50 protein-coding genes and 1 riboswitch (2 of these 51 running past the window's edge) are annotated in these 57671 nt (G+C 63.7%); of the genes, 28 read left to right on the top strand and 22 right to left on the bottom strand.

Annotated features, from left to right (window positions below; all coding sequences use genetic code 11):
• Positions 1-668 carry the 5' portion of an LLM class flavin-dependent oxidoreductase gene (locus tag BLT65_RS13655; protein ID WP_091778605.1) on the bottom strand. It extends 325 nt beyond the left edge of the window, so the window shows 668 of its 993 coding nt (coding positions 1-668); it begins with the start codon at positions 666-668; its stop codon lies off the left edge, out of view.
• 955 nt (positions 669-1623) lie between these two features.
• On the opposite strand from BLT65_RS13655, the gene BLT65_RS13645 reads away from it, so the two are divergent.
• Positions 1624-2166 carry a lipoprotein gene (locus BLT65_RS13645; protein ID WP_042308388.1) on the top strand — a complete coding sequence of 181 codons (543 nt, stop codon included), beginning with the start codon at positions 1624-1626 and terminating at the stop codon, positions 2164-2166.
• Between the two features lie 123 nt (positions 2167-2289).
• Positions 2290-3333 (top strand): patatin-like phospholipase family protein, encoded by a 1044-nt coding sequence (locus BLT65_RS13640; RefSeq protein ID WP_007738414.1) that lies wholly within the window; start codon positions 2290-2292, stop codon positions 3331-3333.
• Positions 3334-3352: 19 nt separating this feature from the next.
• Here BLT65_RS13640 and BLT65_RS13635 read toward each other — a convergent pair whose 3' ends face one another.
• Positions 3353-3961, bottom strand: a complete 609-nt coding sequence (locus BLT65_RS13635) for a class I SAM-dependent methyltransferase (RefSeq protein ID WP_091778402.1) — start codon at positions 3959-3961, stop codon at positions 3353-3355.
• A 411-nt stretch (positions 3962-4372) separates the two neighbouring features.
• Here BLT65_RS13635 and BLT65_RS13630 point away from each other — a divergent pair, with 411 nt between their 5' ends.
• From BLT65_RS13630 to astE, 10 genes are all read left to right on the top strand, one after another.
• Positions 4373-5062, top strand: coding sequence for an ABC transporter permease (locus BLT65_RS13630; protein WP_042308524.1), 690 nt, complete (start codon positions 4373-4375; stop codon positions 5060-5062).
• A 25-nt stretch (positions 5063-5087) separates the two neighbouring features.
• Positions 5088-5798, top strand: coding sequence for an ABC transporter permease (locus tag BLT65_RS13625; protein ID WP_042308394.1), 711 nt, complete (start codon positions 5088-5090; stop codon positions 5796-5798).
• 61 nt (positions 5799-5859) lie between these two features.
• A complete protein-coding gene (locus BLT65_RS13620; RefSeq protein WP_042308396.1) occupies positions 5860-6651 on the top strand; it encodes an ABC transporter ATP-binding protein in 792 nt (263 codons plus the stop codon).
• A 24-nt stretch (positions 6652-6675) separates the two neighbouring features.
• Complete coding sequence (locus BLT65_RS13615; RefSeq protein ID WP_091778400.1) at positions 6676-7731, top strand: GlxA family transcriptional regulator; 1056 nt, start codon at positions 6676-6678, stop codon at positions 7729-7731.
• A 1037-nt stretch (positions 7732-8768) separates the two neighbouring features.
• Positions 8769-9998, top strand: a complete 1230-nt coding sequence (locus BLT65_RS13610; protein WP_042308401.1) for an aspartate aminotransferase family protein — start codon at positions 8769-8771, stop codon at positions 9996-9998.
• 28 nt (positions 9999-10026) lie between these two features.
• Positions 10027-11079, top strand: coding sequence for an arginine/ornithine succinyltransferase subunit alpha (gene aruF / locus BLT65_RS13605; RefSeq protein WP_091778398.1), 1053 nt, complete (start codon positions 10027-10029; stop codon positions 11077-11079).
• Entirely contained in the window at positions 11076-12101 is a 1026-nt protein-coding gene (astA, locus tag BLT65_RS13600) for an arginine N-succinyltransferase (protein ID WP_091778396.1), read from the top strand. Before aruF ends, astA begins: the two co-directional genes overlap by 4 nt.
• 8 nt (positions 12102-12109) lie before the next feature.
• A complete protein-coding gene (gene astD / locus BLT65_RS13595; protein ID WP_042308407.1) occupies positions 12110-13573 on the top strand; it encodes a succinylglutamate-semialdehyde dehydrogenase in 1464 nt (487 codons plus the stop codon).
• A 9-nt stretch (positions 13574-13582) separates the two neighbouring features.
• On the top strand, positions 13583-14932 hold the full coding sequence (gene astB, locus BLT65_RS13590) for an N-succinylarginine dihydrolase (RefSeq protein ID WP_091778394.1): 1350 nt from the start codon (positions 13583-13585) through the stop codon (positions 14930-14932).
• Positions 14916-15968 carry a succinylglutamate desuccinylase gene (gene astE / locus BLT65_RS13585; protein WP_091778392.1) on the top strand — a complete coding sequence of 351 codons (1053 nt, stop codon included), beginning with the start codon at positions 14916-14918 and terminating at the stop codon, positions 15966-15968. The genes astB and astE overlap by 17 nt, the downstream gene beginning before the upstream one ends.
• Positions 15969-15986: 18 nt before the next feature.
• On the opposite strand, the gene BLT65_RS13580 is transcribed toward astE, so the two are convergent.
• The 6 genes from BLT65_RS13580 to BLT65_RS13555 all read right to left on the bottom strand — a co-directional run bounded on the left by BLT65_RS13580 (position 15987) and on the right by BLT65_RS13555 (position 24592).
• Positions 15987-17444 (bottom strand): MdtP family multidrug efflux transporter outer membrane subunit, encoded by a 1458-nt coding sequence (locus BLT65_RS13580; RefSeq protein ID WP_091778391.1) that lies wholly within the window; start codon positions 17442-17444, stop codon positions 15987-15989.
• Position 17445: 1 nt separating this feature from the next.
• Positions 17446-19545 carry an FUSC family protein gene (locus BLT65_RS13575; RefSeq protein WP_091778389.1) on the bottom strand — a complete coding sequence of 700 codons (2100 nt, stop codon included), beginning with the start codon at positions 19543-19545 and terminating at the stop codon, positions 17446-17448.
• 7 nt (positions 19546-19552) lie between these two features.
• The gene (mdtN, locus tag BLT65_RS13570; RefSeq protein ID WP_091778387.1) at positions 19553-20617 is read right to left on the bottom strand and encodes a multidrug transporter subunit MdtN; all 1065 of its coding nucleotides are present in this window, start codon (positions 20615-20617) and stop codon (positions 19553-19555) included.
• Between the two features lie 30 nt (positions 20618-20647).
• Positions 20648-20905 (bottom strand): YtcA family lipoprotein, encoded by a 258-nt coding sequence (locus BLT65_RS13565; RefSeq protein ID WP_091778385.1) that lies wholly within the window; start codon positions 20903-20905, stop codon positions 20648-20650.
• 111 nt (positions 20906-21016) lie between these two features.
• Positions 21017-22708, bottom strand: a complete 1692-nt coding sequence (locus BLT65_RS13560) for an arylsulfatase (RefSeq protein WP_091778383.1) — start codon at positions 22706-22708, stop codon at positions 21017-21019.
• A 126-nt stretch (positions 22709-22834) separates the two neighbouring features.
• Positions 22835-24592 (bottom strand): anaerobic sulfatase maturase, encoded by a 1758-nt coding sequence (locus tag BLT65_RS13555; protein ID WP_244186501.1) that lies wholly within the window; start codon positions 24590-24592, stop codon positions 22835-22837.
• Between the two features lie 48 nt (positions 24593-24640).
• On the opposite strand from BLT65_RS13555, the gene BLT65_RS13550 reads away from it, so the two are divergent.
• Together BLT65_RS13550 and BLT65_RS13545 are read left to right on the top strand one after the other, a co-directional pair.
• Entirely contained in the window at positions 24641-25441 is an 801-nt protein-coding gene (locus BLT65_RS13550; protein WP_091778379.1) for an ABC transporter substrate-binding protein, read from the top strand.
• A 315-nt stretch (positions 25442-25756) separates the two neighbouring features.
• Complete coding sequence (locus BLT65_RS13545) at positions 25757-27109, top strand: EAL and HDOD domain-containing protein (RefSeq protein ID WP_091778377.1); 1353 nt, start codon at positions 25757-25759, stop codon at positions 27107-27109.
• Between the two features lie 67 nt (positions 27110-27176).
• Here the strand turns inward: BLT65_RS13545 and BLT65_RS13540 are convergent, their stop codons facing one another.
• Together BLT65_RS13540 and BLT65_RS13535 are read right to left on the bottom strand one after the other, a co-directional pair.
• On the bottom strand, positions 27177-28634 hold the full coding sequence (locus tag BLT65_RS13540; RefSeq protein WP_091778375.1) for an HDOD domain-containing protein: 1458 nt from the start codon (positions 28632-28634) through the stop codon (positions 27177-27179).
• A gap of 85 nt (positions 28635-28719) precedes the next feature.
• Positions 28720-30558 (bottom strand): putative bifunctional diguanylate cyclase/phosphodiesterase, encoded by a 1839-nt coding sequence (locus BLT65_RS13535; protein ID WP_091778374.1) that lies wholly within the window; start codon positions 30556-30558, stop codon positions 28720-28722.
• Between the two features lie 308 nt (positions 30559-30866).
• Between BLT65_RS13535 and BLT65_RS13530 the strand changes: the two genes are divergently transcribed.
• From BLT65_RS13530 to BLT65_RS13520, 3 genes are all read left to right on the top strand, one after another.
• Complete coding sequence (locus BLT65_RS13530) at positions 30867-32189, top strand: EAL and HDOD domain-containing protein (RefSeq protein WP_042308434.1); 1323 nt, start codon at positions 30867-30869, stop codon at positions 32187-32189.
• Positions 32190-32349: 160 nt separating this feature from the next.
• On the top strand, positions 32350-32907 hold the full coding sequence (locus tag BLT65_RS13525; protein WP_091778372.1) for a peroxiredoxin: 558 nt from the start codon (positions 32350-32352) through the stop codon (positions 32905-32907).
• Positions 32908-33016: 109 nt separating this feature from the next.
• Positions 33017-33481 carry a hypothetical protein gene (locus BLT65_RS13520; protein WP_091778370.1) on the top strand — a complete coding sequence of 155 codons (465 nt, stop codon included), beginning with the start codon at positions 33017-33019 and terminating at the stop codon, positions 33479-33481.
• Positions 33482-34476: 995 nt separating this feature from the next.
• On the opposite strand, the gene BLT65_RS13515 is transcribed toward BLT65_RS13520, so the two are convergent.
• From BLT65_RS13515 to BLT65_RS13485, 6 genes are all read right to left on the bottom strand, one after another.
• Positions 34477-37779, bottom strand: coding sequence for an efflux RND transporter permease subunit (locus tag BLT65_RS13515; RefSeq protein WP_091778368.1), 3303 nt, complete (start codon positions 37777-37779; stop codon positions 34477-34479).
• 17 nt (positions 37780-37796) lie between these two features.
• Positions 37797-40934, bottom strand: a complete 3138-nt coding sequence (locus BLT65_RS13510) for an MdtB/MuxB family multidrug efflux RND transporter permease subunit (RefSeq protein ID WP_091778366.1) — start codon at positions 40932-40934, stop codon at positions 37797-37799.
• Between the two features lie 17 nt (positions 40935-40951).
• The gene (locus BLT65_RS13505; RefSeq protein WP_091778364.1) at positions 40952-42376 is read right to left on the bottom strand and encodes an MdtA/MuxA family multidrug efflux RND transporter periplasmic adaptor subunit; all 1425 of its coding nucleotides are present in this window, start codon (positions 42374-42376) and stop codon (positions 40952-40954) included.
• A gap of 491 nt (positions 42377-42867) precedes the next feature.
• Positions 42868-43704: an IclR family transcriptional regulator gene (locus tag BLT65_RS13495; RefSeq protein ID WP_042308450.1), complete on the bottom strand. Its 837-nt coding sequence runs from the start codon at positions 43702-43704 to the stop codon at positions 42868-42870.
• Between the two features lie 577 nt (positions 43705-44281).
• A complete protein-coding gene (locus tag BLT65_RS13490) occupies positions 44282-44533 on the bottom strand; it encodes a hypothetical protein (protein ID WP_042308452.1) in 252 nt (83 codons plus the stop codon).
• 330 nt (positions 44534-44863) lie between these two features.
• Entirely contained in the window at positions 44864-45331 is a 468-nt protein-coding gene (locus BLT65_RS13485) for a PRC-barrel domain-containing protein (protein WP_042308453.1), read from the bottom strand.
• A gap of 206 nt (positions 45332-45537) precedes the next feature.
• Between BLT65_RS13485 and BLT65_RS47890 the strand changes: the two genes are divergently transcribed.
• From BLT65_RS47890 to BLT65_RS48570, 5 genes are all read left to right on the top strand, one after another.
• Positions 45538-45738, top strand: coding sequence for a hypothetical protein (locus tag BLT65_RS47890; RefSeq protein ID WP_244186496.1), 201 nt, complete (start codon positions 45538-45540; stop codon positions 45736-45738).
• Between the two features lie 68 nt (positions 45739-45806).
• Entirely contained in the window at positions 45807-46028 is a 222-nt protein-coding gene (locus BLT65_RS47885; RefSeq protein WP_244186495.1) for a hypothetical protein, read from the top strand.
• 221 nt (positions 46029-46249) lie between these two features.
• Positions 46250-46381 carry a hypothetical protein gene (locus tag BLT65_RS48405; RefSeq protein ID WP_279634450.1) on the top strand — a complete coding sequence of 44 codons (132 nt, stop codon included), beginning with the start codon at positions 46250-46252 and terminating at the stop codon, positions 46379-46381.
• A gap of 110 nt (positions 46382-46491) precedes the next feature.
• A complete protein-coding gene (locus BLT65_RS13475; RefSeq protein ID WP_091778362.1) occupies positions 46492-47376 on the top strand; it encodes a CHAD domain-containing protein in 885 nt (294 codons plus the stop codon).
• A gap of 89 nt (positions 47377-47465) precedes the next feature.
• Positions 47466-48095, top strand: coding sequence for a hypothetical protein (locus BLT65_RS48570; RefSeq protein ID WP_091778360.1), 630 nt, complete (start codon positions 47466-47468; stop codon positions 48093-48095).
• A 59-nt stretch (positions 48096-48154) separates the two neighbouring features.
• On the opposite strand, the gene BLT65_RS13465 is transcribed toward BLT65_RS48570, so the two are convergent.
• The 4 genes from BLT65_RS13465 to BLT65_RS13450 form a co-directional block, all read right to left on the bottom strand.
• Positions 48155-48412, bottom strand: a complete 258-nt coding sequence (locus BLT65_RS13465) for a hypothetical protein (protein WP_091778358.1) — start codon at positions 48410-48412, stop codon at positions 48155-48157.
• 13 nt (positions 48413-48425) lie between these two features.
• Complete coding sequence (locus BLT65_RS13460; RefSeq protein ID WP_091778356.1) at positions 48426-48677, bottom strand: hypothetical protein; 252 nt, start codon at positions 48675-48677, stop codon at positions 48426-48428.
• A gap of 279 nt (positions 48678-48956) precedes the next feature.
• Positions 48957-49337, bottom strand: coding sequence for a fluoride efflux transporter CrcB (gene crcB / locus BLT65_RS13455; RefSeq protein WP_091778603.1), 381 nt, complete (start codon positions 49335-49337; stop codon positions 48957-48959).
• A gap of 75 nt (positions 49338-49412) precedes the next feature.
• A riboswitch (Fluoride riboswitch) is annotated at positions 49413-49473 on the bottom strand.
• 123 nt (positions 49474-49596) lie between these two features.
• Positions 49597-50799 carry an ammonium transporter gene (locus BLT65_RS13450; RefSeq protein WP_091778354.1) on the bottom strand — a complete coding sequence of 401 codons (1203 nt, stop codon included), beginning with the start codon at positions 50797-50799 and terminating at the stop codon, positions 49597-49599.
• A gap of 455 nt (positions 50800-51254) precedes the next feature.
• On the opposite strand from BLT65_RS13450, the gene BLT65_RS13440 reads away from it, so the two are divergent.
• Positions 51255-52910 carry a sensor histidine kinase gene (locus tag BLT65_RS13440; protein WP_042308464.1) on the top strand — a complete coding sequence of 552 codons (1656 nt, stop codon included), beginning with the start codon at positions 51255-51257 and terminating at the stop codon, positions 52908-52910.
• Positions 52911-52933: 23 nt separating this feature from the next.
• On the opposite strand, the gene BLT65_RS13435 is transcribed toward BLT65_RS13440, so the two are convergent.
• Together BLT65_RS13435 and BLT65_RS13430 are read right to left on the bottom strand one after the other, a co-directional pair.
• Positions 52934-53257, bottom strand: coding sequence for a hypothetical protein (locus BLT65_RS13435; protein WP_042308466.1), 324 nt, complete (start codon positions 53255-53257; stop codon positions 52934-52936).
• 137 nt (positions 53258-53394) lie between these two features.
• Positions 53395-53976: a DJ-1/PfpI family protein gene (locus BLT65_RS13430; RefSeq protein ID WP_042308468.1), complete on the bottom strand. Its 582-nt coding sequence runs from the start codon at positions 53974-53976 to the stop codon at positions 53395-53397.
• Between the two features lie 78 nt (positions 53977-54054).
• On the opposite strand from BLT65_RS13430, the gene BLT65_RS13425 reads away from it, so the two are divergent.
• The 5 genes from BLT65_RS13425 to BLT65_RS13405 form a co-directional block, all read left to right on the top strand.
• Complete coding sequence (locus BLT65_RS13425) at positions 54055-54549, top strand: GNAT family N-acetyltransferase (protein ID WP_091778351.1); 495 nt, start codon at positions 54055-54057, stop codon at positions 54547-54549.
• Entirely contained in the window at positions 54546-55010 is a 465-nt protein-coding gene (locus BLT65_RS13420) for a BCAL1086 family glycoprotein (RefSeq protein WP_482811876.1), read from the top strand. Before BLT65_RS13425 ends, BLT65_RS13420 begins: the two co-directional genes overlap by 4 nt.
• Positions 55011-55116: 106 nt before the next feature.
• Positions 55117-55575: an Rrf2 family transcriptional regulator gene (locus BLT65_RS13415; protein ID WP_042308474.1), complete on the top strand. Its 459-nt coding sequence runs from the start codon at positions 55117-55119 to the stop codon at positions 55573-55575.
• Positions 55576-55690: 115 nt separating this feature from the next.
• Positions 55691-56338: an NAD(P)-dependent oxidoreductase gene (locus tag BLT65_RS13410; protein WP_091778349.1), complete on the top strand. Its 648-nt coding sequence runs from the start codon at positions 55691-55693 to the stop codon at positions 56336-56338.
• A 183-nt stretch (positions 56339-56521) separates the two neighbouring features.
• Positions 56522-57671, top strand: the beginning of a protein-coding gene (locus tag BLT65_RS13405; protein ID WP_091778347.1) for a mechanosensitive ion channel family protein. 1481 nt of this gene lie beyond the right edge of the window; only the first 1150 of its 2631 coding nucleotides appear in the window; its start codon is at positions 56522-56524; its stop codon lies off the right edge, out of view.

The raw sequence follows: 57671 nt of genomic DNA, 5'->3' as shown, positions 1-57671 counted from the left end.
AACAAGTTCACGCCGACCATCGCGTAAGGTTTGTCGAGCGTTTCCGACGGACGGAACTGCGCGCGATACACGTGCAGCGCCTGCATCATGTAATCCGGCGCGAAGTGCGACGCGAACGCGAACGGCAGACCGAGCGCGGCCGCCAGCTGCGCGCTGAACAGGCTCGAGCCGAGCAGCCACAACGGCACCTTCAGGCCTGCGCCAGGCACGGCGCGCACGCGCTGCCCCGGCACGGGATCAGCGAAATAGCGCTGCAGTTCGACGACGTCGTCAGGGAACGAATCGGCGCTGCCGTTCAGATCGCGGCGCAGCGCGCGGGCGGTGGTCTGGTCGGTGCCGGGCGCGCGGCCCAGGCCCAGATCGATACGCCCCGGAAACAGCGACGCCAGCGTGCCGAACTGCTCGGCGATCACGAGCGGCGCGTGATTCGGCAGCATCACGCCGCCCGAGCCGACGCGAATCGTCTTCGTGCCGCCCGCGACGTGCGCGATCACGACCGACGTCGCCGCGCTCGCGATACCCGTCATGTTGTGATGCTCGGCGAGCCAGAAGCGCTTGTAGTCCCATTGCTCGGCGTGCTGCGCAAGATCGAGCGAATTGCGGAACGCATCGGTCGCGCTCGCGCCAGCCGTGATGGGAGAAAGGTCGAGGACGGAAAAGGGGATCATGGAATCGATGTGCGGCCAACTATCGCCTTTTGCAAGGACGAAGCGCGGGTCCGCGTGGCGTGCGGGAAAACGCGATTGTGCCAAAGCGCTCCCGTTCCTGCTGGCGGGCTGATCATGTCCCTGCCGGCAGCAGGGTCGGTGTGTGCGTGAATCGAAGGCTGCGCGGGCGGCGATGCAGAAAACCCCTGAAAACAGGGCACGAAATGCGTTTCCGGTTGCTTCGAGAAGGTCCGATGCGTGTGCCGTCGCACGGAATGAGGCGCGCGCGAGCGCTAATGTGTCATCGTCGCCGCCAACGACGCGGATCTGCGCAATGCATACCCGCGTGACGAGGCGGCGGCCTCCACGGACCTCGACGCCGGCCGGCCCCTCACGTCACGCGTAGGTCGGCTACGCAGTACACACCCGGACGAACCGGGTCGGCCGGGTCAGCCGGGTGCAGGCAGGATGCCCGGCGCGTCGGCGCGATGACTTCACACGCATCACGCAATCATGAGGCTGGCGTGCCGACGCTAATCGTTGGCCGCCGCACGCGAGATCGCATGCGATTCGTCAGCCGATTCGGTGTAAACGCGCTCTCGCGCATTTTCGAACCTGACGCTAGATTGTCAGCACTTGCAGGATAGTCGAGGGGCCAGCGGCCGCTGTCGTTTGCGGTCGTCATAGCAGTGAAAATTGCGTCACGGCCAGAAGCACATGTGGCTTCTGGCCGAAACGCTTTTCATGTTGCTGCATGCGCCACCACGTTTCCCTTCGCAAGCCTTCTCCGTGGGTTCATCGCTGTTCGCATTTCTCGCGCACGAGAAATCTCGCGTAGCAATTCTTTAACTTTCCATACACATCTGCGCAGCCATCGTTCGCGATCCGGCTGTCGACCGGGTTATGCTCTGTGTCGTTCACATCGTTTGTGTCTAGCAAGTTATCGAAGATGGTTAATCGCACCTCGTTGCGCAACATGATGCTTTCCGTGGCCATGGCAGGCGCGCTGTCCGCGCTCGCCGGCTGCGACGACCAGCAGAGCGAGCAAGCCGTGCAAAAGCTCAAGGAATTTTTCAACGCCGTCAAACCGGATGCGCTGCTTCTGAAGGGGCTCACGCCCGGCATCACGACGGAAGCGCAGATCCGCGACCAGATGGGCAAGCCCGAAACCGAGCGCCAGTTCACCGACGGCTCGAAGCGCTTCGAATATCCGCGCGGTCCACAAGGCCTCAACACGTACATGGTCGACATCGGGCCGGACGGCACGTTGCAGGCGATCACGCAGGTGCTGACGGCCGCGAACTTCGCGAAGATCCGCGCCGGCATGACGGAAGACGAAGTGCGCCGTCTGCTCGGCAAGCCCGGCGAAGTGGCCGTTTATCCGCTCAAGCCCGAGACGGTATGGAGCTGGAAGTGGCGCGAAGGCGGCGTCACTCAAGAAGGCTTTTTCAACGTGCATTTCGACGTCAATCACGTCGTCTACACGACCTCGCGCTCGGACGTGATGCGCGGGCACTGACGGAGGGCGGATAAGCCTGGGCGAGCAGCGTGTCCGGAAGCGAGGGCTAAAAGAGGGCTGAAAACAAAAGCCGCGCGCCACGGTCCAAACAGAAAACGCCTGTAATCAAGGGAGAAAATAACAATGGCCACACGTAGGCGATACAAGCGCATCGGCCTCGTGCTCGGCGGCGGAGCCGCGCGCGGCTGGGCGCACATCGGTGCGATCCGGGCGCTGCACGACGCGGGCATCAAGCCGGACCTCGTGGCGGGCACGTCGATCGGCGCGCTGGTCGGCGCCGTCTATGCGAACGGCGATCTCGACTGGCTCGAAGAGTGGGTGACGGGGCTCACGTGGCAGTCGGTCGTGCGTCTGCTCGATCTGCGTTTTTCGGGCGGGCTGCTCGGCGGCAGGAAAGTCATCCAGGTGTTTGCGAACCGTTTCAACGGACGAGAGATCAGCCAGTTGCAGATGCCGTTCGCCGCCGTCGCGACGGAACTTGATTCGGGCCGCGAGACGTGGCTGCAGGACGGCGGCGTGGTGGACGCCGTGCGCGCGTCGATTGCGATTCCGGGCATTTTCACGCCGGTGCTGCACGAGGGCGTGTGGCTCGTCGACGGCGGGCTGTCGAACCCCGTGCCTGTGTCGGCGGCGCGCGGCATGCGGGCCGACTGCGTGATCGCCGTGGACCTGAACAATGACATTCTCAATGGCCGCGACTTCGGCGGCGCGGTGGTCGATCTGCCGCCGATGCCGACGGAAGAATCGATCGAGGCCGTCATCGAGCGAGCCGTCGAAGAATCCGAGCCGCTGCCGCTCGATCCCGATGCGCCGCCGCCCGCGATCGCGACGCCTGCGCCACCCGTTCTGCTACGGCGCAACGGCAAGCCGTTTCCGAACTGGCTGCAGCCCTCGCCCGAACAGCATTCGCGCGACGTGCGTGTGGCGCCTGCGCCGAGCGCGCGCGTGCCGTCGATGCTCAGTTCGATCGCGCAAAGCATCGACATCATGCAGGTGCGGATCACGCGCAGCCGCCTCGCGGGCGAACCGGCCGACATCCTGATCCAGCCGCGCCTCGCGGGTATGGGCATCTTCGACTTTCACCGTGCGGAGCCCGCGATCGCGGAAGGGCGCGCGGCCGTCGAGGCGATGCTGCCCGCAATCCGCGCCTGTCTCGGCATCGATTGATGCCCCGTCGGATACGCGCTCAGTCCTCGGACCGCTTCGCCGCGATGATCCGGCACACGCGTTTGCCGGAACTGGCGCTGGTCGTGTCGTCGGCGAACAGGATCACGCAGCTGGTCAGCGCGTCCGTGACGAGCGACGGCTCGAACGCCGAGTAGAGTCGTCCATCTGGCTGGCGCGCGTCCACGCCCTCCGTCACGCGCCACGACAGATACAGCATGCCGTTGGGGCGCAGGATGCGCACGAGGTTGTCGACGGCATCGGTGATCGCGTCGACGGGCAGATGCATCAGCACGGTTTCGCAGACCACGTTGTCGAACTGCTCGTCGATCTCGGCGAGCGACGGCAGCGACGCGGTGCGAAACGCAATCTGCGGATAGAGCCGCCGCGCTTCTTCGAGCAAACCCGCCGACGCATCGAACCCCGTCACGCGATACCCATGGTCCGCGAGCCACGCGGCGTCGCGCCCGTTGCCGCAGCCGATATCGGCCGTCTTGCCGGTCGGCAGCAGATGGCTTTCCCACAGTGCATACATGTCGTCGGGCGGCGGCTGGTCGAGCCATTCGCGCGAGTAGCGGGCGGCGTCGTGGGTGTAGGCGTCGAGCGTCGTGGAGTCGGGACGAAGTGTCATGCGGCGATCCTTGTCGCGGAAGCGTCGGGTGTCGGAAGGGAGAAGCCAGTCTAACGCGGGTGCGTCGAGACGGCTTCCACGGGAAGCGCCTGGCAGTATCGGATGCGGCTGTCTTTCAGGGAAAGCCCCAATCGGCGCGGGTTTGCGAGCATGCGGGCGGCTTCGCGCGTCTATCGAAAAAGCGACCGCAAACTTGCTAATTCGCAGCACCTGCTGCGTGCGCGCCATCGGCTTACAAACGGATAGCGCCCGCTATAGCGGGCGTCCAACGCCCGCCGTGCGGCGCCTTCGCCGATGTTGCGATGCACAACAAGCGCATGTCCCGGTTTGAGCAAATTATTTTTGCTTGCGAGTATCCGCGCCATGCCGCAGTTCGTTGCGGCGGTCCGGATAACCTCAAAGGAGACACGCGTGTTCTTATATGGCTTTGGCCCGGTGCTCCTCGAGGGCACGATCAAGACGATCGAGCTGTCGGTTCTATCTCTGGCGACGGCCGTCGTGCTCGGCCTGATCGGTGCGGCGGCGAAGCTGTCGTTGAGCCGGCCGATGCGCGCGATCGCGACGGGCTACACGACGCTGATCCGCTCGGTGCCCGACCTGGTTCTCATGCTGCTGCTCTTCTACAGCATCCAGATCGCCGTCAACAACCTGACCGACGCGTTGAACCTGCCGCAATTCGACATCGACCCGTTCGTCGCGGGCGTGCTGACGCTCGGCTTCATCTACGGCGCTTACTTCACCGAGACGTTTCGCGGCGCGTTTCTCGCTGTGCCACGTGGCCAGCTCGAAGCGGGCGCGGCATACGGCATGAGCGGCGCGCGCGTATTCGCGCGCATCATGTTCCCGCAGATGATGCGCTTTGCGCTGCCGGGCATCGGCAACAACTGGCAGGTGCTCGTGAAGGCGACGGCGCTGGTGTCGATCATCGGACTCGCCGATGTCGTCAAGGCCGCGCAGGACGCCGGCAAGAGCACCTTCAACATGTTCTTCTTCATCCTCGTTGCCGCGGCGATCTATCTGGCCATCACGACGGTCTCGAACCTCGTGCTGATCTGGCTGGAGAAGCGCTATTCGATCGGCGTTCGACACGCCGAACTCTAATTCGCGCCACGCGCAGGAGACGATCATGATCGACATTCTCAACCAGTTCTGGCGCGCGTTCCTTTACTGGGACGGGCAACGTATCTCGGGTCTTGCCGTCACGTTGTGGTTGCTGGTCGCATCGATCGGCATCGGTTTCGTGGCGTCGATACCGCTGGCCGTAGCGCGGGTATCGAGGAAGCGCTGGCTGTCGACGCCCGTGCGCCTCTACACCTACGTGTTTCGCGGCACGCCGCTCTATGTGCAGTTGCTGCTGATCTACACGGGCATGTACAGCCTGGAGTTCGTGCGCTCGCATGCGCTGCTCGATTCGTTCTTCCGCAGCGGCTTTCACTGCGCGATCCTCGCGTTCGCACTGAACACCTGTGCGTACACAACGGAGATCTTCGCGGGCGCGATTCGCGCGACCTCGCATGGCGAGGTCGAAGCCGCGCGCGCCTATGGCATGAGCTGGTTCACGATGTACCGGCGGATTGTGATACCGTCCGCGCTGCGCCGCGCGCTGCCGTTGTACAGTAACGAAGTGATCCTGATGCTGCACGCGACCACCGTCGCCTTCACGGCCACCGTGCCCGACGTGCTGAAGGTTGCGCGCGATGCGAACTCCGCGACGTACCGCTCGTTCGAGGCTTTCGGGCTCGCGGCGCTGATTTATCTTGCTGTTTCGTTCGCGCTGGTTGCGTTGTTCCGGCGCGCCGAGCGTCACTGGCTTGCGTACCTGGCCGTGCGGCGTTGATCGGCCGAGAGCCCGTAATACGTAAGCACCGTTTCACCCGTCTTCACTCTGGGAGAGCATCTTGCTCCACACGACTCAAACGGAAGCCTGCAAGCTCGCCGTGCAGGACATCCACAAGCGCTATGGCGATAACGAAGTGCTGAAGGGCGTCTCGCTGAATGCCAACAAGGGCGACGTGATCAGCATCATCGGTGCGAGCGGGTCGGGCAAGAGTACGTTCCTGCGCTGCATCAATTTTCTCGAGCGGCCGAACGCCGGGCAGATCGTTGTCGATGGCGAAGCGGTGCGCACGAAGGTCGATCGTCACGGCAACTTCGAGGTCGCGGATCACAAGCAGCTTCAGCGCATCCGCACGAAGCTCGCGATGGTGTTCCAGCACTTCAATTTGTGGGCGCACATGAACGTGCTGGAAAACGTGGTCGAAGCGCCGATTCACGTGCTCGGCCTGTCGCGCAAGGAAGCGGAAGACCGCGCGCGCGAGTATCTGGAGAAGGTCGGTCTTGCACCGCGTCTGGAGAAGCAGTATCCGTCGCATCTGTCGGGCGGGCAGCAGCAGCGTGTGGCGATTGCGCGCGCGCTGGCGATGAACCCGGACGTGATGCTGTTCGACGAGCCGACTTCCGCGCTCGATCCCGAACTGGTCGGCGAAGTGCTGAAGGTGATGCAGAAGCTCGCCGAAGAAGGCCGCACGATGATCGTCGTGACGCATGAAATGGGCTTTGCACGCAACGTGTCGAACCATGTGATGTTCCTGCATCAGGGCCGCACGGAGGAAGAGGGCGTGCCGTCCGAGGTGCTGGCCACGCCGAAGAGCGAGCGGCTCAAGCAGTTCCTGTCGGGCAGTCTCAAGTAAGCGGGCGTCCCGCAGCACACGTTAATGCCACGTCCGTCGTCCAGTCCGGCACGCACGACTCAGGTCGCGATTGTCGCGTTGCCACCCGTTTCGATGTCGGGCGTCGGGCCTATTGTCGATGCGTTGAACCTTGCCAATGAGATCGATGGCCGCGCGTTGTACCGCTGGCAGGTGTGCTCGTGGGACGGCCGGCCGGTGCCGCTCGCGGGCGGCGCGCAATGGCCCGCCGATGCCGCATTCGGTGATGCGATTTCGTGCGACTGGCTGATTCTCGTTAGTGAGCGCTTTCAGCAGTTTGCGGATTACCGGTTGTTTCTTGCCAGTCTGTCGCGGGTTGGGCAGCGTACGCCGCTTGTGACGGGGATTCACCACGGCGTGTGGTGGCTGGCCATGGCGGGGCAACTCTCCGGTTATCGCGTGAGTGTGAACTGGGAGACGTATCAGCAGTTCACCGAGCAATTCGAGCGGTCGATCGTTACGCAGCAGATCTTCGAGATCGATCGTGATCGCGCGACCTGCGCGGGCGGGCAGGCGACCGTCGATTTCATGCTGGCGATGATTGGGCGTGAGCATGGGCCGGAGCTGGCTGACCGTATCGCCGATACTTTAGGCGTTGGCGTGCTGCGGTCCGGGGAAGAGCGTCAGCGGATTCCGTTCGTGACGGCGCCGGGCGAGCGGCATCCTCGCCTGAATGATGCTTTGCTGTTGATGGAAGCGAATATTGAGGATCCGCTGACTTCGGATGAGATAGCTGGGCTTGTTGGCGTTTCGCGCCGGCAGCTGGAGCGGCTGTTTCGGCAATATCTTGGGTCGATGCCTTCGAAGTATTACCTCGGTTTGCGCCTTGCGAAGGCGCGGACGCAGTTGCAGCGGACTAGCAAGTCGGTTGTTCAGATTAGTCTCGCGTGTGGGTTTTCTTCTGCTGCGCATTTTTCTAATGCTTATCGGGAGAAGTTTGGCGTTACGCCGCGTGAAGAGCGTAGGAATTTCATCGAGAAGCAGCATGGCAGTGGTGCCAATGCGGCTATTAGCGAGCCGCGGCCCGCGGCGATGATTGAGCCGCCTGATCAAGAGGTTTAGGTTTCGTTTTTGTCTTGCGACGCTGGGGTGGTTTGCTCGTGTTTTTGCTGGCATCCGCGCTTTGCCTTCGTGCTTCACGCGTCGCCCCTGTGCGGGGCGGCACCTACTTTTCTTTGCCGCCGCAAAGAAAAGTAGGCAAAAGAAAGCGGCTAACACCGCCAGTTCTTGTTCCCGCCTGAGGGCCCCCAACCGGTCCCACACTTCACACGGCAACCTGTTTGTTCGCGTTCGTTGCCAACGCTCTAATCCAGCGCATCACCCACTTCACGCACCCGCGTTGCAGCACGCCGTGCCAGACAGTCCACGGCCGCCCAGGTGGCAAACTGTGTGTCGGCCGTAGCGCTACACACGCTTCACTTCGGACCGATAGCGCACGCCTCGATGTAAGAGCGCCGAGCTATACGCCTCGACAACCTACACACAGTTTGCCACCTGGGCGGCAGATACCATTCGCTGACGCTAGCCCTTGTGCGGGTGTTTGAAGCGGGTGAGGCGTTCATTCGAAGCGTTGGCAACGAGCACCAACCAGGGCACTGCCGTGTGAAGTGTGGGACCGGTTGGGGGCCCTCAGGCAGGAAGAAATGTTGGCGGTGTGAGCCGCTTTCTTTTGCCTACTTTTCTTTGCGGCGGCAAAGAAAAGTAGGTGCCGCCCCGCACAGGGGCGACGCCTGAAGTACGAAGGCAAATCGCGGATGCCAGCGCAACGGCTAGAACAAGCAAACCGGCCGCGCCGCAAAGGCAAAGCGCGGATGCCAGCGCAAAGGCTAGAACAAGCAAACCTGCCGCGCCCCGAAGGCAAAACGCGGATGCCAGCGGAACGAGCAAAACACGGACCGGCATCGCCCGCGCCGCGAAGGCTCCCCCCGGATGCCAGCAAAAAACCAGGCAAACCACCCATCGCCGCAAGGCAACAAAAAAACCAAACCGGCCCAGCGTCGCAGACATAAAAAAAGAACCCGTCGCTTCCACGCAAGACGCCCCGCCCACTGTCACCTAAACTAAGTACCGTCAAAGTGACCAAACCCCGAGGCCCCGCCATGCACGACCAAAATGTCACCCGCCAGACCTTCGACGAAGTCATGGTCCCCGTCTTCGCGCCAGCGTCTTTCGTACCGGACCGCGGCGCCGGTTCCCGCGTATGGGACACGCAAGGCAAGGACTACATCGACTTCGCGGGCGGCATCGCCGTCACGGCGCTGGGCCACGCGCATCCCGAACTGCTGAAGGTTTTGCACGATCAGGGCGCCAAGCTGTGGCACATCGGTAACGGTTACACGAACGAGCCCGTCCTGCGCCTCGCAAAACGCCTCGAAGAGCTGACTTTCGCCGACCGCGCATTCTTCGCGAACTCCGGCGCGGAAGCCAACGAAGCCGCCCTGAAACTCGCGCGCCGCGTCGCCTTCGACCGCCACGGCGCACAGAAGGACGAAATCGTCTCGTTCACCCAGTCGTTCCACGGCCGTACGTTCTTCACGGTGAGCGTCGGCGGACAGCCGAAGTACTCGGAAGGCTTCGGCCCCGTGCCCGCCGGCATCAAACACCTGCCTTACAACGATATCGAAGCGGCGCGCGCCGCGATCGGCCCGAAAACCTGCGCGGTGATCGTCGAGCCGGTGCAAGGCGAAGGCGGCGTGATTCCCGCCGATCCCGCATTCCTGAAGGCGCTGCGCGAAGCCTGCGACCAGCACAACGCATTGCTGATTTTCGACGAAGTGCAAACGGGCGTCGGCCGTACGGGCTTCTTCTATGCATATCAGGACACGGGCGTGACGCCCGACATCCTGACCACCGCGAAGGCGCTCGGCAACGGCTTCCCGATCGGCGCGATGCTGACCACGAATGAACTCGCCGCGCACTTCAAGGTCGGCGTACACGGCACCACGTACGGCGGCAACCCGCTCGCGACGGCGATCGCGCTGAAAGTGGTCGATCTCGTCAGCGACCCGAAACTGCTGGAGGGCGTGCGCGCGCGCAGCGAACAGTTCAAGGCGACGCTCGCGAAGATCAACGACCGCTTCGGCATCTTCAAGGACGTGCGCGGCAAGGGGCTGCTGATCGGCATGGAACTTACGGAAGCCTACAAGGGCCGCGCGAAAGACTTCGTCACGGCAGCCGGCAAGCACGGTGTGATCATGCTGATGGCAGGCCCCGATGTGCTGCGCTTCGCGCCGTCGCTGATCATTTCCGCTGACGACATGAACGAAGGTCTCGCGCGCTTCGAAAAGGCGATCGAGGAAGTCGTCGGCGCAACAGCGCTCGCGAAGTAACCTTCAAGCCACATTACACGAGACCACGATGCTCTTCGTCCGCCCTGGCCGCCTGGCCGATCTCGACGCGTTGCAACAGATGGCGCGCACCGCGCAGCCCGTGCTGCACTCGCTGCCGCACGACCGGCGCGCGCTGGAGGCGCGCGTCGCGTTGTCGGAAGACTCGTTTCGCGCAGAAGTCGATTTTCCGGGCGAGGAGTTCTATCTCTTCGTGCTGGAAGACAGCGAGACGGGCAAGCTGCACGGCACGTCGAGCATCGTCGCGGCAGCGGGTTATTCGGAACCGTTCTACGTGTTCCGCAACGACGCCCTCATTCACGCGTCGCGCGAACTGCACGTGAACCGCAAGATCCACGCGCTGACGATGTCGCATGAACTGACGGGCAAAAGCCGTCTCGCCGGTTTCTATATCGACCCGGCGATGCGCGGCGATGCCGCCGCGCATCTGATGTCGCGCGCGCGGATGATGTACATCGCCGCGAACCGCAAGCGCTTCACGTCCGAAGTGTTCTCGCTGCTGCTCGGCGTGACGGACGATACGGGCGTGTCGCCGTTCTGGGAAGCCGTGGGCCGCAAGTTCTTCGGCCGCAATTTCGCCGATATCGAAGTGCAGTCGGGCGGCCGCAGCAGCACGTTCATCGCTGAAGTGATGCCGAGCTATCCGATCTATGTGCCCCTGCTGCCGGAAGCTGCGCAGCGCGTACTCGGCGAGCCCGATGAAAAGGCGCTGCTCGCGTACGACATCCACATGGAAGAAGGCTTCGAGACGGACCGCTACGTCGATATCTTCGATGCGGGCCCCGTGCTGACCGCGCAAATTGAACGCAGCGCGTGCGTGAAGCGCAACGAGACGCGCACCGTGCGCGAAACATCGGCGCAACAGGGCGCGACGTATCTGATCGCGAGCAACAAGCCGGGCGAGTTCCGCTGCGTGCTCGCGGATCTGCCCGCGCAGACGGACGGCGGCGCGCCGCTGCCAGCCGCCGCGCGTCATGCGCTTGGCGCGCAGGACGGCGATACGGTGCGCTGCGTGCCGCTGCATCAGCAGGAACCGACACACACCACGGGAGAAGCACAATGATCGTCGTTCGCGTCGTTCAAACGGGCGATGTGGACGCGCTCGTCGCGCTCGCTCAGGAGACGGGTCCCGGTCTCACGACCTTCAAGCCGGATCGCGATGCGCTCGCCGAGCGCGTCGAGCGCGTGCGTCGCACGCTCGAAGACAAGGCCGTGCCGCACGAAAAGGGTTACTTCTTCGTGATGGAAGATTCGCAGACGAAGGACATCGCCGGCGTCTGCGGGATCGAAACGGCCGTGGGACTCGAGCAGCCGTTCTACAACTATCGCGTGAGCACGGTCGTGCATGCGTCGCAGGATCTCGGCATCTGGACGCGCATGCGCGCGCTCAACATCTCGCACGATCTGACGGGCTACGCGGAAGTATGTTCGCTGTTTCTGAGCCCGCGTTATCGCGCGCATGGTGTGGGCGGCCTGCTGTCGCGTTCGCGCTTCATGTTCATCGCGCAGTTTCGCGAGCGCTTTCCGCAGCGCATCTGCGCGGAGTTGCGCGGCCATTTCGATGCCGACGGCACGTCGCCGTTCTGGCGCGCGGTCGGTTCGCATTTCTATCAGATCGACTTCAACGCCGCCGACTATCTCAGCTCGCACGGCCGCAAGTCGTTCCTCGCAGAACTGATGCCGCGTTTTCCTGTGTACGTCGAACTGCTGCCTGACGAAGCGCAGCAGGCCATCGGCCTCACGCATAGCGACACGTTGCCCGCCCGCAAGATGCTCGAAGCGGAAGGGCTGCGCTACGAGAATCACGTCGATATTTTCGACGCGGGTCCCGTGCTCGAATGCCACGTTTCCGATTTGCGCACGGTGCGCGAAAGCGTCGTCGTGCCCGTCGAGATTGCTGCCGTCGCAGCGCAGGAAGGTGGCCCGCGTTCGCTCGTCTCGAACACGTCGCTGGACGATTTCCGCACGGGCGTCGCGGCGGGCGTCGTCGAGAACGGCGTGTTCCGTCTGACCGCGGACGAAGCGGAGGCATTGAACGTGAAGGCAGGCGAGCCGGTGCGCGTGCTGCCCCTGAAACAGAAATAAGGACTGACATGAGCGAGCTTTTCATCGACGGCGAATGGGTCGCCGGCACAGGACACGCATTCGCATCGCGCAACCCGGGCACGGGCGCGACGGTGTGGGAAGGCAACAGTGCGTCGGCGGAAGACGTCGATCGCGCCGTGATGAGCGCGCGCCGTGCGTTCGCATTGTGGTCGGCCGTGAGCCTCGACGAGCGCGTCGCCGTCGTGCGCCGCTTCGCTGCGTTGATCAACGAGCGCAAGGAATCGATCGCCGAGGCGATTGGCCGCGAGACGGGCAAGCCGTTGTGGGAAGCGCGCACGGAAGTCGCGACGATGGCGGCGAAGGTCGACATCTCGGTCCAGTCGTACAACGAGCGCACGGGTGAGCGGCGTGCCGCGATGGCCGACGGCACAGCCGTGCTACGTCACCGTCCGCATGGCGTCGTCGCTGTGTTCGGGCCGTACAACTTTCCTGGTCACCTGCCGAATGGGCACATCGTGCCTGCGCTGATCGCGGGCAACGCGGTTGTGTTCAAGCCTTCGGAACTTGCGCCGGGCGTGGCGCGCGCGACCGTCGAGGTGTGGCGCGATGCGGGTCTACCCGCTGGTGTGCTGAATCTTGTGCAGGGCGAGAAGGACACGGGCATTGCGCTCGCGAATCACCGGCAGATCGACGGGCTGTTCTTCACGGGTAGTTCCGACACGGGCACGCTGCTGCACAAGCAGTTCGGCGGCCGTCCCGAGATCGTGCTTGCACTCGAGATGGGCGGCAACAACCCCCTCGTCGTCGCGCCCGTCGCCGATCTCGATGCCGCCGTGCATCACACGATTCAATCGGCGTTCCTGTCGGCAGGGCAGCGCTGCACGTGCGCGCGCCGCATCTTCGTGCCGAACGATGCGTTCGGCGATCAGTTCCTCGCGCGTCTCGTCGAAGTCACTTCGCGCATTGCCGTGGGCGAATACAACGCCGATCCGCAGCCGTACATGGGCGCGGTGATTTCGGCGCGCGCGGCGGCGCGTCTGGTCGAAGCGCAGGAACGTCTGATTGCGGACGGCGCGAAGCCTTTGCTGAAGATGGAGCAGCGCGATCCGAAGCTCGGTTTCGTTTCGCCCGCCATTCTCGACGTCACGAACGTGACGAACCTGCCCGATGAAGAGCACTTCGGGCCGCTCGCGCAGATCGTCCGTTACGGCTCGTTTGACGACGCGATCTCGGGCGCGAACGACACCGAGTTCGGCCTGTCCGCCGGCCTGCTCGCCGACGACGAAGCGCTGTGGACGCACTTCCAGCGCGCGATCCGCGCCGGCATCGTGAACTGGAACCGGCCGACCAATGGCGCTTCTTCGGCGGCGCCGTTCGGCGGCACGGGCCGCTCGGGCAACAACCGGCCGAGCGCGTATTACGCGGCCGATTACTGCGCATACCCGATGGCCTCTGTCGAAAGCGCGCAACTGCAAATGCCCGCGAGCGTGTCGCCGGGTCTTCATTTCTAAGGATCGACGATGCAAGCCACTGAAGCCAATTTCGACGGACTTGTCGGACCGACCCACAACTATGCGGGGCTGTCGTTCGGCAACGTCGCGTCGCAGAACAACGACAAGTCCATCGCGAACCCGAAGGCCGCTGCCAAGCAGGGCCTGCGCAAGATGAAGCAGCTCGCGGACCTCGGTTTCAAGCAGGGCGTGCTGCCGCCGCAGGAGCGTCCGTCGATCCGCCTGCTGCGCGAGCTCGGTTTTTCCGGTGACGACGCGAGCGTGATCGAGCGCGTCGCGAAGAACGCGCCGGAGCTGCTCGCGGCGGCGAGTTCGGCATCGGCGATGTGGACGGCGAATGCCGCGACGGTCAGCCCGTCGGCGGATACGCAGGATGGCCGCGTGCATTTCACGCCCGCGAACCTGACCAGCAAGCTGCATCGCGCGATCGAGCATGAGGCGACGCGCCGCACGCTGCGCGCGATTTTCGCGGACCCGTCGCGCTTCGTCGTGCATGAGGCATTGCCCGGCACGCCCGCGCTCGGCGACGAAGGCGCGGCGAACCACACGCGTTTTTGCGCGGAATATGGCGCGAAGGGCGTCGAGTTCTTCGTGTATGGACGCAGCGAATATCGCCGTGGGCCGGAGCCGAAGCGCTATCCGGCGCGTCAGACGTTCGAGGCGAGCCGCGCGGTTGCGCATCGTCACGGTCTTGCCGACGACGCGACCGTGTACGCGCAACAGACCCCCGAAGTGATCGATGCAGGCGTGTTCCATAACGACGTGATCGCAGTCGGCAATGCGCGCACGCTGTTTTGCCATCAGCTTGCGTTCGTCGAGCAGAAGGCCGTGTACGACGAACTGCGTTCGAAGCTCTCGAAGCTCAATGGCGAGTTCAACGTGATCGAAGTGCCGGACGCGCAGGTGAGCGTCGCCGATGCCGTGTCGTCGTATCTGTTCAACAGCCAGTTGCTGCTGCTCAACGACGGAACCAGCAGCAAGCAGGTTCTGGTCGTGCCGCAGGAGTCCCGTGAGAATCCGCGCGTGGCCGCTTATCTCGACGAACTGGTCGCCAGCACGGCGCCCATCGACGATGTGCTGGTGTTCGATCTGCGCGAGAGCATGAAGAACGGCGGCGGCCCTGCGTGTCTGCGCTTACGGGTCGTGCTGAACGAGGCGGAGCGCGCTGCGGTGACGCCGGGCGTGTGGATCGACGACAAGCTCTTCACGCGCCTCGATAGCTGGATCGACACGCACTATCGCGACCGTCTCGCGCCGACCGATCTCGCCGATCCGAAACTGCTGGTCGAATCGCGCACGGCACTCGATGAACTGACGCAGATTCTCGGTCTGGGTTCGCTGTATGACTTCCAGCGCTGATTCATCCGTGCCGGCGATGCTCGACGATTTCCTCGCGTGTACGCTGGCCGGCCATCGGCCCGCCGACGATGCGCGCGAGGGCGCGTGCGCGAACGGCGTGCGTTGGACATGGATCGACGACGGTGTGTTGCAGTTCGAGCCCGCCGGGTTGGCGGATGGCGAGGGTCGCAGCGTGCTGACGTCGGCGGGCATTCATGGCGACGAGACGGCGCCCATCGAACTGCTGTCGTTTGTGGTGCGCGACATTGCACAGGGACGCACAGCGCTTGCTTGCCGGCTGCTGGTGATACTCGGCAACGTGCAGGCGATGCGTGAGTCGTGCCGTTATATCGACGACGATCTGAACCGGCTGTTCAGCGGACGTCATGCGCAGTTGCCCGCGAGTCACGAGGCGCCGCGTGCAGTGGCGCTGGAGCGCATCGCGCAGCAGTTCTTCGCCGCGGCATCCGATGCGCCCGGCGCGCGATGGCATGTCGATCTGCACACTGCGATTCGTGCTTCCGTTTTCGAGCAGTTCGCGCTGCTGCCGCATACGGGTGCGCCATTGTCGCGCGCGATGTTCGAATGGCTGCGCGATGCGCGGATCGCGGCTGTGCTGTTGCACACCACCAAAGGCAATACGTACTCGCACTTCACAGCCGAGGTTTGCGGTGCAGATGCCTGCACGCTGGAGCTTGGGAAGGTCCGCCCCTTCGGGCAGAACGATCTTGCGCGTTTTGCCTCTGCCGATGCAGCGTTGCGCCAGCTGATTGCCGGTGAGCCTGGCGATGCTTCCTTGCCGCTGCCGCGTGTCTTTACCGTCATCGATCAGATCACCAAGCAAAGCGATTCGTTCGAGTTGCTGCTCGCAAAAGATGTGGCCAATTTCACGGCCTTCACGCGCGATACGGTGCTCGCGCGCGATGGCGATTATCGCTATGTCGTGCGTCACGACGAGGAGCGCATCGTGTTTCCGAACGCAACGGTGAAGCCCGGATTACGGGCGGGGCTTCTGGTTGTCGAGACGACGGACCAAACGCACTCGCAACTCGCGTAGCCCGGGCGGGCGCGCAGTTTACGGTTTGGCTGTGTCGCTTGCATAGCCGCCACCCAGCGCTTTGGTTAGCGCGATGCCTTGCGCGAGGCGCTGGCCATCGAGTAGCAAAAGCGCCATCTGTTCAGCCAGCACGGGCAGGCGGGCCTCGGTTGCAATCTGACGGCTCGCGAGACCTCGCGTGTAGTACGCCTCGGCTGATTCTTGCGCGAATCGGGTTGCGCCGATCTTTTCCACTTGAAGTGCGCGCTCGTCATCGAGCGCCTGCAGACGGTTGCTGCTGACGGCGACGTCGCGTACTGCGTTGAGCACCGCCTGATTGTATTGTTCGATCAGCATGTCGCTGGCGGCGCGCGTGCGATGCAGGTTGGCGTTCAGACGGCCGCCGTCGAAGATCGGCAGGTAGAGACCCGGTATCAGGTTGATCTGTTGACTGGCGCTGCGAAATAGCCTGTCGAGGTGAAGCGAGTCGAGACCGATCAACGCCTTGATGTCCAGACTGGGATAAAAAGCAGCCTTGGCGGCATCGATCTGGCTGAAGGACGATTGCACATACCAGCGCATGGCCTGAAGATCGGGGCGTCGGGCGAGCAGTTCATATTGCAGCGTACGGGGCAGGCTCGCTTCCACTTGGGGCAACGGCACGGGTTGGATGTCGTCCAGATCATCGGGTCCCGCGCCGACCAGCGCCCGGATCGATTCGCGCAGTTCCTTGACCTGTCCTTGTGCGGCGACGATCTGGCGGTCAACGGCCAGCACTTGCGCGCGCGCGCCATGCAATGGCGTGTTTGCTTCCAGTCCGTGCTGGACCTTGCCTCGATGCGCGTCGACCGCGTAGTCAAGTGCGTCCCGCGTTTGTTGCAGCAAATCGAGCATCCGATACGTGGTCTGCATGCTGTAGTAGAGCTGCGCGACGCCCGACGAAATATCCAGTTCCGCGGCGGCCGTTTCGGCGATCCGCGCATTTTGCACACCGAGCGCGGCTTCGACGGCCGAGCGGTGCATGCCCCACAAATCGATATTGAGATCGGCGACGGCCCCGAGCGCACCTTCCGTGTACCACGGACCCGTGATGCCAAGGCGCGGCAGATTCAGCGCATAAGGACCCAGAAAACCGTTCGCCGATGCGCGTTGCTCGTTGATGAGCGCGAACGCGGCCATTTGCAGGCCCGTGCCGGCACGGAGCACGTCCGCCTGGGACCCCGCCTGAGTCACACGCGTGCGCACCATCGCGATAGTCGGTGAACCTAGCAGCGCGCGCTGGATCAGAGCGTCGAGCTGCGGGTCGTCGTAGCGCTTCCACCATTGAGCGTCGGGCCAGCCGTCGTGGGCGAGATGGATGTCGTCGGCAAGCCGGATCTGTTCGGGCGTGATCTGCGCGTGCGGCGGCGTATCGTTGTGGATCAACGCGCAGCCCGACAGCAGCGCTGCGCAGCAGATCAGTATGTCGAGCCTGAAGCGAGAGAGTGAGTTTGCCATGTCAAATGCTCTTTCCCGGTTGCGTAGCGGCGGTGTCGATGCCGGAAGCAACCGTCGTCGTCCAATCCGGTAGTTCGATAATCTGCGTGGCCAGGTGCCGCGCTTGTGTGACGAGGGGCGATCGCACGTCGGCGGATGGAGCAGCGGGCAGCGAGCGGGGCGGGGTGGCCACGGGCGGTTGCGCAGCCAGGCCGTCAGCGTAGTGGTCGAGCGCCTCTGCGACCTGCTGACGCCATGCGTCCCATGCCTGATCGACGGCAGGTTCTTCGTGGCCTTCGGCACCCAGCCTGTCACGCAGGACGTCCCATTGATCGACAATCCTTCGGCCGCCATGCAGAACGTCGCGGGCACGTTGCAGCATCGTTTGTCGCGTGGCGGATGGCAGGTTGACTTCCATCGCCACGCGCTCGACCATGTCTTCGCAGTTCTTGAGCGCGTTCCAGCACGCCACGCGTTGTTGCAGGTAGTCCAACTGTTCGGAACCGCCCGCGCAGTCCGGGTGACGAATGAGCTTGCCCGCTTCGCGCAGCGCATCGGCGAGTTTCTGGCGGATCGTATTCACCTCGCTCTCGGGCCAGATGAACGTGTAGACCACGGCCGACACGACGATGCCAATCAGGATGCCGATCGCGCGGTCGCGAATCTCGCCCAGGTCGGCAGACGGACCGAAGCCGTTTTCCAGCGTGGCCATCGCGAAGGTGAACACGAACTGCGTACCGATATAGGACGAGCGCTCGGAGCCCGTGGCTACCCAGGCGCCCGCGAAGAATATCGGTGCGAGCATCAGCAGAAAGCCAAAGATGCCGTCGAGGCGGGGGATGATGACGATGGTCGTAAGCAAAGCGAGCAGCGCGCCGATCAGCGCACCGCCACAGCGCAGCATCATTTTCTGGAACGACGCGCCCGTGCTGGGATACGCGACGATCACGCAGGTCAGCAGGCTGGTGTGGATGCCGTCCCACTGCGCGCCGTGATAGAACACGTAGCAGATCAATGCGGCCAGCGTCACCTTGAGCGCGAAGCGCAGATACACGGGGTTCGTCAGCGAGTCGGGGACGAACAATGCGTCTTTTGGCGCCTTCGGCGCCGGTTGCCCAAGGTCGAAACGCGCCAGATCTTGCAAGGTATGGCATAGACCGTCCAGACCGAACGTCGTGGCGGTTGCGCGTTCAGCATGGGTCGGTATCCATGTGCCGCGATACGGCTCGGCCTGCTCGACCGACGCGTTCAGCGCCGCCACTTCGTCTCTCAGCCTGCTCACGAGCGCACGTCCGGCATCGCCCATCGGCAGCGGGCGTGCAGCGAGCGCATTCGTCTTCGCGCGCAGGTAGCCGACGGCGGCGATGCACGCTTTCCAGTACGGCGCGATCGCGCGATAGCCGGCGTCGTCCGACGTGGCGAAGGTGTGCAGCCCTTGCAGCGCCAACGTGTCTTTTTCGATGCGTGTGGCAGGCGATGCCGCTGATGCATCCGTTAGCGTCGTTCCGCGCATCTGCTCGAGACGCGCCGATACATCGGAGAGCTGACGATGCAATTCGCGCTGCAACAGGGCGACGGGACGGGAAGGGAACAGAAAGCCGCACACGATCACCATGAGCAAAACAGGATACATGCCCGCGACGACCGCCCACATCAGCGCGCGTACCGCGATTTCGGGAAAGTCCAGCGAATCGGGGATGGTTTGACCGTAGGCTGCCACCAGCGCAACCGCGAAAAACATCAGTCCGAGCTTGTTGACGCGCATCAGATACATGCTGCCGAACAGAATCAGCCCGGCGGCCGCGATGCGGATCAACGGATAACCGTAAGCGTATTTGAGCACCAGAAACAGGGCGCCGACGTCGAGCACGGTCGCGACGACGAATACGACGGCAACCACCTTCGTAAAGAACGCGTTCTGCTGTACGCCGTAGAACAGCACGATCAGGGACACGGCGATCATCGGCACGCTCAGTGTCATCGACACAAAGACGACGAGCAGACAGAGCGAGCCCAATTGGGTTGCCTGAGCGACGCGCCCGGGACGCGCCTCAGTCAGTTCCTCGCGGAAAAAGCTCGCCAGAGCCTGGAGAGGCTCCGGCACGTAGTCGGCCAGGTTCATCGCGGACTCAGGAACGTGGTTTATCGGCGGCCAGCGGGTTCAGTTGCGGGTTCAACTGCGCGACGGCCGACGCGCCGATCCTGAACAGTTCCGCATCGGGTTGATCGACCAGGATCTTTACGGGAAACCGCTGCGCAACGCGTACCCAGTTGATGCTGCGCTGTACGCGCGGCAGTCCGCCGAGCACGAGGCCGCCGTCGTCGGGCAGCACGCCATAGCCGATCGAATCGACCTTGCCCTTGAAGCGCTTGCCCGTATCGCTCATCAGGTAAACGGTAGCGGGCGTGCCGGGGCGAATGTTCTTCAGTTCGGTCTCGCGGAAGTTGGCGACGACGTACCAGTGCCGTGTATCGATCAGCGTAAAGATCGGTTTGAGCGCCGAAGCGAACTGGCCGACGGAAGTTTTCAGCGACACCACGCGGCCGTCGAAGGGAGCGCGCACCGTCGTCATGTCGAGGCGGAACTGCATCAGCGCAATGTCGGCGAGGACCACGTCGCGTTGCGCGACTAGCGCATCGACGCCCGTGACGGCCGAGGTGGCCTGCTGGGCCTGGAGCCGCGCGGCGACCAGGTCGGCCTCGGCCGCGCGTTGCGCGGTGCGGACCCGATCGACGTCCTCGGCGGACACGTAGCCCGGCGCCAGCAGAGGCTGCGTGCGCCGCAGCGTTTCCGCCGTTTGCGCCGCTGTGACGCGGGCGCGTTCGACGAGAGCATGCACGGAATCGGCGCCGTACTGCTGTGCCGTGACCACGCGCCGCGTGAGCGCGATCTGCTTGTCGAGCGCGACGAGCGACGCTTTGGCTCGCGCGAGTTCATCTTCGAACGGGCGCGGATCGACACGGAACAGCAGGTCGCCCTTGTTGACCCGCTGATTATCTTTGACGGCCATCTCGACGATGCGTCCGCTGACGTCGGGCACGACGTCGATGGTGTCGGCCTGGGCATAGGCGTCGTCGGTGCCGGGTGAAGTATCCACGCGCCAGATGACGTAGGCGAGCAGAGCCAGCGTGATGACGGCAAGCGTCAGCGCGGGCCACTTTCTGCTTTTCAATGTGTTGGGGCGAACGGCCATCGGAAGGCTCTGATTGACGGTGTTGCAGCGTTAAAAGAAGACCAGCCAGACCAGCAGCGAAAAGAGCAGCATCAACGTGGGTTGCACGATGACGGGCGGCCCGAATGTGCGCTCCTGTCCGAGCCGGATCAGCAGGCCGCGCACGATCAGTGCGAGCACGAGCCCGGCGATGGCACAAAAGAGCCAGTCCGGAAAGAACGAGCCGAGCACGGAAATGGATCGCGGCATCGTGCAGCCGGAGGCGGCCATGCTGAGCATGATCAACAGGATCGGTCTAATCACAGGCATAGCCTTCGAAGAATGATGTCGATGCGAGCAGGCGTCGTGAATCGGGTGCCTGGTGCGCCGTCAGCCGCGAGGCACGCGGGAAGCGCGTGCCTCGCGAGACGGGATGGCGCGTCAGTCGTCCTTTTTGGTCATCGCTTTGGTGCGCGCGTTGTTACGCGCGATTTCGGCATCGACGCCGGCACGTATGCCATCGACCGTGAAGCTGGCAGGCGTCTGCGCGGGCGGATACGCGACGAAGGTGTCGAGGAACCTCGCCGTCTCCGCAATCGCGCCGTAGAGCACATAGACGTTCTTGGTCGTCCAGTCGTAGTACTGGTCGGAGACGACGTCAGCGCGTTCGTACGGGTCCATGCGCAGGTTGAAGATCTTCGGCACGCGCAGGCAGGTCAGCGGGTTGTTCCACACCGCGAAGCCGCCAGGAGCGCGCTGTTCGCAATAGACGAACTTCCAGTCGCCGTAACGCATGTCGACCAGAACGCCGTCGTCATCGAAGTAGTAGAACTCCTTGCGCTCGCTTTTCGCCTGCTTACCTTCCAGGTACGGCAACTGGTTGTAGCCGTCCAGATGGTTTTTGAAGGATTGTCCGCCGATGCTCGCGCCCTTCAGCAGCCGCTCCTTGATGCTGGTGTCGCCGGCAGCCGCGAGCAGCGTGGGGAACCAGTCCATGCCCGAGAAAATTTCATTGGAGACCTGTCCCGGCTTGACGTGGCCGGGCCAGCGCACCATGGCAGGCACGCGGAACGCGCCTTCGTAGTTGGAGTCTTTCTCGTTGCGGAACGGCGTTGTTGCGGCGTCCGGCCATGTGAACTGGTTCGGACCGTTATCCGTCGTGTAGACGACGATCGTGTTGTCGGCGATCCCCATTTCGTCGAGCGACTTGAGCAGCTTGCCGACGTCCTGGTCGTGCTCCCACATGCCGTCCGCGTAGGTGTTGCCGGCCATGCCGCCCTTGTCCTTGTACTCTGGGCGCACGTGGGTGAACACGTGCATGCGCGTGGTGTTCATCCAGACGAAGAACGGTTTGTCCGACTTGGCCTGTTGCTTCATGAAGTCGATGGCGCGGCCTGTCGTCTCGTCGTCGATGGTTTCCATGCGCTTGGACGAGAGCGGGCCCGTGTCCGTGCAGACCTGTCTGCCGACCTTGCCGAAGCGCGGATCGACGGTGGGGTCGTCATGGTCCGAGGCCTTGCAGTCCATCACGCCGCGCGGCATGAAATACTTCGCATAGGCCTTGCCCTGCGGTGTGTCGGCTTTCGGCCAGTACGGACGTTCCGGCTCTTCTTCCGCATTCAGGTGATAGAGGTTGCCGTAGAACACATCGAAGCCGTGGACAGTCGGCAGATACTCGTTGCGGTCACCCAGGTGATTCTTGCCGAACTGGCCCGTCGCGTAGCCGAGCGGCTTCAACGCCTGGGCGATCGTGACATCCGATGCCTGCAGCCCTTGCGGCACGCCGGGAACACCCACCTTGCTCAAGCCCGTGCGCAACGGCGATTGCCCCGTGATGAACGAAGAGCGGCCCGCTGTCGAACTGTTCTCCGCGTAGTAGTCGGTGAACATCATCCCTTCGTGGGCGAGGCGGTCGATATTGGGTGTCTGGTAGCCGACGACACCCTGGCCATACGCGCTGATGTTGGTCTGACCGATGTCGTCGCCGAAGATGACAAGAATATTCGGCGGCCGGGTGGTGTCGGCTGCGTGCGCGACGGGGCTCAACGCGAGCCATCCGGATACCGCCGCGGACAGCGCCGTGACGACCTTGCGTTTGAGCATGTGTCTAAGAAACAGGGTCTTTTTTTCCATCGATTGCTTTTGCTGGCTATGGGTGCGGCACTTGAAAATCTCCTGCGAAAAGGAGGCGGCAGGAGGCGACGTAGACGGACTTGCATCCGTCTCATTTTCGAACGCGTGGAGGGCGGGCGGGCCCGGCTATCCGGCGTGGAGGCTGCGGGCGATCTGCCGCAGCCTTGGGCCGGCGTGCGAATGAAACTGCCTGATCCCCGGGCATAGGTAGTTGAGTCCGGGCTCACCGTCCGGCGCACGAACGAGCCGGTTCTTCGGGCATTCGCCCCAGCACAGGTTCAGGTGCGGGCATTGCAGGCAGTACTTTGGAAGGGTGTCCTTCTTGCCGAATCCGAAGGCTTTCTGGCGCTCCGAAAACGCAACGTGATGAAGCGGGTGGCTGAAGATGTCGCCCAGTTCGTATTCGGGATAGACGTAGTGATCGCAGGAGTAGACGCGGCCGTCGTGCTCCATCGCGAGCCCCTTGCCGCAGAAAGGGGCGGTGATGCAGAGTTGCGAGGGCATGCCCATGGTCTGCGCGACGGCCGTTTCGAACAGGTTGACCAGCACCCGGCCCAGATCTTCGCGATGCCACTCGTCGAAAGTGCGGCTCAGGAAATAGCCCCAGTCATCGGGATCGACGGACCAGTCTGTGACGACGGAATCCGCCGCGCCCGGTTTCGCCCGTTCGGTGCCGACCACAGGAATCGATGCCTCGTCCCAGAATTGCGGCGCGACCTGTTTGAATGTCCTGGCCTCCACGCACGGATTGAACTGCAGGTAAGTCGCGCCGACTTCTCGCGTGAGGAAGCGATAAACGTCGATCGGTCTGCGTGCGTTGAGCCGGTTGATCACAGCGAGCGCATTGAAGGCGACCCCGTGACGGTGGATGCATTCGAGCCCCCGCATGACCCTGTCGAATGTGGGCTTGCCCGAGCGCGACACGCGGTAGGCGTCGTGCAGCTCGCGCGGCCCGTCTATCGACAGGCCGACGAGAAAATCGTGCTGTTTGAGAAACGCGCACCACGCGTCGTCGAGCGCGGTGCCGTTGGTTTGCAGGTTGTTTTCAATCCGCTGGCCCGCGCTTTTGTACTTCTCCTGCAGGCGCACGACCTTGCGAAAGAAGTCGAGCCCCATGAGCGTCGGCTCGCCGCCTTGCCAGGAAAAGACGATCTGCTCGCCGTCCTGCCCTTCGATGTATTGGCGGACAAACGTTTCCAACGTCGAGTCATTCATGAAATCGCCGCGGCGCTGTTCGAGCAACTGCTCCTTGTGCAGATAGAAGCAATACTTGCAATCGAGGTTGCAGGCTGACCCCGTCGGCTTGGCCATGACGTGAAAGCGTCGCTTGAAGCGCGGCCCCGATGGCGGCGCGTCGACGTCGCCCAGACTGGTCGCTAGTGGTGTCAGCGGAATGGTCGTGCTGTGTTTCATTGCAGTCGATGCTCGAAGATTCGCCTGGGGTGCGTGGAAAGCAAGGGACGTCGACACTATTTTCTGTAAAAAAATAATGTCGGAATCCTTAGTGAAAATATCATACGCAATACGAAGCAATTGGCGTATTAGCCTAAAGGCGTATTGCGTCGTCGTGTGTCGCCGGGTACGCTGACACGCCGCAAGCACGACGGCATGCCAGTCGTCTGAATCGATCGACAGATTTGCATCACAACCTCTAGCTGTTTCTTGTGTGCTGGCGAATTTCCTAAGGAGGATTGCGTCGTTGCGACAGGATTTTTCTGATTTGAGCCGATCTCGATCAGCGCACCGCGACACGCAAAACCGGCGCACTCGACCGGGGGCTGAGGAAGACCCTGTAAAATCCCGCGCTCGCGTCGCCTTGTGCGCCGCACCAAACCGGACGACGGCGTTTGAACCGTATTTTTGGCGTGCCCATGATCGCGGCACGCCCAAGGCGGGGCATTCCGCCACAAGCACTTCTTGAGGAAAGCTTTAATGAAAATGAGTTGGCAAAAGATGGCCACGCTCGCCGCAGTGGCGGGCACCCTGATGGCAGTGACGGTAACGACCGCAACGGCAGCCGAGATCAAGGAAATCCGCTTCGGCGTCGAGGCATCGTATGCGCCGTTCGAATCGAAGTCGCCCGCCGGTGACCTGCAGGGCTTCGACATCGATATCGGCAACGCCGTCTGTGCCAAGCTCAAGGCGAAATGCGTATGGGTCGAGAATGCGTTCGACGGCCTGATCCCCGCGCTTCAGGCTCGCAAGTTCAACGCGATCAACTCGGACATGTCGATCACCGACCAGCGCCGTGCCGTCATCGACTTCACCGATCCCATCTACGTGATCCCCAACCAGGTGATCGCGAAGAAGGGCAGCGGTTTGCAGCCGACAGCGGCGTCGCTGAAGGGCAAGCACGTCGGCGTGCTGCAAGGCTCGATCCAGGAGGCCTACGCAAAGGCGAAGTGGGCGCCCCTCGGTGTCGACGTGATTCCTTATCAGGCGCAGGATCAGGTCTATGCGGACCTCGTCGCGGGCCGTCTCGATGCGTCGTTCCTCGACGGGGAAGCGGCGTCGAAGGGCTTCCTGAAGAAGCCGCAAGGGGCGGGATTCGAATTCGCCGGCCCGGCCGTGTCGGATGAAAAGCTGCTTGGTTCGGGCGTCGGCTTCGGTCTGCGCAAGGGCGACGCCCAGCTGAAGGACGCCGTCAATCAGGCGCTCAAGGAACTGAAAGCCGACGGCACGATCGACAAGCTCGCGGCGAAGTATTTCGACGTCAAGGTCACGCTGAAGTAATGCGCGCTTCGTCCGGCGCGGATCGTCGCGCCGGCGTCGAACGTCGAACGGCCGCTTCATGCGGCCGTTTTTTTTGCCCTTGTTTTCCCAGTCTTTTTTCGCTTCTTCATGCTCCTGCGCATGGCGGCGTGCGCTAAAATCTGCGCACGGGGAAAGACGGCTCGATATGCAGCGGGTGCAGCCGCACATGTCGGATGAAGCCGCCAGAACGATACTCAACAGACGAGAGCACGAAGCGCCACGCTTCGCCGCAACTACTTGCATGGGACCAGCGTAAGCCATGAAGCGCGAACGCTGGCCGGACAGGGGACCGGAATGACCACCACCGCAGTCGCTGAGGAACGCCAGGCAGAAGACGTTCCGGGCTTTGCGCAGGACGCGCGCGCAAACGTTTCGTTTGCCCGTCAGCCCATCCTGAACCGCGACAACATGTTGTGCGCGTTCGAACTCAAGCTGTATCAGGCGCCCGCCGCCGACGCCGGCGAATCCGGCGAAACCGGCGAGCAGGAAGCGGAAGCCAGGCAGGGAGAGGCGCAAGCCATCATCCAGGCGATCCTGCAGCCCGACGTGCGCGCCGCGCTCGCCAATCATCCCGGTTATCTGCCCGTCACGCGCGAGCTGTTGTTCGACGACGCGATCCGCAGCCTGCCCGCCGAGCGTTTCATGTTCGAGTTGCCGCCCGACATCGTCGCGGACGATCAACTGATCACGCGCATCGTCGAACTGTATGGGCGCCGCTATCGCTTCGTGATCGACAACGTCGCGCAGGCCAACGACACCTTCGCGCGCCTGCTACCGTATGCGGACGCCGTGAAGATCGACATGCACCGCATCCCGCAAGCCATGCTCCCCAAGTTTGCGAGCGTGCTGAAATCGGCGGGCAAGCTGTTGATCGCGCTGGGAGTCGAATCGCAGGAAGTGTACGAGCAGGCGCTCGATCTCGGCTTCGACCGCTTCCAGGGCTATTACTTCGCGCATCCGCAGGGCGCGGCCGCGCGCAAGGTCAGCGCGCCGCGCCACGCGCTGCTGAATCTGCTGCAACTGCTCGGTGGCGAGCCGACCGTCGCGCAGCTCGAAGCCGAGCTGAAGCTGAATCCGGTCCTCGTCATGCATCTGATGCGTCTTGCCAACTCGAGCGGTCTCGCGATGGGACGCAAGGTCACGACCTTGCGCGAAGCGATCAACGCGACGGGCACGAACCGCATCGCGCGCTGGACACAACTGTTGCTCTACGCGGACGGCCGCAAGGTCGCGCTCGAAGACGATCCGCTGCTGCAACTCGCCGCGACGCGTGCGCGTTTCATGGAACTGGCCATCCAGCGTCTGCCCGAGGCGGGACGTGACGAAACCGACGCCGCGTTCCTCACGGGCGTGTTCTCGTTCGTCGATTCGGTGTTCGGCGGCTCGCTCGAACACACGCTGAATGTGCTCGCGCTGTCCAAGCCGATCCGCGACGCCATCCTGTTGCGCGAAGGCGTGCTGGGCACCTTGCTGACGGTGGTCGAGGCGCTCGAACGCGGCGCATGGGCCGACATCGAAAGCGCGTGCGGACGGCTCGAAGGTCTGCAGGTGCTCGACGTCGCGCAAATGGGTCTGGTGGCGGCCGCGTGGGCAGGCGTTGCCGACCGCAGCGCCGAGGCGACGGGGCTGGAGCGGATCGAGGATTGATGCGGGAGAATGCGCGGCTCGAACTCATGAGCCGCGCACGTCGATGGAAGAGGGCGCGCGTCTTTCGTTAGAGCGTTTCGACTTCGCTCACAGGCGCATGCGCGAAGAACCGACCCAACTCGCGCGCCAGTTCGTTGAGCGCGGCCATTTCCCGCTGCGAGATGCGGCGCCGCACGTCATGATGCGCCCAGTCGCCATAGAGCAGGGCGACCGTCGACTTGTTCTCCAGCACCACGGGCAGCAGCACGAATGAATGCACGCCTTCGAACGCGCGGCGATACCAGTCCGGCAAGCGCGCGCGCATCTTCGGATCGCGCGCGTTTTCGATAAAGATGCCGACCGAGTTCGCAATCGCGAGATGAAACACGTCGGGCGCGAAGGCCGTTGCGAAGCTGAGCTTCGGCAGCGCGGCTTCGATCTTTGCACCGAAGCCCATCGTCGCCTTGAAGATGCCGCTGCCATGGCGCACGAATACGACGGTGCGCTCGAACTGCAAACCCGCGAGCACCGTTTCCGACGCCATCGCGAGCGCGGGCGCGAGTCCGCTGTCGCTCGGCAGCGCCTGCAATTCACTCACGCCGGCACGGATGCACGACTCGGGATCGAGCGTCTCGCGCGCGATCGCATCGGCATTCGCGCGCAGTTCGAAGATCTCGCGCATCACGCCGTCGCGGGTCTCTTCTTCGGCGAGCGTCAGGCTCATGTCGACGAGCACTTCGGGATCGGTGTTGAGCGTGCGGCTGTAGCGCTGCGCAAGCTCGGCGATGCGCACGTCGCGCTGCGCCTGAGGCAGATGCGGCTGCGTGAGCACGTTCGCGACTTCCGTCGAGTAGTTCGTGATCGCGCGCAGCCATTGCACCTGGCGCGGCTCGTCGTCCTGCAGCGGATCGAACTCGGTCATGCCGACGCGGATCATCTCCGGCAAGCGCCAGCGCGACGCCGCTTCGAGTCCGATTTCCTGGAACGTCACGCCGAGCACGGTTTCGCAGGCTTCGTTCTCGCCCATGCCCGTATCGATCTGGCGGCGAATGTGATCCCACTCCGCATCCAGATAGAACACGACCAGCAGCTTGCCGATCTGGCGCATCAGCGTGCAGACGACAGCCTCTTCGCCGTCGCGCAGATCGCCGCGCTCGGTGAGCTTGCGGGCGACGCAGCCCGACAGCATCGTGCGGTTGAGTTCGAGTTTCGCGTCGATACGGCGCGGCACGCTGTGATGAAAGTGATCGACGATCTTCAGGCCGACCACGAGATGCCCGACGGCATCCATGCCCAGCACCATTAGCGCGCGCGAGACTGTGGTGATGTTGCCGCCGAACGCCATGTACATCGCCGAATTCGCGAGACGCAGCACCTTCTGAGTCAACGCGAAGTCGGAGAGCACGATCTGCACGAGGGCGCTGAAATCGAGGTCATCGTTGTTCATCGCCGCCATCGTCGAGCGGAGCGACTGCTGCAGCATCGGGAAATCGCCGCGCTCGTTCATGCGAGCCCAGAGCCGGTCAAGCAGCGCAGCCTTTAGCATGAGAGTCCCGCAAGAGCCATACAAGTTCCAGTGAGTGGCAAGTCGTGACGTTGACTGTGCCCAATATCAACACGCGTCATGTCAGTCACGCTTCACCATGCACGTGAAGCGCGCGCGATGCGAAGCGCTGTGCGAGTTCTTCCGATGGGAGTGCCTTGCAGACGAGCCAGCCCTGAATGTGACCGCAGCCCATCTCGGTGAGCAGCTCACGCTGCGCTTCCGTTTCGACGCCTTCCGCGACGAGTTCGAGATCAAGCGTTTGCGCGAGACCCACGACGGCGCTGACGATCGCCTGATCGTTGCGCGAGGTTAACAGATTCTCCACAAAACTCCGGTCGATTTTCAGTTTCGCGAGCGGGAAGCGTTGCAGATACGCAAGGCTCGAATAGCCGGTGCCGAAATCGTCGACGGCGAAGCGGATGCCGAGGCCCGTGAGCTCTTCGAGCAATGCCGTCGCGTGCTGCGGGTCGTGCATCAGCAGGCTTTCCGTGATCTCGAATACGACCCGGTGCGGATCGATGCCCGTGAGCGCGATCGCCTCGCGCACGCTTTCCTTGAAGCGCGGATCGCGGAACTGCTGCGGCGAGACATTGACCGCGACATATTGCAGCCGGATGCCTTGTATGTCCCAGCGGATCAACTGCATGCACGCGGCCTTCAGCACCCAGTTGCCCAGATAGTTGATGAGGCCGACGGATTCGGCGAGCGGGATGAACATCGACGGCGGCACGAGCCCATGCACAGGGTGCTGCCAGCGAATCAACGCTTCGACGCCGACCACGCCGTGCGACTGACTGCTCGTGATCGGCTGGAAGTGCAGCGAGAACTCGCCATTGCGCACGCCGTCGTACAGGTCCGATTCGAGCTTCAGGCGCTCGGCGTCAGCGGGACTGTCGTCGGGTACGTAGAACGCGAGCGTGTTGCCACCTGCCGCCTTCGCGCGTGCCAGCGCATGGTCCGCCCAGCGCAAGAGCTGGCTGTCGCGCGGTGCGTGTTCGGGCGATTCGCCCGAGTGCTGTGTGTCCGGATACAGCGCGATGCCGACGCTCGCCGACAGATGCACCGGCTGGCGGTTGAAGGTGTACGGTTGCTGGATCGCCGTCAACAGACGCCGCGCGAGCGCTTCGGCAGCGATCGCGGTGTCGGCGCGCGCATGCGCGGGTGGCAGCAGGATCGCGAACTCGTCGCTGGAGATGCGCGCGATAAGTTCGCCTTGCGTCGTCATGTTGGACAGGCGGCGCGCGGTGTCGCGCAGCATTTCGTCGCCGGCGTCGTAACCGAGCGCGCGGTTCACGCGCTGGTAGTCGTCGAGATCGAGCAGCAGCAGGGCGGCCGACTTGCCCGTCGCGTCCGCCTTCTGCTGCGCGTGACGCATTTCCTCGACGAGGGCGGGCACGTTCGCGAGACCCGTCAGGTTGTCGTGATGCAGCTGATGCTTGAGGCTCGCTTCCGTCGCGCGCCAGCTCGACACGTCGAAGCCCGCGATCGCATAGCCTTCGATGCCGTCGTGACAGTTGCGCGCAATGCGCAGTTCGACGGGCACGGGGTAGGTCAGCGACTTGATCAGATCCAGCGTGATTTTTTCGACCACGCCGCTTTCGTCGGCGCGGCGCAGCGCGGCGTCGAGACGGGCGACGTCGCCGGGTGCGACGAGTTCGTGCAGCGTGACCGTTTGCAGATACTCGCGGTGATAGCCGATGAAGCGCAGGCTCGCCTCGGAGACATACAGAAAGGTGAGATTGCGCGCCACGTGCGCGAGGAAGTCGACGGCATGCGCGGCCTGTTCGAGCCCGTGCGAAGCACCTGGCGCACCAGATGCGCCTGGTGCGACCGTCGCGCGCGCGGGCTGACGGGCCGCGCGGAACCGGTCGATTGCCGTGCGCAGCAAGCCCCGGCGGGCTGGGGTGATCCTGGTCGCTTCCATGTGTGTCGCTGACTACCCGGTTCGTCGTGAGGCTGGACGTCCTTGCGATGCCCGTCGTTCGACCGATCGGGGCAGGCGCGAGGCCGTCCATCAGAACGGGATAACGACGTTTGCGACAGAATCTTTAGCTTTCAGACACAAAAAGCGCCATAACATATGGTAAGGATTCGCGGCTACCCTGGATGCCTGTGCATTGCCGGTGGATTCCGCTAAAGTGGCGGCGAACGCGCTCCGTTATTCCCCCTGACGGGGCGCGAGTTGGCGACCCCGCAGGCAAGCCGTTTTCCGAATCCAAGCAGCCGTTAAACATGCCTGATCCGTTTCAAAACGACGAAGCCAGCCGCCCCCAAACGTTTGCGCAAGCAGGCGAAGAGGACGAGGCGATCTCATCGGCGCAGTTCGTCTATGTCGGGCGTCAACCGATTCTCGACCGCGACGGCGCACTGCACGCTTACGAACTGCTGTTTCGCGGCAGCGCGAAAAATTACGCGCAGGTCTCCGACGACGCGCAGGCCACCGCGCAGGTGGTGGTGCGCACGATCGGCGGCATCGGCGTGCCCTCCGTGCTCGGCGCGCATCGCGGCTATGTGAACATTGGCCGCGAACTGCTGTTCGACGACATCGTGCATCTGATGGAGCCCGAGCGCTTCGTGCTCGAAATCCTCGAGACGGTGCAGTTCGACGCGCGGCTCATCGCGCGCATCGCCGACTTGCGCCGCGCGGGCTTTCGCATCGCGCTCGACGACGTGTGCGAACTGTCGCCGAACCTGCTCACTGCGCTGCCGTACGCGGATATCGTCAAGGTGGATTTCCTGCAGACGGACCGCGCGCAACTGCCCGGCCTCGCGAAGGCGCTCGCCAGTCGCGGCAAGACGCTGATCGCCGAAAAGGTCGAGACGCGCGAAGACTTCGCGCTTGCCCGCGAACTCGGCTTCGATCTCTTCCAGGGCTATTTCTTCGCGCGGCCGCAGGTGCTGTCGACGCGCCGCACGCGCTCGTCGCGCACCTCGCTGCTGCGGCTGCTCGCGCTGCTCGCGCGTGAAGCGGGCATCGTCGAGCTCGAAGATGAGTTGAAGCGCAATCCGAATGTCGTGATGCAACTGCTGCGGCTCGTCAATTCGAGCGCGTTCGGGCTCGGGCGCAACATCTCGTCGCTGCGCGAGGCGATCATCGCGACGGGCACGCGGCAGATCGCGCGCTGGGCGCAACTGCTGCTGTACGCGGGCGGCGGCGATCTACCGTGGCGCTCCGACCCGCTCGTGCAACTCGCGGGTACGCGCGCGCGCTTCATGGAGCTGGCCGCGCGCTGGATTCGCCCGAACGACGAGGCGTTTGCGGACGCCGCGTTCCTGACGGGCGTGTTCTCGCTTGTGCATGTGCTCGTCGATTCGACGCCGGACGCTACACTCGATCCGCTCGATCTGTCGCCGCTGATTCGCGATGCTATCGTCGAGCGGGCGGGGCAGATGGGCGCGCTGCTGAGCATCGCGGAAGCGGCGGGCGAGGCGCAGGATGCGGCTGCCGTGGCAAGCGCCCAGTCGCTGGAAGAATTCGGCGCACTCACGCCGATCGTGCTGGCCGAGCTGAATCTGTCGGCGGCTGCGTGGTTTGGCGCGCATCTGGGCGACTGACTCGCGCGTCGTGCCCATCCGACTTGTCCGGCTGACGACGCGCAATTGTCAAACGTGGTCCAATATAGGGCGCAAGTTGAGCCTCGACGCTTCATGTTGTAAGGCATAGCGTCGCGAGGCGTTGCACGGGCATCGTGCGCTTACGATTCGAGGATTCGACATGAAGCTGAAGATTGTGCCATTCGCACTGGCGGCTGTGCTGTGCGCGGGTATGTCGCTGTATACGTTGACGGCTTCCGCGACGCTCAAGCCGGGCGACAGCGCGCCAGACTTTACGACGCAGGCATCGCTGGGCGGCAAGACGTACACGTACGCGCTGGCCGACGCGTTGAAGAAGGGCCCGGTGGTGCTGTACTTCTATCCGGCTGCGTTCACGAAGGGCTGCACGATCGAGGCGCACGAATTCGCGGAAGCTGTGGATGAGTACAAGAAGTACGGCGCGACCGTGATTGGTGTGTCGCACGACAACATCGACACGCTGACGAAGTTCTCGGTCAGCGAATGCCGCAGCAAATTCCCCGTTGCTGCCGATCCCGACTCGAAGGTCATCAACGCGTATGACGCGGGGCTGCCGATGCATGCATCGATGGCGAACCGCGTGTCGTATGTGATTGCGCCGGACGGCAAGATCATTTACGAGTACACGAGCCTCTCGCCCGACAAGCATGTCGAGAATACGATGCAGGCGCTCAAGGAGTGGGCTGCGACGCATAAGTAGCCCTGAGCGGGCGTAGGTCGATGTTTTCCTTTTACGCGGCGCGGCATCTGATTGCTGTTTATATTGCTTGCGTTTTCGATATCGCGCTGCCATTGCAGGACACGTTGCCATGCCTATCGTCGTTGCGCTGATTGCTCTGATTGCGTTGATTTATGGCTGCGTGCAGGCGTTTCATGCGCTCTCCGCGCATTTTGGGCTTGGCGTGGCCGTGGGTGTTGCGATCCTGTTTGCTGCACTCGTGCTTGCGGCACTTGCGTGGTGGTGGCGTCGGCATAAGGAAGTGTCGGCGAATATTCGCGATGGCGACTGGACTCACGAACTCAAGGGCGAATGGGGCGGGGTTCGCCTCGCGGCAGGGAAGCGGTTGTGTGACTTGCAGGTCGCCGGTCTGAGGGGTTCGTATATTTTTGCGGATCTTCGCGGGGCGCAGCCGGTGCGGGATGGGGAACGCTGGCAGGTCAAGGTCGATGTTAAGGATGCAGCGCATCCGGAGTGGCGCTTACCTGTTAGGTCCGAACGCGAGGCCCGGCAGTGGGTCAGGATTTTTGATCTGGCGATGGCGCAGAAGCTTTAAGGTTTGGTGTTTTTTTGTCTGCGACGCTGGGTGGGGCCGCATGGGTTTGCTCTGGCATCTGGTTTGGTTTTTTGGGCCTTTGCTCTGGCATCCGGTTTGGTTTTTTGGCCGTTGCTCGGGCATCCGCGATTTGTTAGCGTGCTTCAAGCGTCGCCCCTGTGCGGGGCGGCACCTACTTTTCTTTGCCGCCGCAAAGAAAAGTAGGCAAAAGAAAGCGGCTCACACCGCCAACATTACTTCGTGCCTGAGGGCCCCCAACTGGTCCCTTACTTCACGCGGCAACTTCTCGATTCAAGTTCGTTGCCAACGCTCTTGCAGTGCGCCTCACCCGCTTCACGCCCCCGCGTTTCAGCATGCGGTGCCAGATAGTCCACCGCCGCCCAGGTGGCAAACTGTGTGTCGGCCCCTTGTGGTCCACACGCATCACTTCGGACCGATAGCGCAGGCGTTCTACCCTGTAAGAGCGCCACGCTATACGACGCGACAACCTACACACAGTTTGCCACCTGGGCGGCACAAATCATTCGCTGCCGCTGGCCCGTGCATGGGTATTCGAAGCGGGTGATGCGTTTATTCAAAGCGTTGGCAACACGCGCCAACAGAGCCGTTGCCGTGTGAAGCGTAAGAACCTGGTGAGGCGTTTATTCGAAGAGTTGGCAACACGCGCCAACAGAGACGTTGCCGTGTGAAGCGTAAGACCCTTTGGGGGCCCTCAGGCAATGCGTTGGCAACGAACATGGGTCACGTGATTGCCGTGTGAAGCGTAAGACCGGTTGGGGGCCCTCAGGCAAACAGAGCCTGGCGGTGTTAGCCGCTTTCTTTTGCCTACTTTTCTTTGCGGCGGCAAAGAAAAGTAGGTGCCGCCCCGCACAGGGGCGACGCGTGAAGCACGAAAGCAAATCGCGGATGCCAGCGCAAAGGCCCAAAAAACCAAACCGGATGCCATCGCAAACACTAGCAGCCCACCCAGCGTCGCAGACAAAACCAACCCTAACTCATGCACCTGAAGCCGCCGCCCCCCGATTCCGCCTGGCTTCCCACCGAACCCGAATCCGATCCATATAAAGATAAACAACGGGCGTGGTATAGAGCGTGAGCATCTGGCTCACAATCAAGCCACCCACAATAGCGAGGCCAAGCGGAGCACGCAACTCCGCCCCCTCACCACGCCCAAACGCGAGCGGCAGCGCGCCAAGCATCGCAGCGCAAGTAGTCATCATGATCGGCCGGAATCGCAGCAAACAAGCCTGCTCAATCGCATCACGAGAAGAAAGCCCTTGCCGCGACGCATCGATCGCAAAATCGACCATCATGATCGCGTTCTTCTTCACGATGCCAATCAGAAGAATCACCGCAATCAGCGCAATGATGCTGAACTCGGTATTGAAGAGCAGCAGCGCGAGCAACGCCCCGACCCCCGCCGACGGCAACGTCGACAGAATGGTCAGCGGATGAATATAGCTCTCGTACAAAATCCCAAGCACGATATAAACCGCCGCAAGCGCCGCGAGAATCAAAATCGGCTGGTCGGACATCGACTGCTGGAACGCTTGCGCCGTGCCTTGGAAGCTGCCGCGGATCGTCCCTGGCATGCCGATCTCAGCCATCGTCTGATAGATGATATCCGTCACTTCCGACAGCGACTTGCCCGGCGGCAGGTTGAACGAGATCGTCGACGCGACGAACTGGCTCTGGTGGTTCACCGCAAGCGGCGTGCTGCCCGGCCCGAAGCTCGCAATCGCGGAAAGCGGAATCATCGTTTCCTTCGACGTCGACACGGCCGCGCCCGTCGATGCGCTCGACTTGCCGCTCGCCGCAATCGAGTTGTTCGCCAGATTGCGCGCGGCATCGCCCGCGACAGCGGCTGCGCTCGATGACGTCGTGCCGCCCGTGCCGCCCGACGAAGCACTCGACGTCGTACTCGACGTGACCGTGCCCGCCGTCGCATTGGTCGACTGCGAGCCGCTCGCGCTGCCGCCCGACGTGCTGACCCACACCTGCTTGAGCATGTCAGGGCTCTGCCAGTATTTCGGCGCGACTTCCATCACGACGTGATACTGGTTCAGCGGGTTGTAGATGGTCGAGACCTGGCGCTGGCCGAACGCGTCATACAGCGTGTTGTCGATCTGCGCGGGCTTGATGTTCAGACGCGCCGCTGTCGCCCGGTCGATCGTCACCATCGCTTCCAGACCGCCTTGCTGCTGGTCGGAGTTGACGTCGGTGAGTTCGGGCCGTTTTTGCAGCGCTTCCGTCAGAAGCGGCGTCCATTTGTAGAGATCGGCAGTCGAGTCCGATAGCAGCGTGAACTGATACTGCGCGTTCGATTGCCGGCCGCCCACACGAATATCCTGCACCGCCTGCAGGAACGTGCGCGCGCCAGCGACGTCCGACAGCGGCCCGCGCAACTGCTGGATCACCTGATCGGCGGAAATCTTGCGCTCGCTCTTCGACTTGAGCGACACGAACATGAAGCCCGAGTTGGTCTGCCGTCCGCCCGTGAAGCCGACCACGCTGTCGACGGCAGGGTTCGCCTGGACGATCTTCATCATCTCGGAGAACTTTACCTTCATCGCCTGGAACGAAGTGGACTGATCCGCCTGTATGCCGCCCACCAGCCGTCCCGTGTCCTGCTGCGGGAAAAATCCCTTCGGCACGATGATGTACAAATACACGTTCAGCCCGATCGTCGCGATCAGCACGAGCAGAATCAGGCGCGGATGCAGCAGCGACCAGCCGAGCGTGCGCGCATAGCCGCGCTGCATCCAGTCGAAGCCCCGCTCCAGCCAGCGCGCGAAACGGCCTTCCTCTTTCTTTTCGTGCGGCTCTGAGAGCAGGCGCGAGCACATCATCGGCGTGAGCGTGAGCGACACGATCAGCGACACGCCAATCGCCAGCGACAGCGTCAACGCAAACTCGCGGAACAGCCGCCCGACGATCCCGCCCATCAGCAGAATGGGCAGAAACACGGCTACGAGCGAGATGCTGATCGACATCACCGTGAAGCCGACTTCGCGCGCGCCGACGAAAGCCGCCTTCATGCGCGGCATGCCGTTCTCGATATGCCGCGAGATGTTCTCCAGCACGACGATCGCGTCGTCGACCACGAAGCCCGTCGCGATGGTCAGCGCCATCAGCGACAGGTTGTCGATCGAAAAATCGAGCAGATACATCGCTGCGAACGTGCCGATGATCGAGATCGGCACGGCGACGCTCGGAATTAGCGTGGCGCGCCAGTTGCGCAGGAACAGGAACACGACCATCACGACGAGCGCCACCGCGATCATCAGCGTGAACTGCGTATCTTTCAGCGAGGCGCGGATGGTGGTGGAGCGGTCGGCCGTCGGCGTGACTTCGACAGCGGCGGGCAGCGACGCCTTCAGCTGCGGGATCATCGCCTTCACGCGGTCGATCGTCTCGATGATGTTCGCGCCCGGCTGCCGGTAAAGAATCACGAGCACCGAGCGCTCGTTGTTCATCAGGCCGAGGTTGCGCAGGTCTTCGACGGAATCGACGACTTCGGAGACATCGGACAGATGCACGGCGGCGCCGTCTCGATACGCGATCACGAGATCTTTGTATTGCGAGGCCTTCTTCGCCTGGTCGTTCGTGTAGAGCTGCACGTGGTTCGGGCCGAACTCGATCGAGCCCTTCGGGCTGTTCGCATTCGCCGACGCCAGCGCCGCGCGCACGTCTTCGAGACCGATGCCGTAGTGAAAGAGGGCCTGCGGTTCCAGTTCGACGCGCACGGCCGGATTCGCCGAGCCGCTCACGTCGACTTCGCCGACGCCGTCCACCTGCGACAGCGACTGCTGCAGCACGGTCGCCGCCGAATCGTACAACTGGCCCGCCGTCATCGTCTTCGACGTGAGCGCGAGAATGAGGATCGGCGCGTCGGCGGGATTGACCTTGTGGTAGGTCGGATTCGAGCGCAGGCTCGCGGGCAGGTCGGCGCGCGCCGCGTTAATGGCCGCCTGCACGTCGCGCGCGGCGCCGTCGATGTTGCGGTTCAGGCCGAACTGCATCGTGATGCGCGCCGAGCCGACCGAGCTCGACGAGGTCATCTCCGTGACGTCGGCAATCGTGCCGAGATGCCGTTCGAGCGGGCTGGCCACGCTGGTCGCGACCGTCTCGGGGCTCGCGCCTGGCAGGCTCGCCTGAATCGAGATGGTCGGGAAATCGACCTGCGGCAAGGGAGCGACGGGCAGCTTCGCGAATGCGAAGAGGCCCGCCAGCGCAATGCCGATCGCGAGCAGCGTGGTGGCGACCGGGCGTTGAATGAAGGGGCGCGACAGGTTCATCGGTTCGGCCTCTTCATTCAGGCGTCGGCGTCGGTGACGGGAGGCCGGGTCGGACCTTCGCCATGACCTTCACGATGAAAGCGCGCGCGCAGACGCCGCGCAATCGAATCGAAGCCGAGATAGATCACGGGCGTCGTGAAGAGCGTCAGCAACTGGCTGACGATCAGGCCGCCCGCAATGGCGATACCGAGCGGACGGCGCAGTTCCGAACCCGCGCCCGTGCCGAGCATCAGCGGCAGCGCGCCGAGCAGCGCCGCCATCGTCGTCATCAGGATAGGGCGGAAGCGCAGCAGACAGGCCTGATAGATCGCTTCACGCGGCGACTTGCCGTGTTCGCGCTCGGCTTCGAGCGCGAAGTCGATCATCATGATCGCGTTCTTCTTCACAATGCCGATCAGCAGCACGATGCCGATGATGCCGATGATGTCGAGATCGTGGCCCGTGACGAGCAGCGCAAGCAGCGCGCCGACGCCCGCCGACGGCAACGTCGAAAGAATCGTGATCGGGTGTACGAAGCTCTCGTACAGCACGCCGAGCACGATGTACATCGTGACGATGGCGGCGAGGATCAGGAACAGTTCATTCGACAGCGACGCCTGGAACGCGAGGGCCGCGCCCTGGAAGCGCGTCTGGAACGAAGCGGGCAGGCCGATGTCTTTTTCCGCCTGCTGGATCGCCTTCACGGCCGCGCCGAGCGACGCGCCCGGCGCGAGATTGAACGAGACGGTCGTGGCCGGGAACTGGCTCAGGTGCGTGACGAGCAGCGGCGCGGGCCTTTCGTGGAAGCTCGCAATCGAGTTGAGCGGCACTTGTCCGCCCGACGACGTCGACGACGGCAGATAGATCGAGTTCAGCGACTCCGTGTAGTGCTGCATGGTCGGCTGCGCTTCGAGAATCACGCGGTACTGGTTCGACTGCGTGAAGATCGTCGAGATGATGCGCTGGCCGAATGCGTCGTAGAGCGCGTTGTCGACGGTGGCGGGCGTGATGCCGTAACGGGCCGCCGACGCGCGGTCGATCTCGACATACACCGACTGGCCATTGTTCTGCAGATCGGTCGCGACGTCGACGATTTCAGGCGACTGCGCGAGGCGCTCCATTAGCTTCGGCACCCAGGTCGCGAATTCGTCGATATTCGGATCGGTCAGCATGAACTGGTACTGCGTCGGGCTGACGGTCGAATCGATGGTCAGATCCTGCACCGGCTGCATGTAGAGCGTCGCGCCGGGAATGTGCGACGTGTCCTGCTGCAACTGGCGGATCACCTGGCTGGCGGTCGCGTCGCGGTCGTCGCGTGGCTTCAGATTGATCAGCATGCGGCCGCTGTTCAGCGTGATATTGCTGCCGTCCACCCCGATGAACGAGGTCAGGCTTTCGACATTCGGATTCTTCAGGATTTCCGCGGCGAGCTGCTGCTGGCGCTCGGCCATCGACGCATATGACACCGACTGCGACGCCTGCGTGATCGCCTGGATCACGCCCGTGTCCTGTACCGGGAAGAAGCCCTTTGGAATGTAGACGTACAGCACGGCCGTCAGCACCAACGTCAGCACGGCGACGACGAGGGTCGAGCGCTGCCGGTTGAGCACCCATTCGAGCGCGACGGCATAACGTGCGATCACCCAGTCGATAGCCGCGTGCGCGCGCGCTTCGAAGCGGTGGCTTTCCTTCGGCGGCGTGTGGCGCAAGAGCTTCGCGCACATCATCGGCACCAATGTGAGCGACACGACGGCCGAGATCACGATAGTCACCGCGAGCGTGATCGCGAACTCATGGAACAGCCGCCCGACCACGTCGCCCATGAAGAGCAGGGGGATCAGCACGGCAATCAGCGAGACCGTCAACGAAATGATCGTGAAGCCGATCTGCTTCGAGCCTTTCAGCGCGGCCTCTAACGGTGTCTCGCCTTCCTCGACGTAGCGCGCGATGTTCTCGATCATCACGATCGCGTCGTCGACCACGAAGCCGGTGGCGATCGTCAATGCCATCAGCGATAAATTGTCCAGCGAGAAGCCGCACAGGTACATCACGGCGAGCGTGCCGATCAGCGAGAGCGGCACCGACAAGCTCGGGATGATGGTCGCGTAGATGTTCGCGAGAAACAGATACATGACCAGCACGACGAGCACGACCGACATCATCAGTTCGAACTGCACGTCGCGTACGGACGCGCGGATCGTCGTGGTGCGATCGGTGACGACCTGCACGTCGAGCGCGGCGGGCAGCGACTGCTGCAGCGTCGGCAGCAGCTTCTTGATGCTGTCCACCACCTGGATCACGTTGGCGCCCGGCTGGCGCTGCACGTTCAGGATGATCGCGGGCGTATTGTCGACCCATGCGCCGAGCTTCGTGTTCTCCGCGCCGGCCACGATGGTCGCGACGTCCGTCAGCATCACCGGGCGGCCGTTCTTGTACGCGACGACTGCGCTCTTGTACGCGTCGGCGTCCGTCAGCTGATCGTTCGCGTTGATCGTGTATGAGCGCGACGGGCCGTCGAAGTTGCCCTTCGGCGTGTTGACGTTCAGGTTCGAGATCGTGGTGCGCAGATCGTCGAGATTCAGCCCGTACGACGCGAGCGCGCGCGGATTGGCCTGGATGCGCACGGCGGGGCGCTGGCCGCCCGACAGGCTCACGAGGCCGACGCCCGCGACCTGCGAGATCTTCTGCGCGAGGCGCGTGTCGGCGATGTCCTGGATCTGCGTGAGCGGCAGCGTCTTCGAGGTGATCGCGAGCGTGATGATGGGCGCGTCGGCGGGGTTGACCTTCGCGTAGATGGGCGGCGCGGGCAGGTCGGACGGCAGCAGGTTGCCCGCCGCGTTGATGGCCGCCTGCACTTCCTGCTCGGCGACGTCGAGGGGCAGGTCGAGGCTGAACTGCAGCGTGATGATTGACGAGCCGGCCGAGCTTTGCGACGACATCTGGTTCAGCGACGGCATCTGCCCGAACTGGCGTTCGAGCGGTGCCGTCACCGACGACGTCATCACATCCGGGCTCGCGCCCGGATAAAACGTCTGCACCTGGATGGTCGGGTAGTCGACTTCGGGCAGCGCGGACAGCGGCAGAAAACGCAGTGCGACGAGCCCGACCAGCATGATCGCCGCCATCAGAAGGGCGGTGCCGACCGGGCGGAGGATAAAGGCGCGGGATGGATTCATGCGGTATCAGCCGTGCCTTATTCCGCCGACGTCTGCGACGCGTGCCGGTGACGGTGCGCGCCCGAGGCACCGATCGCACCCGCGGCACCCGATGCGCCCGAAGCCGCATGGGCCGCCGATGCGCCCGAAGCCCCCGACGCGCCACGCGGACGATCGGCGGGAATGGTGATCTTCGCGCCTTCCTTCAGCCGGTCCGAGCCGTCGATCACGACGCGCTCGCCGACCTGCAGGCCCGACGCGATGCTGGTGCGCTCGCCGTCGACGGGGCCGACCTTCACCTGACGCACCGTCACCGTGTTATCGGGTTTCGCGACATACACGAACGCGCCCATCGAGCCGTTCAGCACCGCCGAAGTCGGCACGATCACGGCATCCTTCACGACGTTCACGAGCAGGCGGGTGTTGACGAACTGGTTGGGGAACAGCAGGCCTTCGTTGTTCTGGAAGGTCGCGCGCAGCTTGACGGTGCCCGTGGTGGTGTCGATCTGGTTGTCGATGGTTTCCAGATAGCCCGCTTCGAGCGAGGTCGTGTTGCTGCGGTCGTACGCCGTCACCGACATCTTCTGGTTCGCGCGCATGCCTTTGAGAATGGCGGGCAGGTTGTCTTCGGAGGTCGTGAAGATCACGCTGATCGGCTGCAACTGCGTAATCACGACCACGCCGTTCGTGTCACCCGGCGTCACGTAGTTGCCGGCGTCGACCTGGCGCAGGCCGACGCGGCCCGAGACGGGCGCCGTGATGCGCGCGTAGGTGAGATCGAGCTTGAAGGTGTCGATGTTCGCCTGGTCCGCCTTCACCTGGCCTTCGTACTGCTTGACGAGCGACGCCTGCGTGTCCACCTGCTGGCTCGCGATCGAGTCTTGCGACAGCAGCGTCTGATAGCGCTTCAGGTCGAGACGGGCGGTTTGCAGAAGCGCCGTGTCCTTCGCGAGCGTGCCTTCAGCATTCGCGAGACTGATCTGATACGGACGCGGGTCGACCTGCGCGAGCAGATCGCCTTTCTTGACCATCTGACCTTCCTGGAACGCGACCGTCTGCAGCGTGCCCGTCAACTGCGTGCGTACGGTGACGTTCGCGAGCGGCGTGACGGTGCCGAGCGCATTCAGCACGACGGGCATTTCGCCTTGCTTCACGGTCGCCACGTGAACGGGTTGCGGCTGGTTCGCGCCGCCCGCGCCGCCGCGGCGGCCGCCGCCGCTGGCACGTCCCGCCTGTGCGCCGCTGGCGCCCGCTGCCGCGCTCGCGCCGTCAGCGGTCTTGTTCCACGGATGCCAGCGCACCAGCACGATGCCCGCGATCACCACGACGGCGACGATCAGCGCGATCGTGCGGCCGCGATGCCGCTTGACGGCGCCAGGCCCAGGCCCGGGATCGCGCCCGGGAGGCGGGCTGGCGGGGGCGGCGTTGCGTGAAGGTTCAGGCTGCTTTTTTTGTTCGTCCATCGTTCGATCAGGTGGCTGGCTTAATGGGGCAAACGTGCTGGTGTAACGCGCGATGCGCGCGGCCGTGTTTCGCCGGGCGCCGCTTCGTGTTGATCGCGCATGCCGGCGCGATGCTAATTGATGCGTGATTCATCGCGATGACCGTGACGTGACGGCGGCCGCGCTTCGCGGCCAGACACGTTATCGGCATGACTGACGGCTCCTCCCTGTTGGCCGTGCTGGTGTCCGCCGCTGCGTCCGTTGCCGGGCGCGTTCCCGCCCGCGTTGCCGATGCGCATGCGCTGGCGGGGCGCGCGGAGGACTATGGCAGCTTCCCCGGGCGCGCGGGAAAGCATGATGCTACGTCCCGGGCCGAGTTACAGTCCAGCGGCGTATTTTTCGGCGGATTACGACCGTTACACAGTTTTCGCGCGGTCGAAAGGCGTGCGTCAACGGGATGTCGGGTTTCTCATCGGCTTGCCGCTGCGGCGCGCGGCTGCCGCTCGCCGTGCTCAGGCGTCGAGCCGGCGCCCCGGCGTGCCGCCGATCTCGTGAACGATCCGGTCGATCGTCTCGAGCAGCGCGGGCGCTGCGCGCGAAACGAGCCAGTCGCGCGGGCACTGATGCGCGGAGCCGCCGCAGTTGACCGCGTAGCGTTCGCCCGAAGGCCCGATGAAGCCGGCTGCAATCGCGTTGAGCCCTTCGTGCCATTCACCCGTCGCGATCGCGAAGCCTTGCGCGTTCGTTTCGCGCAGCGCCGCGTCGAGCCGGGCGCTGATGTTTCCCCAGTCGTCGCCCGCCGCGGCCTGCAAGCCGATCAGCAGCTTTTCGCGGTCCGTGTCGGTGAGCGCCGCCAGATACGCGCGGCCGACGGCGGTACGGCTCAGGTCCATCCGCGAGCCGACGTCGAGGCGCGACACCAGCACGGCGGAGCGCGGCTTGATCGCATCGATGACGACCATTTCGAGGCGGTCGCGCACGGCGAGATGCACGGACAGCGAGGTCCGCTCGGCCAGTTCGATCAGAAACGGCCGCGAGCGGGCGCGGATGTCGAAGTTGCGCAGAAAGCCGTTGCTCAGCTCCAGCACCGATGACGTGAGCACGAAGCGCTCGCTGTCGGGCAGACGAAACAGAAAGCCTGCGCTCACAAGGGTTGCGGTGATCCGGGAGACGGTCGGTTTTGGAATGCCCGTCAATTCGGTAAGTTCGCGGTTGGACAGCGGGGCGTCGGCGGCCGCGACCCGTCGGAGTACCGTCAGGCCGCGCGCGAGCGCGGTGACCTCGTCGCCGGAACCGTCTTTTTCCTTCGCGGAATCCATGACGGCCGGACGCGTCGATGACTGGTTCATGTGGTTTTTATGAAACGTTATTTCAATATTGTGGAACACGCTCCAGGATACAGCTTCCTTTGAAGCGCCCCAGGCCCTCGCTCAGTAAAGGCCTAAGTCCCTTTTTCCTACGACGATTCATTGTATAGGAATGTAATTTTTGAGCAGTCCGCGGCGATTAAATTTTGCTTGACTTAGTCAGCATTACCATAAAAAATGGAACTATATTTCGAAAGCGTGCGGTAATCGTGCGCGCGTCATAAGTTGATGCAGCCGCCGCGGCGCCGCTTTCCAGGCAGTTTTTCAGTACCGTCTCTCAGGTTCTAGCACGGCCCTCGGAATGGCTAGAACTTTTTGAAGGCGCCATGGAAACATGGCGCCTTTTTTTTGTGCTTTCGTTTTGTGTTTTTCACCCGTAACCAGGTCCGCTTTAACGGGGCCGTCGGAGAACCATAGCAAGTATTCGTCGGATCGATTTCCGTCGGCTCGCTGCGCGTTTGCGACTGGAAGGGAAGAGGCGGAAGGGGAAATATCTCGTGAAGCGGGGATGTGCTGGGAACGAAACGGTCGATGCGACTCGCGTCAACCGTGCCGGTGACTACTCCACGGACATTCCCGAATCCCGGTTTTCGGACTGCGACCGGATGGGGGCGCTCGGCTCATTTCGCCAGATATCGACCAGCGGTATCGTGGTCACCGTGGCCGCGACATTTTCCGATTCGGGCAGAAGCCCGAGAAGTGCCGCAATCCCAGTTCCGCAAGCGGCGATAAGGGCTAGCGCGGCGATGGCGACGATGGTCGTTGTGCGAATCGACCTCGGTTCGGCTGCATCCGGATAATGGCGCATCATGTCCTGCTCCTGTTTGACATAGCCAACAAGTGCAATGACCGTGCCGACGGTGATGGCTGCCTCGCTTCAGCGAGCCCCGGCGGGGCTTCGGGCGGTTGTGCGTCTCGATCTGAGTGGACGGCGGGACGCTTCGATGTTGGATGCGGGCGAACACTCCGCATGCGCTGATGTCGGAGTGCCGCTTTCGATCCAACGTTGCGCATTCATTAAAGACGCGGCGGCCGTCCGGCAGGACGGCCGCCGCGACGGCAACGGAAAGAAGAATCAGCGATTCGCCCGACGACTGTATGACGGGCAAACGCTGGGCCGAAGCCAAAAATCAAAGCCGGATCAAAGCCCCCGATCCCGCACCGCGACAGGATCCACCGACGTCGTCGTCCAGTACGGATCGCGGTTGTAGTACTGGTGCATCTGCGTGCCCCAGGTCTCGTCGGCCATCGACGGCCAATGATCCTTGTCGAAGCCCGGTTCGTCCTTGATCCGCTGCGCGGTGATATCGACGCGGAATACCTTCTCGTCGGTATCGAGCGTCAGCGCGCTCCAGGGGATCGCGTGCAGATTGCTGCCCATGCCGAGGAAACCGCCCTCCGACAGCACTGCATAAGCGACACGTCCGCTGCGCACGTCGAGCATGATGTCCGAAATCTTGCCTACATGTTCGCCGTCCGACGAGACGACCTTGTTGCCATCCAGCGTTGCCGCAGCCATCACTTCAGGCCCCGGACCTTCGCCCACGCCACCGCCGACGATGCCTGCGCCCCCACGGGCCGGGTTCATTTTCGGGTCAAGTATGGTCATGATTTCCTCCTTTGGAAGTCCACGGGATGCATAGCGCATCCGGCGTGCCTGTCCGTTCGGGCGGCGCGCGAGGGGCGTGGCGTTCGTGTGCATGTTGGTCGGCGAGCGAGGCGCCAGACACGTGGTGTAGTTTTAGCTGTACTGGTTATCAGCGTGCGTCGATTGAACCGGCGCGCGGCGATGCAAACCCCGACGCGGGAATGAACATGGACGCCCTGAATCTCACCGCACCACGTCAACAGCCAGCACCGACGACGCGCACGACAGTCGAATATCTGTACGCGACGATGGCGCTCGGCGGACGTGTCGTGCGCGCCGACGCGGCCATGCATGATCCGACGTTGCGCTGGTGCCTGCTCGAATACCGGATCGATGTCGACGACATTGGCCGCGAGCTGTCGCGGTAAATCTCGCTGAGTGCGCCGAAGGCGATCGGCGCGGCGCGCCGCGCCGCGCGCTCGCGGATGCGAAGGCCGTGCATCCGGGCGACCTCAGCACGCTCGAACTCGATTTCGACGATGCCGAACAGCGCTGGACGAATGCCTGCAGGCAAAAAATTCAAGCACTACGCGTCAAGCTGACAGACATGCGCGCGCACACGGCTCCCGATGCGCACGAGTTCGTATTGCCCGAGCGTCGCGTCGAAGGTGGCGCGCTGGATATCGTCGCCCGCACGCGAATACTCGCGCCGCGCTAATTCATCTATCTCGCTTCCGGCGAGAGCATGGCTAGCGGTAGCGGGCATGTCGATGTTGCGAACGTTTCGCAGACGACGCCGTTGCCGCAGTTGCACCTACGCGCGCGCAACTACATCGGCGGCTGGCCGCAGGAGGAAAACGTGGAAGTGGCGGCACCGACGTCGCGTCGTCCGGACGGCCGTTATCCGCATTCCAGCGCTGGATTCAGGGCGTCGTCGCATTGCGACGCAAGCCTCCGCGTGACGAGGGCGCGGCGGTTCCAATCGACTGCGTGCTCGCGGCAGGCGAGGGCTTCCGTCTCGTGATGGATCTGCTGACGTTCGCCATACGCAACCTGCCGCAGGACAGATAGACGCAGCATCAGAAGTCGCGATTTTGGCGCGATCGGGAAAGCGTATGATGTCTGCTGCATCGGTCGATGCATCACAAGGCATCTTGTTGTCGCTCCCGATACGAGGCCCCATGAAACACGACGATCGCGCGCATGACGTCGCCGATTCGGGCGGCGAAGCGCAAGCGGAGTCGACGTTCGCCGCGCTCGCAGCGCCGCTCGTCGACGAAGCGCTTTCGCACAACGCATCCATTCACGCCGACGCTTCGCCGGAATCCCTGCATCAGCTGCGCGTTGCGCTGCGGCGCTTGCGCTCGTTGTGGTGGGCGTATGGTCCGCTGCTCGACAGGCAGGAAAACACGCGGCAGCGCGCGCTGTACCGCTTCCTCGCCGATGCCGCCGGTAAGACGCGCGACTGGGACATCCTGCTGGAACTGCTGGCAGGCGAGAAGAACGAAACGAACGAAAATGGCGAAGAGGGCGCGACCTGCGTCACGCCCGCCTGTCTGCGCGAAGCGCGCGAGCGCGCGCTGGCCGCGAGTCGCGAGACGCTCGTCAACGCGGACATACGCAACGTGCTGCATGGCGCGCTCGCAAGCACATCGAAGGAATTGAACACGGCGCCCGAAAGGCACGCATTGCAGAAGTTCGCGGCAAAGCGCGTGCGTGCCGCCGAAAAGTCGTTGCGAAAGCGGATGCGCACGGCGTCCCGCGCGAAACGCGCCGACTACGATCTGCTCCACGACGTGCGCAAGGCGGGCAAGAAGGTTCGTTATCTGATCGAGCTTTTCGGGCCCGTGCTCGATGACGTCGGCCAGGACCAGACGTTGAAGCGTCTCAAGAAGCTGCAGCAGTGCTTCGGCGAACTCAACGACGTGACGGCAAGCATTGCGTTGTTGCGCGAAAACACCAGTCTGTTCGCCGACGAAACCGAGGCGCACGCAGCGCTCGTGTTTCTGAAAGAGCGTCGCAAGGCATGCCGGCGCGAGGCGGTGCGGCTGTTACGCGAAGCGTAGCGGGCGCTGTCTTCTATACATCACTTGATGGCGAGCAGCACTGTCCGATAAACCGTATATACTGTTTATACCGTTAACGAGGAAACACGATGAGCACGCCACGAACCAAGGAACCCACCAAGAAGGCCTTCCACTTCCCGAAGAGCGCGAAGGAACCGGCTACCGGAACGAAAAAGCCTGCAGCAAAGGCTTCGCAGACTTCGGAAGCGAAGAAAGCAGCGACGGTCGAGCAGGCACCCGTGAGCGTGCCGGAAGCAGCAAGCGCAAGCCCGAAAACCGCCAAAGCCACGAAGACAGCGAGCGCCACGAGCGCGGCGGGCACTGTGAAAGCGGCGAAGAGCGCAAAGACGGAAAAGGCAGTGAAGCCCGCCAGCAGCGCGAGCCCTGCCGCGAACGCGAAGCCAGCGAAGGCGCCTAAGGAAGCCAAGGCCGTCAAGACCGCGAAGACCGCATCGGCACCCGCCACCGCCGCCGAGAAAAAGGCGCGCGTGAAGAAAGAGAAGGAAAAAGTCGTCCGCGACAGCTTCACGATGCCGAAATCCGACTACGCGAAGATCGCCGAACTCAAGCAGCGTTGTCTCGACGCGGGCCTTTCCGTGAAGAAGAGCGAATTGCTGCGCGCGGGGCTGAATCTGCTTGCCGTGTCGCCCGCCAAGCGGCTGATCGCGGCCGTGCAGGAACTCGAAGCGGTCAAGACGGGGCGTCCCGCGAAGTCGTAAGCCGGCGCGGCGGCCGCGCGTGCCGCCGGGTTGCCAGAGAGCCATCCGCGCTCAGCCGTTCAGCGCGGATAGCGCTCCGCGAACGCCGTATGCATGCGCTTGAGCAGCGCGATATACGGAAGCGCTCGCGCCGTCATCATCGACGATGCGGCGAGGGCGTTCGTCTCATCCCACAGGCGCTCGAACTTGTCGTGCGCGACGTCGGGCGGAATGCCCGACATCAGCAGATCCAGAAAGTCCTTTTCGATTTCGTCGGCGGCGCGGGGTGGCCGCGCGGCCGCGTTGGTCTGCTCGTTGTCGGACGGATCGGAGGACACGGTCGTTTGCCCGCTAGTTCATCGATCTCAGGAACCGCCAGCGCTGGTCCATGCTGTGCAGCAACGCGATGTAGGTGAAGGCGGCGTCGCTGTCGTCGCATGACTGCGCGGCGTGGTTGACTTCGTTCCACAGGGTTTCGAAACGTACGGCCGCTTCGGGCCGGCTCAGCGGCTGCGCGAGCAGCTCCGAAAACGCAAACGACAACTCCTCTGCGCTGCGCCGCAGCGGAAGCAACGAACGACGCGAAAGATATCTGTACTTCAAGAGGTCCCCGGCTGGCTTGCATGGGATGCGCGCGAGGCGGGCGCTGTGCGCGCCGTCCGGCCCAAGCCCTTTTTTGGCGACGATGCGACGATGCGAGGCTCGTCGCGCGTTCGGCGGCGGTGCGCGCGTGACCGGTTGTCACGATGCCCGCCACATATGACGTCGATGATACAGCCACGCGACGCACACGCGGCAGCGTTCAGCGATGATCTTTTGATGAACGGCGGGTGTCAGTCATCATCGTGGCGAGCGCGTCGCGGGCCAATCAGCGCGTGCCGTTCAGCGCGAGACGACGGCGACCGTCGCGATGCCGAGCACGGTCATGATGACCGACGCCGCCACGTGAATCGCAATCTCCCCCGCGGCCCAGTTGAGGCGGCCTTGCTGCAGATGCTGGACGATTTCGGCGGAGAACGTGGAGAACGTCGACAGGCCGCCCATCAGGCCTGTGATGATGAAGAGACGCCACTCGGGCGCGATCTGCGGGTTGCGCCCGAAGTACGCGACGGCCACGCCGATGATGTAACCCGCGATCACATTCGACGCGAGCGTGCCGAGCGGCAGCGCCGGAAACAGCGCGTTGAGGCGCAGACCGAGAAACCAGCGAAACAGCGAACCGAGTGCGCCACCGATACCGACGGCAAGAATGGACAGATACATGAGCAAACCTGGAAAGCCGAACATCGACGAACCGGGCTGCGGCGAGGCGTGACGCTGCAACGTCCGCAGGTTCCGGGCGAAGCAGGCATCATCAGCCACGAGGGCGGTTTAGGAGAATGCCATCTCCGGCGCGCGCAAGTCTAACATCGGCGCGCGCGTTTGTATGAAGGATCGGCGGCGCGCTTAACGGCATGTCCCGACCTTCGAAACGCGAGGTTACACCAGACGCGGCGGGCTTGCAGCGGTGTGCCAGATCGCGTCAGCCGACCGTCTCGCGTTCAGGCGTCGACGTGATCTTGTGGATCGACAGGTCGGCGCCGTTGAACTCGTTTTCCTGGTCGATGCGCAGCCCGACCGTCATCCGGATCGCGCCGTAGACGATCGTGCCGCCGAGCGTCGCGAACACGACGCCGCCGAGCGTGCCGATCACCTGTGCCGCGAACGAGACGCCGCCCAGCCCGCCCAGCGCGTGCAGGCCGAAAATCCCCGCCGCGATGCCGCCCCATGCGCCGCACAGGCCGTGCAGCGGCCACACGCCGAGCACGTCGTCGATGCGCCAGCGGTTCTGCACGATCGTGAACATATAGACGAACAGCACGCCCGCGACGGCGCCCGTCATCAGCGCGCCGAGCGGATGCATCACGTCCGAGCCGGCGCACACGGCCACCAGTCCCGCGAGCGGGCCGTTATACGTGAAGCCCGGGTCGTTGCGGCCCGCGAGCCACGCGGTCAGCGTACCGCCGACCATCGCCATCAGCGAGTTGACGGCGACGAGGCCGCTGATCTTGTCGATGGTCTGCGCGCTCATCACGTTGAAGCCGAACCAGCCGACGGCCAGCACCCACGCGCCGAGCGCGAGAAACGGAATGTTCGACGGCGGGTGCGCGGCGATGCGGCCGTCGCGCGTATAGCGGCCGTGGCGCGCGCCGAGCAGCATCACGGCGGGCAGCGCAACCCAGCCGCCGAACGCGTGTACGACCACGGAGCCCGCGAAATCATGGAAGGGCGCGCCGAGGGCATGCGTGAGCCACGTCTGGATGCCGAAGTGGCCGTTCCAGACGATCCCCTCGAAGAACGGGTAGATGAAGCCGACCAGCACGAAGGTCGCGAACAGCTGCGGGTTGAACTTCGAGCGCTCGGCGATGCCGCCCGACACGATCGCGGGAATCGCGGCTGCGAATGTCAGCAGGAAGAAGAAGCGTACAAGTGCATAGCCGTTGTGCGCGGCGAGCGTTTCGGCGCTGCCGTAGAACTGGACGCCGTAGGCGATCGTGTAGCCGATGAAGAAATACGCGATCGTCGATACCGAAAAGTCGACCAGAATCTTCACCAGCGCGTTGACCTGATTTTTCTTGCGGACCGTGCCCAGCTCGAGGAACGCGAAGCCCGCGTGCATCGCGAGCACCATCGCCGCGCCGAGCAGAAGAAAGAGGGTATCGGTGCCGGTTTTCAGACTGTCCATCCGTTTGATTCCTGCGATGCGCAAAAAGCGGGCATCGAATGCAAGAAGTGGGCCAAATAGATGCGAGAACGCGTGTTGTCGGTGCGGGCCTGCACTGGAATGGGATGGCGGGGCTCGATGGTCTTCCGGTTCGTTAGTTCGCGCAACGCATGTCCGCTATATCGGCACCGAGAATGTGCATGAGTGCGGAATTGGGGCATTCGTATATCCCAAAATCGGGCATATTCCTATGATTTGCTTAATATTTCCCTTCGAATTCATAACGCGGTGATTGGCGAACGAGCGCAACGGAACGCAGCCCGAAAGTGCGCTGCGCCGGGCGCATGGGACTCACTCGCTCCTGCACCAGATTGGCGATGCGCCCGCCGGGCCGCGCTTTGTCACAGACTGCAATCGCCGACATAATGTGCCGTCCCCGGCGCGACCCGCCGGCTTCCGACTCTCCCGGCGCGCGCATGAGACTGACGACCAAAGGCCTGCTTCTGATTGCGATCCCCGCCGTCTTCGAGCTGGCATTGCTGTCGGGCCTCATGAAGGCGCAGTCGGATGCCGAACAGGCCGAGCACTGGAGCATGCACAGCGAGGATGTGCTGCGTCAGACCGCCAGCATTCTCGCGCCCGTGCTGCTCGAATCAGTGCGGTTGCGCGGCGCCGTCGTCAGCGGCACACGCGATACCTCCACGCCCGTGGCGTTCTGGATGGACGTCGACCGGCGCATCGACCGGCTCGCCGAGCTGGTCGCCGACAATCCCGTCCAAGTCGAGCGCGCCGCGCAGATCCGCCAGGCCGTGCAGATGTACCGGCAATGGTCGGACCGCGTGCAGGACCTGATCCGCTCGGGACGCCGGCGCGACGTGCTGCAGCGTTTTCGCGACCTTGCCGGAACCGACGTGCTCGACGGCTTTCGCGCGCAGATCGCGGCGTTCCAGGCGCAGGAGCGGCAGCTCGATTCGGTGCGCTCGGCCGAGGCCGCGGCGGCGCGGGAGCGGCAGCAGTCGCTGATCGTCGCGGCCGTGCTCGGCTCGCTGGTGTTCGTCGCGATTGCGTTCTGGGTGTTCGCGCGCGGGGTGCGCGGCCGGCTCGCGCTGCTGTCGGACAACGCCAGCCGGCTCGCCAGCAACGAGCCGCTGGCGCCGCTCACGCCAGGTAACGATGAAATCGCGCGGCTCGATCTGACGCTGCATATGACGAGCCGCAAGCTGCTCGAAGCGGAGCGCCAGCAGGCGCGCTTCCAGTCCGATCTGGGCCGCCACGCCGCCGAACTCGCGCAGACCAACGAAACACTCCGCCAGCAAACCCAGGACAACGAGACGTTCATCTATAGCGTGTCGCACGATCTGCGTGCGCCGCTCGTCAATCTGCAGGGTTTCTCGAAGGAGCTGAACCATGCGTGCGACGATCTGCGCGAAGCCCTGCGTCAGTCGTCGCTGTCGACGCATCAGCGCGAGCATGTCGAACGGCTGATCGACGAGGACATCGGTGAGGCGCTGCATTTCCTGCAGACGGCCGTGCTGCGCGCGTCGCACATCATCGACGCGCTGCTGCGGCTATCGCGCGTGGGTCGCGTGGAGTACCGGCGTCAGCAGGTCGAAGTGCGCGACATCGTGCAACGCGTGATCGACGCGATGCAGGCCACGATTCGCGATCATCGCGCGCGCGTCATCGTGCAGGCGCTGCCGCCCGTATGGGGCGATCCGACAGCGCTCGAACAGATCTTCGCGAACCTGATCGGCAACGCGATCAACTATCTGAGCCCGGAGCGCTCGGGCGTCGTCGAAATCGGCACGGCGCCTACGCCGCCTGGCGTGCAGACGCTGCGCATCTTCTATGTGAAGGACAACGGCCTGGGTATTCCGGAAATTGCGATGCCGCGCCTGTTCAGCGCGTTCCAACGGCTGCACGGCAACGTTGCGGCGGGCGAGGGGATCGGTCTGGCGCTCGTGCGGCGCATGGTGGAGCGGCACGGCGGACGCGTGTGGGCGGAATCGACGGAGGGTGTGGGAACGACGTTTTACGTGTCGCTGCCGGATGCCGCCGCGCCGTCGCGCGACGAAGAGCACGATACCGCGACAACGGGCGATGGACAGGCGTTGCGGGCGGACGCGCGATAGCGCGTAGCGTGCCCGCAAAGCGCTCAGGAGGCGGAGAACAGACGGCGCGGCTTAAGCATTCTGCGGCCGCGGATTGACCAGTAGCCGCTCGCGATGATCAGCAGCAGCGCGCCCGTCAGGACGACCGTGGGCGCGACGTGAACGGCGCGTGAACCTAGCGCGAACAGCCCGCGCGTGAGGATGAGAAGCGCGGTCCAGAACGACAGCACAGCCTGAGCGAGCAGCCGCGTGCCGGTGAAGCGCCGCGCGCGGTTTTCGATCGACCAGTGGGCCGGCGCGCGCGAGCAGAAGAAGGTTAGCGAGATCAGCGCGACAGCGAGAATGATCACCCAGTTTGTGAGATCCATGATGGTGCCTTCCAAAGTTAACCTGCAACTCTAGGTGGCGGTACCGGTCACGGAAATCGGAGAACTCTCAAATAGGATAGACAACGCGCATGCGCGCCCGATCGACAGGCCGGACGCATGCCAGGCCTTGACGCGGATCAAAGTTCGATACGCGTGCCGAGCACCACGAGGAATTGCCGCAGCCATTCGGGATGCGCGGGCCACGCGGGCGCCGTGACGAAGTTGCCGTCGGTGACGGCCGCGTCGACGGGGATATCCGCGTAGTCGCCGCCCGCCATCTTCACCTCGGGCGCGCACGCGGGATAAGCCGAAATGCGCTTGCCGCGGATGACGTCGGCGGCGGCAAGCAGTTGCGCGGCGTGGCAGATCGCGGCGATCGGCTTGTTGCTTTCGGCAAACTGGCGCACTACGTCGATCACTTTCGCGTTGAGTCGCAGGTACTCCGGCGCGCGGCCGCCGGCGATCGCGAGCGCGTCGTATTGCGACGGATCGATCTCATCGAAGCTTGCGTTGAGCGTGAAGTAATGGCCGGGCTTTTCGGTGTACGTCTGGTCGCCCTCGAAATCGTGAATCGCCGTTTTTATGCGCTCGCCCGCGCGCTTGCCGGGACAGACGGCATCGACGATATGGCCGACTGCCTGTAGTGCCTGGAACGGCACCATCGTTTCGTAATCCTCGGCGAAGTCGCCTGTCAGGAACAGAATCTTCTTTGCTGCCATCGCATGCCTCCAAGGGTTGAGGGAACACGTCGAACGTCGGCCAGTCTACTCCAGGGTCGTGGACAACATCGCGAACGCATGATCGATCCGATTCCTTTTTCCTTCCGCTTGTACCGGCCCGCTGACGCTGCCCTTCTCGCCGCGCTCTTTCGCGACGCGGCGCTGGCTGCCGCGGGTTACGATCCGGCGGCGCGCGAGGCATGGGCGTCAGCCGCCGACGACCTCGCCGCGTTCGGCGCGCGGCTTTCACGTGGCGTCACGCTGGTCGCTTTGCGCGGCGGTGCGTATGCCGGGTTCGGGCAACTCCATCCGGCCGATCACATCGAGATGCTGTATGTCGCGCCGGCCTTTATGCGTCAGGGGCTCGCGGCGGAGCTGCTCGCGCGGCTCGAAGCACGGGCGCGCGCTGCGGGCTCGCTTGCGTTGACGGCCGACGTCAGCTTCAGCGCGAGGCACGCATTCGAGCGGGAGGGCTTCGCGGTGGAGGCCGAAGAGTCGGTCACGCGCAACGGCGTATCATTGAGGCGTTTTCGCATGATGAAGCCGCTCGCCGCGGCTCGACCACAAGTATGAAACCACTCTCACGCCATCCGCTCGTCCGTACTACTGCCTTCGCTGTCATGCTGCTCGCAGGTCTTGCCGCTTGCCAGAAAAACGATGCATCGGCGGGGCAGACGTCGACGAAGCTCAACGATCTCTCGCAGCAGGCCGGTCAGAAGCTCGATCAGGCCGCGAGCTATGTCGGCCAGCAGGTCGACGCCGCGAAGGCCACGGCGCAACAGAATCTCGACACGGCCGCATCCGGCCCGTCGATCAACCTCGATCCGAACGCGCTCGCGTCGCAGGCGCGAGCCAATCTGGACAACGCCGCCAGCGCGACCAACGCCGCCGTCAACAAGGCGATGGGCTCGACGGGCGCAGGGCTTGAAACGGCGGGACGCAAGCTGCAGCAATGGTCGAGCGAAGCATCGACGACCAGCGCGCAATCCGCGCCTACCGAATCCAGCGACGCCCAGAAACAGATGGACAAATAATCCCGCGCTTGACCGGCGTTGTAACTGTAACTATGATGATTACACATCGTCGCCGGCTGGTGCGAGGTGATTTGCGCGTCTGATGCGTATCGGATGATCTAGCGTTGTGAATACGAGTAGCCGATTTGCCTTTGCGGTTCATGTGCTCGCCCTGCTGTCGTTGCAGGAAGGCGTGCCGCTGTCGTCGGACATGATCGCGGGAAGCGTGAACACGAATCCCGTGCTGATCCGGCGTTTGCTGGCGATGCTCGCGGAGGCGGGCCTCACCACGTCGCAACTGGGCGCGGGCGGCGGCGCGCTGCTGGCGCGCGAGCCCGAGGACATCACGCTGCTCGACGTCTACCGCGCCGTCGACGATGCGCAGCTATTCGCCATGCATCGCGAGACGCCGAATCCCGCATGCATGGTGGGACGCAACATCCAGACGGTGCTGACGGGCATCATCGGCGATGCGCAACAGGCGCTCGAAGCGTCGCTGGCGTCGCGCACGCTGGCCGACGCGACGGCCGACGTCGTCCGCGCGGAACGGGCGCGCGAACGCAAGCGCAAAGCCGCGGATGGTTGAACGCAGACGAAGCACGAAGCACGAAGCACGAAGCATGGAGCGCGGGGCATCGCCCCGATTTTTTTAAACAAATATGTAATCGACATAGTTACATTTAAGCGGAAGGAACATTGACATGAGCAAGACACTGAAGATCGCGCTGTTCGGCGCAACGGGCATGATCGGCTCGCGCATCGCGGCGGAAGCGGCGCGTCGCGGCCATCAGGTGACGGCTTTTTCGCGCAATCCCGAGCGCGTACCTGCCGATGTCGCGAACCTGAAAGCGGCGCAGGCCGACGTGACAGACGCGGCGAGCATCGCGGCCGGCGCACGCGGACACGACGTCGTCGCAAGCGCCTATGCGCCGCCTCAGGACAATCTCGCGCAGATCGACAAGGCGACCCGTGCGCTCGTCGAAGGCACGCGCTCGGCGGGTATCAAACGTCTCGTCGTGGTGGGCGGCGCCGGTTCGCTCGAAGTGGCGCCCGGCAAGCAACTGGTCGACACGGAAGGCTTTCCGGACGCCTACAAGGCGATCGCGCTGGCGCACCGCGACGTGCTGCCTATCCTGCGTGCCGCCAGCGATCTCGACTGGACGTTCTTCGCGCCCGCCGCGCTGATCGCGCCGGGCGAGCGCAAAGGCACGTTCCGCACGGGCGCTAACGCGCTGATCGTCGACGCGCAGGGCAACAGCAGCATTTCGGCGGAAGACTACGCAATTGCGTTCGTCGACGAGCTGGAGCAGGGCCGTTTCGTTCATCAGCTCGCGACCGTCGCGTACTGAAAGCCTCGAAACGCCGCCGCGCGCCGCGCATCCGCCGGGCGGCGCGCAGGAGCGACTGTCACGCCGCCGCGCAAGCGCACTAACATTCGGTTACGCATCGGGGAGCTTTCCCTCGACGACACCCGCTAAACTTGGCGTCTCCCGTTCCCATGCAGATTGTTTGCATAAAAGTCACGGATTGCCATGAAGTCATGCCTCGCGCGGCGTGAATCGCAGGCTGCGCCGTCATCCGGCGGGCTTCTGGCGATTGACGCCGTTTTTCGCGCTTTATCCCAGTTCTTTTCGCACGCCGGAGCATTGCGCCGGGCGCGTTCGGGCGCGCTCGCGTCCGCCTTGTGCCTGTGTTTCGCGCTCGCTGGCGCGTGCCTCGGCATGCCGGGCACCGCGCAAGCCGCGGGCGCCACTCCCGGCGCGCCGATGATTCCCGCGCTGCAGAGCCTGATCAACAGCGCGACGGTTTCGACGGCGGCGCCCGCGTCGGGCGCGTCGGCGGCGGATGCGGCATCGGCGCCGTCGCCCGCCAGCCAGGCCGAGCTGGAAAAATCGCTCGACAGCGTGATCACGACGCTCGACAGCGACCGCCAGCGCACCGCGCTCGTCACGCAGCTGAAAAAACTGCGCGACGCGACGAAGACGGTCGGGCCGCCCGTGTCCGCCAGCGCGCCGTCGAGCGCCGGTCTGCTCGGCGCGATCGCCGCGGGCATTGCATCGTTCGAAACCGACGTGCAGCAGGGACGTTCGCCGCTCAACTACTGGTCGGGCCGCTTCAACGCGGCGGGCAACGAAATCTATACGATCGTCACGAGCCAGGGGCGCGAGCACTTCGGCCGCGTGTTGCTGAACATGATCGCCGTGCTGGCGGGCTGGGGCGCGTGCGCGGCAGGGCTGATTTACCTGCAGCGCAGGATTCACGCGCGCTTTGGCATCGTCGTGCGGCTCGATCCCAATCCAACCACGCGTGAACTGCTGATCTTCGCGTTGCGCCGCGTCGGACCGTGGATCGTCGCATTCGTCGCCGCGCTGATGTTCGTGCGCTCGATGCCCGATTCGCTCGGTCGCACGATTGCAATGGTGATCGCGTACGCGATCGTCGCAGGCGCCGTGTTCTCGGCGATCTGCCTGATCATGTTTTCGCTGTTCGGCTCAGGCCATCGACGTGCAGCCGTGCGCGTGCTGATCGAGCAGGCGCGCCGGCCGCTGTTCGCGATCGGCATCTGCAGCGCGCTCGGCGATGCTGCCGTCAATTACGACGTTGCGCATGAACTCGGCACGAATCTCGCGGCGCTGGTGTCGACCGTCTCGAACATGACGGCGGCCGTGTTGACCGCGTACT

Origin of the sequence: Paraburkholderia steynii (assembly GCF_900100565.1) — a bacterium.
GTDB lineage: Bacteria > Pseudomonadota > Gammaproteobacteria > Burkholderiales > Burkholderiaceae > Paraburkholderia > Paraburkholderia terrae.
Note: the sequence above shows the minus strand (reverse complement) of the source record. Positions and strands in the feature narration are given on the sequence as shown.

Bases quoted from the DNA above. Each gene is read 5' to 3' on its own strand.
- BLT65_RS13645 (WP_042308388.1), top strand. From the start codon at position 1,624: ATGATGCTTTCCGTGGCCATGGCAGGCGCGCTGTCCGCGCTCGCCGGC.
- BLT65_RS13640 (WP_007738414.1), top strand. From the start codon at position 2,290: ATGGCCACACGTAGGCGATACAAGCGCATCGGCCTCGTGCTCGGCGGC.
- BLT65_RS13635 (WP_091778402.1), bottom strand. From the start codon at position 3,961: ATGACACTTCGTCCCGACTCCACGACGCTCGACGCCTACACCCACGAC.
- BLT65_RS13625 (WP_042308394.1), top strand. From the start codon at position 5,088: ATGATCGACATTCTCAACCAGTTCTGGCGCGCGTTCCTTTACTGGGAC.
- BLT65_RS13615 (WP_091778400.1), top strand. From the start codon at position 6,676: ATGCCACGTCCGTCGTCCAGTCCGGCACGCACGACTCAGGTCGCGATT.
- BLT65_RS13610 (WP_042308401.1), top strand. From the start codon at position 8,769: ATGCACGACCAAAATGTCACCCGCCAGACCTTCGACGAAGTCATGGTC.
- aruF (WP_091778398.1), top strand. From the start codon at position 10,027: ATGCTCTTCGTCCGCCCTGGCCGCCTGGCCGATCTCGACGCGTTGCAA.
- astA (WP_091778396.1), top strand. From the start codon at position 11,076: ATGATCGTCGTTCGCGTCGTTCAAACGGGCGATGTGGACGCGCTCGTC.
- astD (WP_042308407.1), top strand. From the start codon at position 12,110: ATGAGCGAGCTTTTCATCGACGGCGAATGGGTCGCCGGCACAGGACAC.
- astB (WP_091778394.1), top strand. From the start codon at position 13,583: ATGCAAGCCACTGAAGCCAATTTCGACGGACTTGTCGGACCGACCCAC.
- astE (WP_091778392.1), top strand. From the start codon at position 14,916: ATGACTTCCAGCGCTGATTCATCCGTGCCGGCGATGCTCGACGATTTC.
- BLT65_RS13580 (WP_091778391.1), bottom strand. From the start codon at position 17,444: ATGGCAAACTCACTCTCTCGCTTCAGGCTCGACATACTGATCTGCTGC.
- BLT65_RS13575 (WP_091778389.1), bottom strand. From the start codon at position 19,545: ATGAACCTGGCCGACTACGTGCCGGAGCCTCTCCAGGCTCTGGCGAGC.
- mdtN (WP_091778387.1), bottom strand. From the start codon at position 20,617: ATGGCCGTTCGCCCCAACACATTGAAAAGCAGAAAGTGGCCCGCGCTG.
- BLT65_RS13565 (WP_091778385.1), bottom strand. From the start codon at position 20,905: ATGCCTGTGATTAGACCGATCCTGTTGATCATGCTCAGCATGGCCGCC.
- BLT65_RS13560 (WP_091778383.1), bottom strand. From the start codon at position 22,708: ATGGAAAAAAAGACCCTGTTTCTTAGACACATGCTCAAACGCAAGGTC.
- BLT65_RS13550 (WP_091778379.1), top strand. From the start codon at position 24,641: ATGAAAATGAGTTGGCAAAAGATGGCCACGCTCGCCGCAGTGGCGGGC.
- BLT65_RS13545 (WP_091778377.1), top strand. From the start codon at position 25,757: ATGACCACCACCGCAGTCGCTGAGGAACGCCAGGCAGAAGACGTTCCG.
- BLT65_RS13540 (WP_091778375.1), bottom strand. From the start codon at position 28,634: ATGCTAAAGGCTGCGCTGCTTGACCGGCTCTGGGCTCGCATGAACGAG.
- BLT65_RS13535 (WP_091778374.1), bottom strand. From the start codon at position 30,558: ATGGAAGCGACCAGGATCACCCCAGCCCGCCGGGGCTTGCTGCGCACG.
- BLT65_RS13530 (WP_042308434.1), top strand. From the start codon at position 30,867: ATGCCTGATCCGTTTCAAAACGACGAAGCCAGCCGCCCCCAAACGTTT.
- BLT65_RS13525 (WP_091778372.1), top strand. From the start codon at position 32,350: ATGAAGCTGAAGATTGTGCCATTCGCACTGGCGGCTGTGCTGTGCGCG.
- BLT65_RS13520 (WP_091778370.1), top strand. From the start codon at position 33,017: ATGCCTATCGTCGTTGCGCTGATTGCTCTGATTGCGTTGATTTATGGC.
- BLT65_RS13515 (WP_091778368.1), bottom strand. From the start codon at position 37,779: ATGAACCTGTCGCGCCCCTTCATTCAACGCCCGGTCGCCACCACGCTG.
- BLT65_RS13510 (WP_091778366.1), bottom strand. From the start codon at position 40,934: ATGAATCCATCCCGCGCCTTTATCCTCCGCCCGGTCGGCACCGCCCTT.
- BLT65_RS13505 (WP_091778364.1), bottom strand. From the start codon at position 42,376: ATGGACGAACAAAAAAAGCAGCCTGAACCTTCACGCAACGCCGCCCCC.
- BLT65_RS13495 (WP_042308450.1), bottom strand. From the start codon at position 43,704: ATGAACCAGTCATCGACGCGTCCGGCCGTCATGGATTCCGCGAAGGAA.
- BLT65_RS13490 (WP_042308452.1), bottom strand. From the start codon at position 44,533: ATGATGCGCCATTATCCGGATGCAGCCGAACCGAGGTCGATTCGCACA.
- BLT65_RS13485 (WP_042308453.1), bottom strand. From the start codon at position 45,331: ATGACCATACTTGACCCGAAAATGAACCCGGCCCGTGGGGGCGCAGGC.
- BLT65_RS47890 (WP_244186496.1), top strand. From the start codon at position 45,538: ATGGACGCCCTGAATCTCACCGCACCACGTCAACAGCCAGCACCGACG.
- BLT65_RS13475 (WP_091778362.1), top strand. From the start codon at position 46,492: ATGAAACACGACGATCGCGCGCATGACGTCGCCGATTCGGGCGGCGAA.
- BLT65_RS48570 (WP_091778360.1), top strand. From the start codon at position 47,466: ATGAGCACGCCACGAACCAAGGAACCCACCAAGAAGGCCTTCCACTTC.
- crcB (WP_091778603.1), bottom strand. From the start codon at position 49,337: ATGTATCTGTCCATTCTTGCCGTCGGTATCGGTGGCGCACTCGGTTCG.
- BLT65_RS13450 (WP_091778354.1), bottom strand. From the start codon at position 50,799: ATGGACAGTCTGAAAACCGGCACCGATACCCTCTTTCTTCTGCTCGGC.
- BLT65_RS13440 (WP_042308464.1), top strand. From the start codon at position 51,255: ATGAGACTGACGACCAAAGGCCTGCTTCTGATTGCGATCCCCGCCGTC.
- BLT65_RS13435 (WP_042308466.1), bottom strand. From the start codon at position 53,257: ATGGATCTCACAAACTGGGTGATCATTCTCGCTGTCGCGCTGATCTCG.
- BLT65_RS13430 (WP_042308468.1), bottom strand. From the start codon at position 53,976: ATGGCAGCAAAGAAGATTCTGTTCCTGACAGGCGACTTCGCCGAGGAT.
- BLT65_RS13425 (WP_091778351.1), top strand. From the start codon at position 54,055: ATGATCGATCCGATTCCTTTTTCCTTCCGCTTGTACCGGCCCGCTGAC.
- BLT65_RS13420 (WP_482811876.1), top strand. From the start codon at position 54,546: ATGAAACCACTCTCACGCCATCCGCTCGTCCGTACTACTGCCTTCGCT.
- BLT65_RS13410 (WP_091778349.1), top strand. From the start codon at position 55,691: ATGAGCAAGACACTGAAGATCGCGCTGTTCGGCGCAACGGGCATGATC.